This is a genomic window from Pseudoalteromonas sp. Of7M-16, assembly GCF_022347805.1.
Classification (GTDB): Bacteria; Pseudomonadota; Gammaproteobacteria; order Enterobacterales; family Alteromonadaceae; genus Pseudoalteromonas; species Pseudoalteromonas luteoviolacea_F.
In genome coordinates, this window is the sequence record NZ_JAKRFY010000004.1 from 173,014 (window position 1) to 230,684 (window position 57,671).

At 39.9% G+C, this 57,671-nt stretch carries 48 protein-coding genes and 1 riboswitch (2 of these 49 only partly in view); of the genes, 36 read left to right on the forward strand and 12 right to left on the reverse strand.

Going from position 1 to position 57,671, the window contains the following annotated elements; translation table 11 throughout:
* From MHN81_RS05955 to MHN81_RS06000, 10 genes are all read left to right on the forward strand, one after another.
* Nucleotides 1-250 carry the final stretch of an alpha/beta hydrolase gene (locus MHN81_RS05955; RefSeq protein WP_239425267.1) on the forward strand. 782 nt of this gene lie to the left of the window's left edge, so the window shows 250 of its 1,032 coding nt (coding positions 783-1,032); the start codon falls outside the window, past its left edge; it ends in the stop codon at nucleotides 248-250.
* A gap of 399 nt (nucleotides 251-649) precedes the next feature.
* Complete coding sequence (locus MHN81_RS05960) at nucleotides 650-1,069, forward strand: hypothetical protein (protein WP_239425268.1); 420 nt, start codon at nucleotides 650-652, stop codon at nucleotides 1,067-1,069.
* Nucleotides 1,070-1,745: 676 nt separating this feature from the next.
* Entirely contained in the window at nucleotides 1,746-1,940 is a 195-nt protein-coding gene (locus tag MHN81_RS05965; RefSeq protein ID WP_239425269.1) for a hypothetical protein, read from the forward strand.
* A 149-nt stretch (nucleotides 1,941-2,089) separates the two neighbouring features.
* Nucleotides 2,090-2,680, forward strand: coding sequence for a class I SAM-dependent methyltransferase (locus tag MHN81_RS05970; protein WP_239425270.1), 591 nt, complete (start codon nucleotides 2,090-2,092; stop codon nucleotides 2,678-2,680).
* 714 nt (nucleotides 2,681-3,394) lie between these two features.
* A complete protein-coding gene (locus MHN81_RS05975) occupies nucleotides 3,395-3,913 on the forward strand; it encodes a hypothetical protein (protein WP_239425271.1) in 519 nt (172 codons plus the stop codon).
* A gap of 235 nt (nucleotides 3,914-4,148) precedes the next feature.
* Nucleotides 4,149-4,742: a Crp/Fnr family transcriptional regulator gene (locus MHN81_RS05980; protein WP_023398071.1), complete on the forward strand. Its 594-nt coding sequence runs from the start codon at nucleotides 4,149-4,151 to the stop codon at nucleotides 4,740-4,742.
* Nucleotides 4,743-4,917: 175 nt separating this feature from the next.
* A complete protein-coding gene (locus tag MHN81_RS05985; protein WP_239425272.1) occupies nucleotides 4,918-5,358 on the forward strand; it encodes a hydrogenase in 441 nt (146 codons plus the stop codon).
* Nucleotides 5,359-5,488: 130 nt separating this feature from the next.
* The gene (locus MHN81_RS05990; RefSeq protein ID WP_239425273.1) at nucleotides 5,489-6,013 is read left to right on the forward strand and encodes a GNAT family N-acetyltransferase; all 525 of its coding nucleotides are present in this window, start codon (nucleotides 5,489-5,491) and stop codon (nucleotides 6,011-6,013) included.
* A 76-nt stretch (nucleotides 6,014-6,089) separates the two neighbouring features.
* Nucleotides 6,090-6,566: a hypothetical protein gene (locus MHN81_RS05995; RefSeq protein WP_239425274.1), complete on the forward strand. Its 477-nt coding sequence runs from the start codon at nucleotides 6,090-6,092 to the stop codon at nucleotides 6,564-6,566.
* Between the two features lie 326 nt (nucleotides 6,567-6,892).
* Nucleotides 6,893-7,225 (forward strand): hypothetical protein, encoded by a 333-nt coding sequence (locus MHN81_RS06000; RefSeq protein ID WP_239425275.1) that lies wholly within the window; start codon nucleotides 6,893-6,895, stop codon nucleotides 7,223-7,225.
* A 528-nt stretch (nucleotides 7,226-7,753) separates the two neighbouring features.
* On the opposite strand, the gene MHN81_RS06005 is transcribed toward MHN81_RS06000, so the two are convergent.
* From MHN81_RS06005 to MHN81_RS06015, 3 genes are read right to left on the reverse strand one after another with little or no spacing between them, the layout of a single operon-like run.
* Nucleotides 7,754-8,980, reverse strand: coding sequence for a DUF1552 domain-containing protein (locus tag MHN81_RS06005; RefSeq protein WP_239425276.1), 1,227 nt, complete (start codon nucleotides 8,978-8,980; stop codon nucleotides 7,754-7,756).
* A 29-nt stretch (nucleotides 8,981-9,009) separates the two neighbouring features.
* On the reverse strand, nucleotides 9,010-12,180 hold the full coding sequence (locus MHN81_RS06010) for a DUF1592 domain-containing protein (protein WP_239425277.1): 3,171 nt from the start codon (nucleotides 12,178-12,180) through the stop codon (nucleotides 9,010-9,012).
* 12 nt (nucleotides 12,181-12,192) lie between these two features.
* Nucleotides 12,193-13,989 (reverse strand): cellulose binding domain-containing protein, encoded by a 1,797-nt coding sequence (locus tag MHN81_RS06015; RefSeq protein WP_239425278.1) that lies wholly within the window; start codon nucleotides 13,987-13,989, stop codon nucleotides 12,193-12,195.
* Nucleotides 13,990-14,220: 231 nt separating this feature from the next.
* Nucleotides 14,221-14,303, reverse strand: a riboswitch (cyclic di-GMP riboswitch).
* Between the two features lie 476 nt (nucleotides 14,304-14,779).
* Here MHN81_RS06015 and MHN81_RS06020 point away from each other — a divergent pair.
* Nucleotides 14,780-15,652 (forward strand): nucleoside hydrolase, encoded by an 873-nt coding sequence (locus tag MHN81_RS06020; protein ID WP_239425279.1) that lies wholly within the window; start codon nucleotides 14,780-14,782, stop codon nucleotides 15,650-15,652.
* 369 nt (nucleotides 15,653-16,021) lie between these two features.
* The gene (locus MHN81_RS06025) at nucleotides 16,022-16,510 is read left to right on the forward strand and encodes a hypothetical protein (protein WP_155250720.1); all 489 of its coding nucleotides are present in this window, start codon (nucleotides 16,022-16,024) and stop codon (nucleotides 16,508-16,510) included.
* Between the two features lie 662 nt (nucleotides 16,511-17,172).
* On the opposite strand, the gene MHN81_RS06030 is transcribed toward MHN81_RS06025, so the two are convergent.
* Nucleotides 17,173-19,476 carry a DPP IV N-terminal domain-containing protein gene (locus tag MHN81_RS06030; RefSeq protein WP_239425280.1) on the reverse strand — a complete coding sequence of 768 codons (2,304 nt, stop codon included), beginning with the start codon at nucleotides 19,474-19,476 and terminating at the stop codon, nucleotides 17,173-17,175.
* Between the two features lie 549 nt (nucleotides 19,477-20,025).
* On the opposite strand from MHN81_RS06030, the gene MHN81_RS06035 reads away from it, so the two are divergent.
* The 5 genes from MHN81_RS06035 to MHN81_RS06055 all read left to right on the forward strand — a co-directional run bounded on the left by MHN81_RS06035 (nucleotide 20,026) and on the right by MHN81_RS06055 (nucleotide 23,655).
* Nucleotides 20,026-20,511, forward strand: a complete 486-nt coding sequence (locus MHN81_RS06035; protein WP_239425281.1) for a hypothetical protein — start codon at nucleotides 20,026-20,028, stop codon at nucleotides 20,509-20,511.
* 112 nt (nucleotides 20,512-20,623) lie between these two features.
* On the forward strand, nucleotides 20,624-21,106 hold the full coding sequence (locus tag MHN81_RS06040; protein WP_239425282.1) for a DUF2059 domain-containing protein: 483 nt from the start codon (nucleotides 20,624-20,626) through the stop codon (nucleotides 21,104-21,106).
* A 304-nt stretch (nucleotides 21,107-21,410) separates the two neighbouring features.
* Complete coding sequence (locus MHN81_RS06045; RefSeq protein WP_239425283.1) at nucleotides 21,411-22,043, forward strand: cytochrome c oxidase assembly factor Coa1 family protein; 633 nt, start codon at nucleotides 21,411-21,413, stop codon at nucleotides 22,041-22,043.
* 103 nt (nucleotides 22,044-22,146) lie between these two features.
* Nucleotides 22,147-22,491: a response regulator gene (locus MHN81_RS06050; RefSeq protein WP_023398054.1), complete on the forward strand. Its 345-nt coding sequence runs from the start codon at nucleotides 22,147-22,149 to the stop codon at nucleotides 22,489-22,491.
* A gap of 606 nt (nucleotides 22,492-23,097) precedes the next feature.
* Nucleotides 23,098-23,655: a VOC family protein gene (locus MHN81_RS06055; RefSeq protein ID WP_023398052.1), complete on the forward strand. Its 558-nt coding sequence runs from the start codon at nucleotides 23,098-23,100 to the stop codon at nucleotides 23,653-23,655.
* A gap of 1,415 nt (nucleotides 23,656-25,070) precedes the next feature.
* Here MHN81_RS06055 and MHN81_RS06060 read toward each other — a convergent pair.
* Both MHN81_RS06060 and MHN81_RS06065 read right to left on the reverse strand, forming a co-directional pair.
* The gene (locus MHN81_RS06060) at nucleotides 25,071-26,042 is read right to left on the reverse strand and encodes a Gfo/Idh/MocA family oxidoreductase (protein ID WP_239425284.1); all 972 of its coding nucleotides are present in this window, start codon (nucleotides 26,040-26,042) and stop codon (nucleotides 25,071-25,073) included.
* Between the two features lie 13 nt (nucleotides 26,043-26,055).
* A complete protein-coding gene (locus MHN81_RS06065; RefSeq protein WP_239425285.1) occupies nucleotides 26,056-28,488 on the reverse strand; it encodes a TOMM precursor leader peptide-binding protein in 2,433 nt (810 codons plus the stop codon).
* Nucleotides 28,489-28,643: 155 nt separating this feature from the next.
* Here MHN81_RS06065 and MHN81_RS06070 point away from each other — a divergent pair, with 155 nt between their 5' ends.
* Nucleotides 28,644-28,919, forward strand: a complete 276-nt coding sequence (locus MHN81_RS06070; RefSeq protein ID WP_239425286.1) for a hypothetical protein — start codon at nucleotides 28,644-28,646, stop codon at nucleotides 28,917-28,919.
* Between the two features lie 686 nt (nucleotides 28,920-29,605).
* Here MHN81_RS06070 and MHN81_RS06075 read toward each other — a convergent pair.
* Nucleotides 29,606-30,727: a heme-binding protein gene (locus tag MHN81_RS06075; protein WP_239425287.1), complete on the reverse strand. Its 1,122-nt coding sequence runs from the start codon at nucleotides 30,725-30,727 to the stop codon at nucleotides 29,606-29,608.
* A gap of 591 nt (nucleotides 30,728-31,318) precedes the next feature.
* On the opposite strand from MHN81_RS06075, the gene MHN81_RS06080 reads away from it, so the two are divergent.
* The 6 genes from MHN81_RS06080 to MHN81_RS06105 all read left to right on the forward strand — a co-directional run bounded on the left by MHN81_RS06080 (nucleotide 31,319) and on the right by MHN81_RS06105 (nucleotide 36,898).
* Complete coding sequence (locus tag MHN81_RS06080) at nucleotides 31,319-32,290, forward strand: haloalkane dehalogenase (RefSeq protein WP_239425288.1); 972 nt, start codon at nucleotides 31,319-31,321, stop codon at nucleotides 32,288-32,290.
* Nucleotides 32,291-32,537: 247 nt separating this feature from the next.
* Nucleotides 32,538-33,578 (forward strand): helix-turn-helix domain-containing protein, encoded by a 1,041-nt coding sequence (locus MHN81_RS28225; RefSeq protein ID WP_239425289.1) that lies wholly within the window; start codon nucleotides 32,538-32,540, stop codon nucleotides 33,576-33,578.
* Entirely contained in the window at nucleotides 33,575-34,162 is a 588-nt protein-coding gene (locus MHN81_RS06090) for a hypothetical protein (RefSeq protein WP_023398044.1), read from the forward strand. The genes MHN81_RS28225 and MHN81_RS06090 overlap by 4 nt, the downstream gene beginning before the upstream one ends.
* An 81-nt stretch (nucleotides 34,163-34,243) precedes the next feature.
* Complete coding sequence (locus MHN81_RS06095) at nucleotides 34,244-34,639, forward strand: hypothetical protein (protein ID WP_239425290.1); 396 nt, start codon at nucleotides 34,244-34,246, stop codon at nucleotides 34,637-34,639.
* Between the two features lie 537 nt (nucleotides 34,640-35,176).
* Nucleotides 35,177-36,238 carry a serine hydrolase domain-containing protein gene (locus MHN81_RS06100; protein ID WP_023398042.1) on the forward strand — a complete coding sequence of 354 codons (1,062 nt, stop codon included), beginning with the start codon at nucleotides 35,177-35,179 and terminating at the stop codon, nucleotides 36,236-36,238.
* Between the two features lie 186 nt (nucleotides 36,239-36,424).
* Nucleotides 36,425-36,898, forward strand: coding sequence for a hypothetical protein (locus tag MHN81_RS06105; protein WP_023398041.1), 474 nt, complete (start codon nucleotides 36,425-36,427; stop codon nucleotides 36,896-36,898).
* Nucleotides 36,899-36,960: 62 nt separating this feature from the next.
* Here MHN81_RS06105 and MHN81_RS06110 read toward each other — a convergent pair whose 3' ends face one another.
* Genes MHN81_RS06110 through MHN81_RS06120 form a run of 3 tightly spaced genes read right to left on the reverse strand, consistent with a single transcriptional unit; the run spans nucleotide 36,961 to nucleotide 42,394 of the window.
* Nucleotides 36,961-37,263 carry a hypothetical protein gene (locus MHN81_RS06110; RefSeq protein WP_023398040.1) on the reverse strand — a complete coding sequence of 101 codons (303 nt, stop codon included), beginning with the start codon at nucleotides 37,261-37,263 and terminating at the stop codon, nucleotides 36,961-36,963.
* A 30-nt stretch (nucleotides 37,264-37,293) separates the two neighbouring features.
* Nucleotides 37,294-41,937, reverse strand: a complete 4,644-nt coding sequence (locus tag MHN81_RS06115; RefSeq protein ID WP_239425291.1) for an RHS repeat-associated core domain-containing protein — start codon at nucleotides 41,935-41,937, stop codon at nucleotides 37,294-37,296.
* 7 nt (nucleotides 41,938-41,944) lie between these two features.
* A complete protein-coding gene (locus MHN81_RS06120; RefSeq protein ID WP_023398038.1) occupies nucleotides 41,945-42,394 on the reverse strand; it encodes a hypothetical protein in 450 nt (149 codons plus the stop codon).
* A gap of 720 nt (nucleotides 42,395-43,114) precedes the next feature.
* Between MHN81_RS06120 and MHN81_RS06125 the strand changes: the two genes are divergently transcribed.
* The 6 genes from MHN81_RS06125 (at nucleotide 43,115) to MHN81_RS06150 (ending at nucleotide 48,241) form a co-directional block, all read left to right on the forward strand.
* Entirely contained in the window at nucleotides 43,115-43,483 is a 369-nt protein-coding gene (locus MHN81_RS06125; protein WP_023398037.1) for a hypothetical protein, read from the forward strand.
* 194 nt (nucleotides 43,484-43,677) lie between these two features.
* Nucleotides 43,678-43,962, forward strand: coding sequence for a hypothetical protein (locus MHN81_RS06130; RefSeq protein ID WP_155250719.1), 285 nt, complete (start codon nucleotides 43,678-43,680; stop codon nucleotides 43,960-43,962).
* A 485-nt stretch (nucleotides 43,963-44,447) separates the two neighbouring features.
* Entirely contained in the window at nucleotides 44,448-45,941 is a 1,494-nt protein-coding gene (locus MHN81_RS06135; RefSeq protein ID WP_023398035.1) for an RICIN domain-containing protein, read from the forward strand.
* Between the two features lie 522 nt (nucleotides 45,942-46,463).
* On the forward strand, nucleotides 46,464-46,922 hold the full coding sequence (locus tag MHN81_RS06140) for a nuclear transport factor 2 family protein (RefSeq protein WP_239425292.1): 459 nt from the start codon (nucleotides 46,464-46,466) through the stop codon (nucleotides 46,920-46,922).
* 374 nt (nucleotides 46,923-47,296) lie between these two features.
* The gene (locus MHN81_RS06145) at nucleotides 47,297-47,644 is read left to right on the forward strand and encodes a DUF5992 family protein (RefSeq protein WP_023398033.1); all 348 of its coding nucleotides are present in this window, start codon (nucleotides 47,297-47,299) and stop codon (nucleotides 47,642-47,644) included.
* Nucleotides 47,645-47,998: 354 nt separating this feature from the next.
* Nucleotides 47,999-48,241: a hypothetical protein gene (locus MHN81_RS06150; RefSeq protein ID WP_023398032.1), complete on the forward strand. Its 243-nt coding sequence runs from the start codon at nucleotides 47,999-48,001 to the stop codon at nucleotides 48,239-48,241.
* Between the two features lie 45 nt (nucleotides 48,242-48,286).
* Here the strand turns inward: MHN81_RS06150 and MHN81_RS06155 are convergent, their stop codons facing one another.
* Nucleotides 48,287-51,841, reverse strand: a complete 3,555-nt coding sequence (locus tag MHN81_RS06155) for a M1 family aminopeptidase (RefSeq protein ID WP_239425293.1) — start codon at nucleotides 51,839-51,841, stop codon at nucleotides 48,287-48,289.
* Complete coding sequence (locus MHN81_RS06160; protein WP_023398030.1) at nucleotides 51,835-52,728, reverse strand: ABC transporter ATP-binding protein; 894 nt, start codon at nucleotides 52,726-52,728, stop codon at nucleotides 51,835-51,837. The genes MHN81_RS06155 and MHN81_RS06160 overlap by 7 nt, the downstream gene beginning before the upstream one ends.
* Nucleotides 52,729-53,026: 298 nt before the next feature.
* On the opposite strand from MHN81_RS06160, the gene MHN81_RS06165 reads away from it, so the two are divergent.
* From MHN81_RS06165 to MHN81_RS06190, 6 genes are all read left to right on the forward strand, one after another.
* Entirely contained in the window at nucleotides 53,027-53,359 is a 333-nt protein-coding gene (locus MHN81_RS06165) for a hypothetical protein (protein ID WP_239425294.1), read from the forward strand.
* Between the two features lie 101 nt (nucleotides 53,360-53,460).
* Nucleotides 53,461-54,558, forward strand: coding sequence for a hypothetical protein (locus MHN81_RS06170; protein ID WP_239425295.1), 1,098 nt, complete (start codon nucleotides 53,461-53,463; stop codon nucleotides 54,556-54,558).
* Between the two features lie 66 nt (nucleotides 54,559-54,624).
* On the forward strand, nucleotides 54,625-55,134 hold the full coding sequence (locus MHN81_RS06175) for a demethoxyubiquinone hydroxylase family protein (protein WP_023398027.1): 510 nt from the start codon (nucleotides 54,625-54,627) through the stop codon (nucleotides 55,132-55,134).
* A 549-nt stretch (nucleotides 55,135-55,683) separates the two neighbouring features.
* Nucleotides 55,684-56,169 (forward strand): rod shape-determining protein, encoded by a 486-nt coding sequence (locus MHN81_RS06180; protein ID WP_239425296.1) that lies wholly within the window; start codon nucleotides 55,684-55,686, stop codon nucleotides 56,167-56,169.
* Nucleotides 56,170-56,617: 448 nt separating this feature from the next.
* Entirely contained in the window at nucleotides 56,618-57,073 is a 456-nt protein-coding gene (locus MHN81_RS06185) for a macro domain-containing protein (protein WP_239425297.1), read from the forward strand.
* A gap of 79 nt (nucleotides 57,074-57,152) precedes the next feature.
* Nucleotides 57,153-57,671 carry the 5' portion of an alpha/beta fold hydrolase gene (locus MHN81_RS06190; RefSeq protein ID WP_023398024.1) on the forward strand. It continues 309 nt past the right edge of the window, so 519 of the gene's 828 nt are visible here — the first part of the coding sequence; the start codon lies at nucleotides 57,153-57,155; its stop codon lies off the right edge, out of view.

Genomic DNA, 57,671 nt, shown 5'->3' on the forward strand with positions numbered 1-57,671 from the left:
AGCCATATATGGCGATAGTGATGTGCATGTCGACATTGAACATAGCCAAGTTGAATTTGCACACGCTTTTGCAAGCTCAACGCAACCCTATGCCAGCCTAGAGCAGGTCACAATTCATAATGCCACGCACGGCTTGATGAAACCAGATTTACCACTAGATGCGCTGTTTTCTATAAAAAAGGAACACTTCTCGCCTAGTGCAATAAACACCATAGTTGACTGGATTGATTTGCAGAGAGACCAACGATAAATAGTGGTTGCTGACAAACTGAGAGAGCACATGGTAATTGCCAAGGTCAGGCGCTAAGCACGCTAGCCTTTGGCAATTCTCTCTTGTAATCAACGCTGTTTCTTTAAGGAGGAAGCAGGGGGGTAGTTAGTTTGATTCTCTCAATTGCTATTGTCTACATTCCCAAAAAGTGATTGAAAAGGTGCCAAGGTCAGTTTGGCAAAGAATATACGTAGCGATTAAGAGCGGGGTTGTTTTTTTAAGCATGTGCTAAAGTTATTGCTAAAGCTGCAAACATGTAAAAATCGCATTAAAGCGGCCCATATATAGGCTTATTGTGTCGGTACAAGGCCGAAAATACGAGCACGTGTTAAAAAAGACACCTTATCTGTGCGCAGTGTACCTTAGGATAGATAACTTATGAGTCAAACGTCAGGATGGGACATCTTAGCCTCGCTTGCAACTTTTGGACAATTCCTAGTTGCTTGCTGGGTTGGTTGGTATGGATACAGAAAATACTTGTCTGATGAAAATATAGAAGCCTCTGATGAAAGGATTGAAATTTTCTCTACAGCGAAACAATCTACAGAGTTGAGAGTTACAGATCGTGGGTTGGAGTGCCATATTCATGATATACGTGATGGCCGCGGAGGGCACCAATGGACATTAACTAAAAATCAAGCAACTCCCGTTCAAGTTACTTCCGCCGCAACATCTTCTCAGTCAGGTAAGCTTCGAATTGGACCAAGGCATGGTTGGCTATATTCTCACAAGCTTTGGCCAGATCCAAAAGCTTTGGAGCAGCGTATTATCAAACTAATAGAAAGTATCGGTGAATAACAAACACTTCAAGATGGGGGGCAAAAAATTGGTTTATTGAATCAATTGATCAGTGCTTTAAACCAGATGGTATTTTTCTAAAAATAACAATCTGGGTATATTACAGCTTGGTATTCCTAATATAATCAGTTCAAATATTGGTCAGATTTATGCTTTTAATGGCGATGGGTTGTATTGGCATACAAAGTGCCACCATACCAAAACGTTGTTTGTTTTGCGTTCATCTTAAAAGCTATCACAAGCTGTTCAAGTGAGATTGATAATGACTGGCTCAGTTTCGCTTCGTTACACAGTTTATCCAAACATTATCAGACCTTGGGTGGGGGCTAAGTATACACAGAGCTCTCGTTGATACTGATATCTGCAATTTTTGAATTTGCAATTACTTGGCGACTACACAAATTTATTTTTAGGGATAAACAACACTAAATAGATTGTATCTGTTTATTTGTCAGGCTAGAGTGGGTGAGTGTATACGGAAATACGCTTTGGCAGGATATGTGGTCACAGCTAATTATTTGGGTGCGTTGTCTGTGGGACTTGTTATTACTGACTAGTTCAATCTCGTATACCCAAAAGTTAGCAAAATAGTTAGCGAAACATAGTTGGTTTACTCCAACGTTGCCAAATTTAATTTGCGAATTTTAGTAAGATGTTAGTTGCTTAAGGAGTTCAAATGGGTAATTGCGATAAAAATAATCAAACTCAAAAGAATCCGGTCGTATTTGGCCTTGGTATAGGGGTTGCTATTGGTTCAGGGATAGGTGTAGCTCTTGGAAATTTAGCGTTAGGTGTTGGAGTCGGTATTGCGATTGGTGCCGCTTTGGTCTTAGAGCAAAAGAAAAAACAGGGAAAAGGTAACGAAAAGTAGAGGTGTAATCAGCGGCTAACAAGACAGTTAAACAAAAGCGCCGATCGCCGATAGTGCTGCTTCGTCGCTAAATTTAGCCAAACCTTTTTCACCTACAAAGCGGGTGTTCTATTTCAAATTAATCATTTGAATTACTTCAAGGAGATTTTATGTGGGATGAACGTTACGACACAGATGAATATGCATATGGTATTGAGCCGAATAACTTCTTAAGGGAGCAATTCAAGATGCTTCCAAAAGGAAGAATTTTGAGTCTGGCAGAGGGAGAAGGACGAAATGCGATATTTCTAGCAAAACAAGGCTACTGTGTTACAGCTGTAGATAGCTCCACCGTTGGTTTGGAGAAAGCCAAAAAACTCGCGAAAGCAAATAATGTATCAATTGAATGTATCCATGCAGACCTTAGTGAATTTAATTTCGGAGAAGACTGTTGGGATGGCATTATTTCGATATTCTGCCCACTACCTTCAAAGCTTCGTGAATTAGTGCACTTTAAAGTTGAGTCAGGCTTGCGGCTCGGCGGCGTTTTTCTTACTGAATCGTATACACCTAATCAGCTCCAATATGGCACTGGTGGCGGTGATTGTATAGATACTATGCAGACGAAAGAATCGCTGACCAAAGAATTTAAGCGGCTAAAGTTCAGTCACCTTATCGAAACTGAAAGAGATGTCATTGAAGGTACTTTCCACACTGGTCTTGCCTCAGTAGTTCAAGCAATAGGAAAAAAATGTATATAACATGCCCACTTTTGGTTACTTTCAGGAGGCCCTCCGCTTCTGGTGGACGGTTGAAGACAATTTGTTAGGCTTGCAATGAGATATGGCTGACTCCGACGCGATAGAGAATTTCAAGGAAGTTTGTAGACAAAAATTTAAAGGGGTTGCCAATCGAATTGGCTTGAAGGAAGTTGTATCACCCAAACGTAAAAATGAAAACCTTAGCTTATTTACACACAGCTTGATGGCAAAAAAAGATGGCTTCCCTATTAAATATACAAAAGGAAAATCGCGAATAGTAAAGTGCGCAAACTTAACAAGCACATTAGTAAATGTTTATCTGAAGCATAGTCGCATTCATTATCGCTAAATTTTGTAAACTTAAGCTACCCATTATGCGGGTGTTATATACCCAAGAGTAATCATTGAATTTAGTGCCTAAGAGTTTGAAGTAAGCTTTTAAAGCTCAACGTCAAGAATGCGCGCAGGGCGGGGTTATTGGCTTTCAACTAAGGGGGAGTTATCGGCCCTAAAAATGATTTGCACGAAAGTTATGATTTAATGCAAGTAACCACCAGATTGAATTACGGTCAAAACTATTTTGAGCCCGCAGGTAGGTTAGTGTATAACAACTTAATTAAAAAATGGACTAACAAAGCTTGGCTTAGTTTGTGTGCTACCTATTTTAGCCAAGTTTGATTAGCGATACATGCGGGCATTAGGGTTACTATTCAAATGAGAGTTTTGCTTTTAATTCTTTCCATAATTTTCTCATTCAAGATAAACGCAAGTAATAATGAGCGCCTTACCCTTAGTGAATGTAGGTTTTCCATCGCAATAAGCGATGATTGGCATCTAGTGTCGAATCCTTCTAAGAAAAATAAATGCCAGCTAGAAATTCAAAACCCTAAAATAAATGGGAGTTTAACAGTGGCACTTGGATACGATGAATTTCTGAAAGTTGCTAGCGAAAATGGGTTCGATTACTTCAATAATTCATGGGTTTCATTGGGAAGACAAAGTACCTTTGATAAAGCTACGTTCATAAGGTTTACCCATTGGGAAGGTCTGAAAGGAACAATGGCGATTGGGTGTCATAACGAAACCGGCGGTTATGTAGGAATGTGTCCTTACGAGACGGCAGTTCTTAGAGAGTCAGATACGCCTGATGGCGCGGTCTTGATAATTAAAGGCAGGGCTGAAGAGTCGAGATACCTTGAAGAAATTTATAAAACATTAGCTCCAGAGTATTAGTAGATAAAATAGATTCAGCTAAATTTTGCTTCTTATCGCGGCGTTAAATTTGGAAGGATACACTTGAAGGTTTTTTATGTCAGATAAGTAAAAGTCATCTTTAATGATACTTTTAATTTGGTGTTGTACAAGTATTTCGAACATCGCACTTTACTTGACTATATTAATTTACTGTTTAACGCAATACAATAAATCGAACAAGTAATGGGCGTTATATTTAAAAGATTATAGGTATATGAAATACTTTAAGAAAATGATCGAGAATTATATCCCAGTCAATGATAATGAGTGGGCTGATGCGTGCGCAATATTTGACGTAAAACATGTCAAAAAGGGAACGCGGGTACATCATGCTGGCGAAGTATTTAGTGAGATATGGTTTATTAAACGTGGCTTAGCGAGATCATTTTTAAATGATATGAATGGTAAAGAACATACTTGGCAGCTCTATTTTCGCGGAAAAAGCAAACATGGTTTAAACCACTTTATGGACGATAGTGTCAGCTTTTACGAAAAAACAGGGTCAATGCTCAATTTTGAGACTCTAGAAGATTCGGTTTTTTATGTAACGTCTTTGGAAGCACTTGATAAGTTTATATCACAAGATAAAAAATGGGGGCGTTTAGCAAGAATATGGATGCATAACACTTATTATTCGGCTACATACAAGCGTGTCCTGTCTCTCATGTCAGAGACTGCTGCCCAAAGGTATGACCGTTTACTTGATGAATACCCATTTATATTTAACCAAGTTAAGTCATATCACATCGCTTCGTATCTTGGTGTCGCTCCCCAAACATTGAGTAAATTAAAAAATGAATCTAGGTGAATGAATTTTAGGATTCCGCTGTTTACCATGTGTTTTTTCTATGGAGGAGATGAACAGTGAATACCTTTAAAAAATTTAGAAACCAGCAGGGACAAAGTTCCCAGCTTTACATCCGAAACGCCAGAAACGTAACTATCGCCAATGTGCCGAGTGTCATGTGTAGGTATGGAGCATCATGATGGAGCTGACTCAAATAGGCGCACAACTGATCTTTATTGGGACTGTCTTTTTTCTTTTCGGTTTAATACAAGGAGCCCTGATACCGTCTGTGAAAAACTCCCGAATGGCTCTTTCTGGTCATTTGACTGCTGTCCAGTGCGCAATAGCACTGGTTATCTTTGGTGTTATCTGGTCGCTGGTAGAACTGCCTTTATCTTTAGATATTTTTGTGGCTTATGGCAGTGCATTGGGGTTCATACTTATTTGGCTTGGGATAACTATTGCGTCTGTGACTGGTGCGAGTAAAGCACTTCCAATCGCTGGCGCTGGATTTTCAGCTACTGTTACTACCGAGCTTATGGTTAAGATTATGGTACGCACGGGGTCACTGCTATCACTTATTGCCTGCAGTTTGTTGGTTCTTGGGTTATTTCCAATACTTTGGCAGTCGCAATAAATGCATAACGAAGTCATTCAACCGGCCTCTTTACATCTCGATTTTTGGGTTTGGCACAAGCGCCAGTCTAACCTCAAGAACACTCTGAACGTCGTCTGTGGATGGCGGCGTAATACATTCAAGGAATCGTATGATATTTAAAAAAATAGAAGAAATACATTGGAATAGAATTATAGAAATTCAGGATGAATCTTATCGAGAGATTGGCACTGAAGAATTAGATGTACTCAAAAGTAAAAATGCGGCATCTCCTGACACCTGCTTTGTATGTGTGTCAAAAAGTGGAGTGGTGCTCGGGTATTTGTTAGCCCACCCATGGCGTGGAACTTCCCCTCCCAAGTTGTTTGAACCTTTACCAAATATTACAGACTGTGAGTATTTATATCTTCATGATATGGCTATAAGCCCTCAATCGAAGGGGCAAGGAATTGGTCGAGCGGCGGCCTTAAAATTGATTGAAGTAGCAAGAAATAAAGGAATGAACAAAGTAATGTTAGTAGCGGTACAAGGCTCTGAAAGTTTTTGGGCGACAATTGGGTTTCAAGAGGTTAAAGGCGTCAGTATATGTTCTAGTTATGGCGAAAAAGCGCAATTAATGGAGAAAGTGTTAGCTGTATCAATGGGGTCAGTGTATCAATGGGGTCAGAGTCGTTGATTTCGCGCCGCTTACATTATAGCTAAGCAAAATTAGCATTTTAACAGAGGTGCTATGCTCAATTAGGGAGTTGATATTGAAAACAGAATTGATTGTTGAAGGATTAGAGAATTTTTATGATCTTTGGTCTTGCGGTGTTTCAGGTAATGCGCTCGAAGTGGCGAGAAAGATATCGGAAATCGAAATATGTGACCTTCAATTAGCAAAGAAAATAATTAAAGAGCCGGTTCACCTTAGAATTGAACTTGGACTGGATATGGCTCTGGATGAAAAACACTACTTTGAACGTACGGGACTAAAATGCAAGCTTGTTCATGTGGGCCCAGATTTACTTAATCAATATAGCGCTAGTGAAACTGAAAAATTTATTATTGATGCTGTTGGCTGCATCCAGAATGCCAATATTCGAGAAACTAAGAAGGGGACATTTAGCTTATTTTCAAATGATGAATTAGTTGAGGTAGAGTATGAAGAAGATAACTTTTTTCTCTATTTAGCATCTCTACGTTATTTGGCGCTTAAAAATAAAGTGGGGAGCATAACAAAGCGGTAAACTTTCCCTATCAATGGGGTCAGAGTCGTTGATTTGAATGCGGAAATACCAATATTTGGTCAGTGCCGATTATGTTATAAATAATAATCAACAGCCACCTTTTTTCTATCCATACATGAGTACTGGCTACTTTTTTTGCGTTTAAGCATGTTATTTGGTTTTGCATAGCATTACTTACCATCAGCTAGGAGTGTAACTGCTCCATTTTTTGTTCGATGGAACGATAATATTAGACTCGTAATTTAAAGCGCTCTGTCGGAATTTATTAAGATTATATAGACGAGAATATACAACTAGGTATTTTATCAGTTAAAGGAGATTATTCCATGGGAGATGATACCACTTTTTTTATCATTTACTCAGCTTTTCACGGAGCTGCGAGTGTATTAGGTGTAGCAAGTATTGTAATTGCCTTCGTAGCAGCATACAAATTTAGTAAGGTTAAGCAATTACCTTGGGGAAATGTCTTACTTTACTCCTTAGTAGTATCCCTTGGGCTTTCAGTTGCGGAGTGGGTAACGATCGACTTATTTTTGGAACCTTCTGCTGAAAGGGTTGTATTAGCGGAGAGTATATTTCTCTTTATATTGACCATCCCTTATTTGGTGGGTTGTATTGCATTGTATAAGATTGCTGGTCATCTAAACCAAAACAAATAATAAAGCGCCAAGTAGCTTCCTCTAGACAGTGTTGTTACTACGCGTAATGGCCCTTTGTGTTTACATTCAAGTTACTAAAAAGGTTGAACTATATTGAAGTTTTTTGTTCTATCTCTAACTCTGATTTCGATAGTGTCAAATGCCCAAGAAAAGCAAAATACAGGCTTTAAAAAATGTTGGTAGTGCTTGTTTGCAAGAACCGACATGGCCTTACGAAAGTATCACCGATATTTGTGTGTCTTTGAGCTAAATTCCGTGAGCCCTTTCTTTCCAGAAAACCGGCGCATGGAGGTTATAAAGAACTTTGTTAAGTCTCAAAGCTCGAATTGTGAAGTATCTAACGGTATTGAAATGACGGACCCAAAGGATGATATTGATCATGCTATGTTTTTGATTGTCTACCGTATCAGTTGTGTTTAAAACAGGCCTTACCTGGTAAGACAAACAGCCGATGTTAGTTTTAAACTAGGTTTAACCAAAACAAAAGTATAAGCCCCCAAATAAAGGGGCTTATACGGTAATTATCTCCTAAACAATAATCCCTGGGATCTCCTTTCCAAAGCCAAGGTCAACGCCGCAGGCCTTTGCTGCGGTATGAAGTACATCATGTTGGTTGTAACCTGAGCCCATATTACTGACTACGCCCCGGTTTATACGTGCACCGCCACCTGCTATCAAGTAAGAACAGGGGTTTGCAGAGTGTTTATCTGCATGTCCCATATCCGAAGTTTCTAAAACGACTGTGCTATCGAGTATGCCTGCTGCTTTTAGCTTTTGGATCAAGTACGCACTTAAGCTACCTAGGTGGCTGCGCATTTCGGTATAGTAGGGGTAGTTAGGTTGGCCGTTGCTCCCGCCATGTATTGCATTATGATAGTGGCCTTGGAAATTCAGCTCGGGAATACGAAATTCCGCTTGGTGGTTACCAAACGCCAGAGATACAGAGCTGGTCAAATTGCATTGTAAGGCTGCCACGGCAATATCAGCCTGTAAGCGTGCCTGTTGACTGAATGTATCAAAGGTCAAAGGGAATTCAGTACTATCTGGAGCAATACCGCAAGACACGCCGCCATATAAGTCATCTAAGCGGCGCTGGGTATCTGAGATCGCATCGAGGTGGTCATTCATCCTTTGCACCTCATAACCTGCGAGCCTGTTTTTAATCGCATTGGCAGCCGACATGTGTGCATTCATGATAGGCGTTTTACTGTTGCTGCCTTGTGCACTGCCAAACACCATTTTAAATACGGTGAAAGGGTTCTCCTGGAATGGCAAATGATTACGGTTGTCTTTGGTTAACTGCCCTTGGCCATTGCTGTGAACGCCCAAATTTAGATAACGAAATGGTAGGTTTGGACCTAACGCATTCCCCATTGTGACGTCATAACTGTCACTGCCCCAATTTTGAGCAAGCAGGATTGGCATTCGACCATGTCCCGCGTTGGAATGTGACATGTTGACCATAAAGTTACATTCGGTTTTGACTGGTTCATAGCCTGCAGACATCACGCCTAACTGCATGCTTTCACCACTTCCCGTTGGGTTCCAAAGTGATGATATTGATCCTCCGGGTATATAAATTGATACGGTTTTATTCGGTAGCCCAGCGTTCTGCGCGTCCGCATCTCTTGCGTATAGCAAACCAGATACTAATGGCGAAGTACGGATCAGGGCGGTAGAAATCCCCGATGCCATAAACACTTTTAATAGTCTACGGCGCGACATCATCATGTTATTTAAATGTTCATCTTTCATTTTATTAACCTTCTGTATTGTGACCCGCACTATTCATTTCTGGACCAAGCCTTGCGATAGCGCACAGACTTTAATGAACCAAACTTTTCTAACATGGCTCTTGGGCTATTTTGCATCATGGCGTTAGTGAGTGTGTCTATTTCGCACATGTAACCGATTTGTTCTGTTTCGGATAAGCGCTTATCTTCTTCGCTGGTTGGGTCGACTGAATCGTGACCAACCCCCATAACGTAGCGGAACATTTGTTGTGGTAGGCAGCTTTGAGCGGAAGATAGATCAGCGATCACAGCACCTAATTGTTTAGCGCCATTAAATGGAATTGATTCACTGACTTCTGCGTATTTCTCAGGCGCGAAGAGGGTACCCGATGCATCTATCGTATTGCCATTATTATCGGTACTTCTCACTTTGCCCACCGCGTCAAAGTCTTCCATTCCGAATCCCATCGGGTTGATATACTTTTCGTGACAAGCAGAGCAAGGTTGGCCTTCTGTTAAGCTGTGATATTTAAGTTTGTTTGTGGTTGCTGGGTCTTGCAGCATATCAGACAGCTCAGCCAGTCTTTGCTCTCGGGCTTCAAAAGTCCCCGCTGGTGGATCAGGCTGATCTTGACATAGCATACGACGGCGCACCCGCACTGAGCGTAGGATAGGGTGAGACTCGGCAACTTCAGCCCAGCGAGACATAAATGCACCATTGGCTAATATGCCACCACGCTCTGTGGTATCTACCTTTTGCAACTCGTCACCAGTTACACCTGCTATATTGTAGTGCTCTGCCAATAATTGATTTACAAACGTGTAGTTAGCGGTATAAAGGGAGCTGAAACTTTCATTAGGCTGGGTCATGATGTATGAAAAGGTTTCACTCATCTCGGCCTTCATTGCCGGCACCAATGCAGCAAAACCTGGGTAGAAGTTTTGATCTTTGGTTGCAACTTCTAAATTTCCTGTGCCTAACCAGCTACCTACAAATTCTCCAAGCACAGATTTAGCACTTTCAGCAAGACGATTTGCATGGGCAATAATATTGGCTTCATCACGCAGCTCGTCACGCTCCGCGGCCTGCCAAAGTTGCTGATCAGGGGTTGAGCCAGTAAATGTGTAAGATAAGAATGTGGCCATCTCCCAAGATGTCAGTTCGAATGCGTCAGCATCTAGCTCTGAGTTATCTGGGTTGGGTTCTCCTAATTCATGACGATAGATAAATTGGGGTGAAGAGAGTAGCCCTTCTAAGGCGAGCTTCATACCCGCTTCAACATCTCCACCGTGGAAAAACCCAGTGGCTATCATTTTGTAATTTTGAGACTCCTCTTGCGTTAATGGACGGCGGAATATTTGCGGAGCCAGCTCGTTAACCAGGCTGTTAGCACAGTCTTCATCAATTGTTGAACAACTTAAAGCGGGAGAAAAGTTATTCTCAGCTACCCACTCTGATAGCTCTTCAGCCACTAACAAGTAATTACTGTAGTTAGATGGTTGCACACTGGCATGGGTATTGTTGATGAAAAAGCCGACTTGAGAGTCAGGGGATAAACCATCAGACACGGTAAAGTCTACACCTAGTAAGTCCTCGACCGTATTTTGGTACTCGGTTTGCGTTAATATCTTCAACTGTCTTGCCCCATATGCCACGGGGGCAATTCCTACATCACAGGTCAAAGGTGCTGGCCAAAGTGTTTGTAGATACGCAGCGATATCTGTTGCACATTGCTCATCACACGCACTTGGTGTGCCGTAAGGCATGGTGGTGACAATGGTGTCAATCAGGGTTTGTATATCTCGCTCAGTATCAAGGGCTGGAAATGAGCCCAAGCCGCCAGCTTCTGAGCCGTGACACCCTGCACACCCTGATTGATAAAGTTGCATACCTCGGGCAACGGGATCAGTTTGCGTGACAACCACACGCTCAATATTACTTGGCTCTGAAGGTACTGAGTTGTTGAGTGCAATCACTTTGTAATCAAACTCGCCCGACTCGGGCAAACCAGACTCAAAAAAGTTCGAGTTTGATGCCAGCTCGGCAGCGGTATGCCAGCGGCCATCAAGGCTTTTAAAACGAACCAGATAATCTGTCTCGTTATTGCTGTTGTCACGCCAATTCAATTGCGCTTTACCATCGATTGACAGCACGCTTGCGCTGAGCTCTGTCGGCGCAACAGGTATATCTGCCATCACAACTGGCTCAAAGCTGTCTTGCTCGGCAGACAAATAAGTGAGGTTAAAGTAGACAGGTACAGATTCACCAATGCCGGAGAGATTAGCGACAACACGTAAAGCTTCTATACCGTAATCCATATCAAAGCTTTTACTGTCGATGATAATAGGGGAAAGCGTGCTGACATTGACCTTGCCAGTAGCAAGTTTGACAACCAACACATCAAGGCTTAGCTGATGATTAACCCCATGTAAGCTCAAGTCACCAGTAATATTTTGAATGACAGGATGACCAATTTCCATGTTAGTTAAAAGCGCCGTGTCAATTTGAGCACTAAAATATGCAACGGGCAATAAATCCGTTTCAAACAATAGATCTAAAATTCGACTATTTCTGATATCTACACCAGTCGAGATGCTATTTAGATCGACTGCCAGTTTAACGTTTCCATCTGCGTCGATACTGCCAGACAGGGCCGGAGAGTCATCATTTTGCGTAATAAACTGATTGAGCTCCGCAACGTGATCTTTTTTTACGGACACATAACTCAGTGAAGAGGCTGTGCTATCGAGTTGCCACAAACCTGTTTCTGTCACTTCATCGGGTGGCGTTGTGGGCGCTGAGCTTGTGCAAATATCACCGGTTATAGTCATGGAGATGTTATCGGTTAAGCCATTTTTGTTGGCGACAAAACCCAAGCCAAATGACTGATTGGCATGGATAGTATGATTTTGTGACGTAATGGTACAACCCATGTCATTGCAGTCGAAATTGCCATTCCAGCTATTTTGCAGCGAAATGCCTTGATTCCACGTGAGCTCGATGGACCAATCATTAAAGCTTTGATCTGACTGATTTTCAATGACTATCTCAGCTTTAAAACCACTGTTCCAATTGTCTGGTATAGTGAAAGAGCACTGTGCAGCGTGAACCAAAGAGGCACAGGTCAGCAGGCTCACACTAGCTGCGAACTTGGCGATTTTGGGCGCGCTTGGCCAAATATCAGTCAAGGTAAAAAAGCGTGTTAAATTATTGCGTTTCATCTTCTTTCCCTCCTATTGCTGCGCTTCAAAAACGAGATTAAAGCTCACCGGCACGGCGTAACTGATCACAGATAAATTCGCCAGAGTTTTAAGCGTTTCAATGCCTGACTCCAAGCCAAAGTCTGTTGCGTCTAGTACGATTGGGGTTAGGCTTTGCACCAAAATTTTATTATTCGCAAGGCGTCGAATTACGACATTCGCGTTAACTTCTTTTATGACGCCTGAAAGATTTAGCGTGGCTGAGATAGATTGTTTTTCAGTGCTGCCAACAGGGAGTGCAACTAACGCAGCATAGTCAATAGAGAGTAGGGCTTCGGCGGTTGGGAATGACTCTGTATCGAATAAAAATTCTTTCATTCTGCCATCACGGGTATCGTTACCGGTATCAACACTGTTCAGATCAATGGCTAATCTTGCTACCCCTTCAGGTGTAATACTGCCGCTGATATTATTAAACGTGTGCGCTTCAACTAGGTGCTGTTTTTTAGTCGAGACAAAGTAAAGGCGAGAGCCTTGAGGGTTTAACACAAATGGTTTGCTTATGGGTGGTGTCTCTGGCGCTGATACTTGAATACTGATTGGGTCACTTACCGTACTAATTACCCCGTCACTGACTGTTAAAGTGACATTAAATACACCTTCTTCTTCATAAACATAGACAGGGCTTGGCTCGCTTGAAGTCTGTCCGTTGCCAAAGTTCCAGCTAAAAGTCAGGGGATCGCCGTCTAAATCTGAGGATTCACCGCTGTCAAAGCTTACCGATAAAGGGTAGTCACCTGCTACCACAGAGGCCGATGCAATCGCTGATGGCGCGTGATTAATATCGCCGTCTAGCGAGCATAAACCGCCGAGGGAAGGTGTGGTTGGGGTGTCATTTTCTTGCGCCTTTTGCGCATTAAAACCAAAATTTAAACTTTGACCAGGGTTGATTGTGCCATTGTAATTTTCATTGATTACTTCATAAGGGTTATTTCCACTGTGGCGACCATGCCAAACCCCAGTCAACTTGGTGTTATCTGAAAAAGCCATGAGCACTTTCCAGTTTGAAATGGCAACAGCTTCAGTATTGGTGATGGTAACTTTGCCACGAAAGCCTGAGATCCACTCTTGTTCAACTTCAAAAGTACATTGCGCTGACTCTGGCTGAGCGTCACTAATCGTGACTTGAATCGGAGCAGCGGGATAGTCTTTTGTACCATCACTGATAGTCAATAAAACAGAGTAAGCCCCAGCTTGCTCAAAGATATGCTGGGGGTTTATGTCATTTGAACTGTGTCCATCACCAAAATCCCAGCGATAACTTACATTGTCTGACGGTAAATTTGTCGCTTCGCTGGTAAAGTTGATTGTTGCGGGGGCTGCGCCTTGATTTTCAGACGCTGACGCCACAACCTTCACGTTGTCATTTTGTGAGCTTCCCTCACAAATACCAAATAACCTTGGTGTAGTAGCGTCCTGTCCGTCACTTTTTTTGACGTTAAAGCCAAACGATTTGGACGAACTCGGATTGATAGTGTTGTTCCAGCTCAGGTTTTTAAATTGATATGGACTGTTACCGCTCAGTTGGGCTCGCCAAGCATTATTGATTGACTCACCGTGAATAAATTCTAACCCCACTTCCCAGCCATTGATGGCGGACTCAGTGTTGTTATACACGGTAACTTCTGCGGTATAGCCACTTTGCCACTCATTTTTAACCTTGAACTCGCATTGCGCAGCCAAGCCGTGTATGGGATGTCCCAAAGCCATTAGGCAGAGACCGATTTTTAAAAATCGGTGCTGCTTGCTATTGTATCTATGTTGTCTCATGAAAATTCCCCGAAACATTGCCATTTGACATGTTATTTCCTTGCTGCTCATCGCTGAATAAGCGAACGACCAGATCTCACAGGCGGCAATAGCTAGCGCAATACTCAGGTATAATGAAAAACCAAGGGTTGGGGATATGACATGATATGCCATAGGCGTGAATACCGATCGGCTACGCAACGCGCATACAAACCAGAAGTATGCACATTGTCAGCAATATAAGCGTTGGCATTCAGCAACCCCGCTATCTTAGTTTTCACCTTAGACCGGAAGCTTTGCGTCCCTTTCTTTCAAAAGGTTTGCTATTTTAAGCCTGTTAAAGCAAGTTAGCTTAAAAGCGCAATAACCGCAAAGCCCCAACTGCAACTTTCACAGTATTTGCACATTTCGCTTCATAATGCTTTGTAAAGTCATACAAAATGCTCAGGATTGTTCTGATTAATTTATATAAATTAATGACTTGCTTTAAAGTGACAATGTGGATGCACAATTTGAGTTAAGGGGGCAATCCATGCTAGTTCACAGCGTCATTAGTCACATTCAGCGACTACATAAGAAAACAAACCTTTTTCATTAAAGGGGTGATAAAGCTGGCATAGGCGCATATGGCGATTCTTTCTTGGTTTAAAGCTGTTTTAATGTTGGTGAAGTGACCTTGTATCTCGTGTTATGATTTTTATATCGTTCCAATTGCGTGGGAAGTTAAGTGAAAAAAATAATATTTGATACAGATCCTGGTATTGACGACGCGATGGCGCTACTTCTAGCGCATGCTTGTCAGGATATTTAAATGGTTGGAATTACGACCACTTTTGGCAATGCAAGTATAGAAAACACAACGCGTAATGCGCTTTATTTAAAACAAGAGTTTGGTATGCATGCTGAGGTCGCTAAAGGGGTAAACGTACCGCTAGATCAAGTGAAAACAGAGCCTGCAACCCTTGTACATGGTGATAATGGCTTAGGTAATATTGAATTACCTGATCAAATAAATACACCTCTATCACCACTCATTGCACATGATTTCATTGTTGAAACAATAAAAAAGCAACCGGGAGAAATCACCTTAGTTGCGGTAGGTAGACTTACAAATTTAGCCCTAGCAATTGAAAAAGCTCCTGAAATCGGCAAGTTAGTGAAAGAAGTCATCATTATGGGTGGGGCTTTTGGACATAACGGTCATACGGGTAATCTGACACCGTTTGCCGAAGCGAATGTGTACGGAGATCCTCTTGCCGCAGATATTGTTATCAATGCAGACTGGCCAGTCACCATTGTTGGGTTAGATGTGACGCAGCAAACCCAGATGTCAAATGCGTATTTAGAGAAAGTAAGGACGAGCAGCGAAAAGTACGGTCAGTTTATTTATGACATTACACGTTTTTATGCAAAGTTTTACAATGATGACCTTGGTTTAGATGGATTTTATGTACATGACTCTTCAGCAATCATGTATTTGGTCGCACCTGAAATTTTTACAACAAAGCAAGGGCACATACGAGTCATAACCGAAGGGCCAGCAAAAGGACATACTTTATTTAAAGGTTCAGATAGGGTTTTTCCAATTGATGAATGGGCTACAGCACCAAAACAAACCATAGCAATCAACGTGGAGCCCCAAACATTTAATCAGCGTTACTTCGATATCATTTGTGGCAATTAAATTTGTTTTTCGGACTTTGGATTGGTCCGTTTTGGTTGCCAATCTAAGTTCGAAATACTTATTAAAATATAAAAGAGGTAAAATTGGAAAGTCACAAATTTATTGCTTGGATAATTTCGTTTTGCTTCACATTTTAATCTACAAAAAATCTCCACATATAGCCGCGATATGCGAGAATTCATGCTAATATGCTTTTATTTTCCTTGGTCAGTTTTAAAAGTCCCAGTGAAACACTGAGGATTTTTATCTATGACTACAACGTTCTGTGCGATTCTTTTAATTCAAATATGTGAACGCTATTTACTGATTGAATATGAATTTGGCGGCTCCGCACCAAAGGGTAAATTATAAAGGTAAGTTATTCGTATCTTGTTGTTTTTATTTGTGGTTTCTTCTCTACCTATTAGTGCAAAAACATTCGAGATTAGAGGTTTCAAAAACGCCAGCCAGTTGATTTGGGATGATAATTTCAAATTGCATATAAATGAATTTTTTGGCAGCAAAAGTAAGCAGTATTTCTGGGCAAATGAAAAAATCTCTGATCAGGTTAAAGCTGGTTTTAGTGGTGCCCCAGATCAAGTAAAAGCTCTTGGTAGTAATGCATATATTGTCAGTGCTTGTCGGCATCAATCTTGTGATGAAAAATCAGCTTATATCACAAACGGTGACTTAGAGCTTTTTGCAATCATTGCATACCATTGTGAAAATAATTCGGGTGAAATTGAATTTTGCTCAGATGGACAATTGGTTATTTTTTATAAGAATGTCTCTGCCAAGGATTTGTTGAGCAATCACCTTATCAACTGGAAAGACGATCATGCGCCTAAGGCTGCGGTCGTATTCGAAAATATAAATTAACAGGTTGTTCAGAGTAATTAGGCACGCGTGGTATTTCTAATATGCGAGAGTCTAATGGTTAAGGTGGCATGAAGAAGCTTTGGTATTTCGTGCCTCACACCTTAGCAAGTTGCTATATTCATTGAGGTTTAATGTAGCTGGAAACATTTGTCGTCATTTTGATTTTTTACCGTATAGCAGCCGTTGTAACAAATATAGGTAATTCAAATAATGATAAAGAGCTTCACTATCTTAAAGCCTAAATTCTTGGAAGAAAACCCTGAAATCGTAATATGTGACATAGGTGATTTTGGTGACTATTTCTATAGCTATTTCAAGGGTGGTAAAAGGCATTATAATTTATTGACAGTATGAAAAGGCGAAACTTGCAGTGTCCTAAAATTGTCCAAATGTACGGAGCGGATGAGCTAGAAAGAGGTAGATGGTTGTCTTATCCTCCTCATTAAGTACAAACTTTATATTAGAGCTCTCCAGTTTAGTTCACGGAGTTACTGGCAGATACTACGAAAGGTAGCGTTGCCTAATAAGTAAGATACAGAACACTTCTTAATTTAGAAGGCTTTAACACCTTCTAACTAACTTAAATGCCCCGGTGAAACACTGAGGCTTTTATATTTGGCTAAAATGTTCTGTGTGATTCGTTTAATTAAACTCTGTAAAAGCTATTTACTGATCACATAGGATTTGGGCGGCTCTACTGCTAATAAATGACGCACAAAATAATCCCAACGCTGCCTTACAAAGTATGGGTTTTTATCAAGTACGTGCCCCATATTAGGATAAATCATCAGGTCAAAGTCCTTGTTGGCTTTCATGAGTGCGTCAGCCAGTTGCAAAGTGGCTGCAGGGTGCACATTGGTGTCTAACTCGCCATGGGCAATAAGTAATTTGCCTTGTAAATGTTTTGCCCAATTTAAGTTTGATTGTGCTTCCCATTCAGGTGTTTCTGGGTAGCCCATCCACATTTCATTCCAACCAGCCTTGTCTACTCTAAAGTCATGATTACCTGATGCTGATACGCCGACTTTAAAAAAGTCAGGATACTTAAACATCGCATGCGCCGTATCGTAACCACCGGCACTAAAACCAAAAATGCCTACTCGGTTAAGATCCAGAAAGTCAAAGCGTTTGCCAAGCTGTTTAATCGCAGTAACGTGATCATCACTGCCACCACTTAAGTTTTTAAATGAGTATTCGTGGAACGCTCGGCCACGCTTGTTAGTACCGCGGCCATCCATTTTTATGACTACAAACCCGAGTTCAGCAAGTGCATTCGCTTGGCTGCGATAGGTTACAAAAGATTTAGGTGTAAAAAAGTTGTGTGGTCCAGTATATATGTCATCAATTACCGGATACTTTTTATTGGGGTCAAAGTTAGAAGGTAAATACATCAAACCATATAGAGGCGTTTTACCATCACCTGCAATGACTGAAAATGGTCTAGGTGGTTGCCATCCCAACGCGATTAGCGCGCTAGTATCGGCTTTTTGTAATGTTCGAATAATTGTACCATCTTGGGTGCTACGCAATATTGAAATAGGGGCTTGTGTGGCGGTCGAGTAGGTATCTATAAAGTACTTAAAGTCAGGCGATAGTCGAGTATCGTGCTCGGCAACTTCAGGGGTCAGCAATGTTAAGTTGCGACCATCTAGATCCACCCTATAAAGATGACGAAGGTAAGGGTCTCTATCTGTTTCTCTGCCAGACGCCTCAAAGTATACTTGCTGCTTTTTAGTATCTACACCACGTATTACGCGAACCGTCATATTCCCCTGAGTAATCGCATTTTTCAGTTTGCCATCTACTGAGTTGTAAAGATATAGATGCTGAAAGCCATCTCTTTGTGAGCTCCAAATAAAAGCATTTAGCTCTGGCAGTGCCCTATATTGCTGTACCCAAGGGTCGATGTATTTATCATCGCGCTCTTCAACCAGTACGCGCACTTTGGCTGTTTCAGGGTTAACTTCTCGCATAAAGTATTGACGGTTTCCCCTAAATCGATTGTGGTAGACAAACTTTCCGTCCTCTTGCCACCACCCCCATAGGGCTGCACCATAGTAAGTTTGCATGACAGGGGGCGACTTTAAGCGCGTAACAGTTTTGTTCTCAGCATTGATCAGCATCAAATGTGCGGAGGGTAGCTGCTGTTCGGCAGCTGATGGGTAATAGAACTCAGTGGTTTCTGGACGCTTCCCACGTTGATGCGATGCGCGAACGAGCGCATATTTACCTGTGTTACGGCGGTCAAGCTGATAGGTCATTACATATTGGCTATCTTCGGACCAATTGGCATAAACTTGTTTAGGTTGATATGGCTTATTATCACGAAGGTCATGTGCAGGGTTTGGGTGCATAAGCCCATAGGGAAAGCCTTCGGTACCATCAGTCGTCAGCTGTGTTTTTGATCCAGTTTTCAGACTTGTCAACACAAGGTTGTATTGTTCTACGGTCAGTTTCCATTGGCCATCGGGAGATGTTCCCGGTTCTTTCGCTAAGCTGGTTTTTTTATTTGGTGAGCAGATATATAGTTTGATATCACACTGAAATTGTTTGTCGTGGATAGTAAAGCTAATTAATGGCAGTTCTACATTCAAAGATTCCAAAGAAAGTTGGTCTTTCTCGGCACTTTCAACCCCGGAGTGAAGCAAAGCACTTGCTAGTTTTTTATGATCGAATAACGGTTTTTGTAGGTTATTTAGCGGGTCGACATATATATATTTGTATCCTTGATGATCTTGCTGTTTAAACCAAAAAGCATTTCCCTCTCCAATCCAATTGGGGACTAGCTTAGTATTTTTTACCAAAGGTAATAAGTTTTGCGGCAAAAATTGTTCCGCTCTTTGATAATCAGAGTCTTGTATACTTAACTTTTCTTTCGATTCTATGTTGGTAGAGTTCAAGTTGCTTTGACATGCAGCTAACAGGCTGACAGCTGTCATTAAAGCAACACATTTACTTTGTGACATTGACCATACTCCTTACTTTTTATATCAATTTATCTGCACTCCAAGTGTTCAGTATTTCTTATATTTAGAAGACTCAACGCAGCCATTGGCAGCAAGAACATTGACGTTTGTGGTACAAGCTAACTATATCGCAATGGATTATTGTATACAATATTCAATTTTAACGTGAAGAGATAAAAGAACTTGCATGCAGGATATTGAGTAGGGCGCATAAAGCAGCACCTATTCAAATCTCGGTTTATCTGCGACGACGTTATTCTATTTCTCTAAACAAAATGTAGGAATTAATCCAAATTAGATAGGAACGGTCGGTTCTGGTACTATGGCGCTTTTCTCAGTTCTAGCCTTACAGTCTGTAACAATGTTGATTGAGATATTTAGAAATCATTTCTCGTTGTTTACAGGTGGTTAGGTTGTTGAGAACGTAAAGTTTAGCTAGTAAGTTGCTAAAATTAATAAATAAACTTAGCTTGATTATCGATATTTTCGGTGTGTAAATCAGTGGGATATTTCGATAATTCACGCTATGTGCTGTCATGAGGACCAACTTTGAAGCATAGTATTCGCCATTATAAAGTTCTTGTATTTCCGTCATTTTGGGTAAATGCATTTGCAGTAGCAGTTAAAGAGTACTGGTTGTATTTGGCTGTGTTTTTTTTGATCTATAACGGTAGTTCATTGATGAGGGGGGAGCTCCTTAATTTTATTACCTCATGTGCTGTCAGTGCCACTGTTGTTAGCATACTATATATTTTTTATATTTTATTTCTCTTCCCGATTAAAAGCATTAAGGATGCTAACTTTCGTAAAACGGTGAATACTGAATCAAGCAAGGCGGTAACGCGTTATTTACTAGGGGTTAAAATAGAAGAGCCAAAAACAGAAGAGCCTCAAGCAGAGAGCCGTGTTTCTTTAGGTGAAGAGTTTCCAGGAAAAACATCTAAAATAATGTTTGGCTTGCTTATGGTGGTTAAGGTTTGCACTGCTGTTGGTGCTTTTTATATTTGGTATCTGATAGCAAATAAATCAGCTTAATGTTTCGCTAAAGAGCATTTAAGTCGGACAATAAATAGCAGGTTTTGTGCGTGTTTTTGTAGGTGTTAGCCTGCTATTTTGAGCTGTTCAATGTGGTATTATGTGAGTTTTTATGAATAAATTGTTTATTATATTTTCAATGTTATTCTCAATTTCAAGTAGTGCAAATGAAATTGTAGAGGAAATCCTTCAATTAGAGGGAGGGGAAGCTGAGTATAAGAAAGTCATTGAGCAAAATTCATTTATGATGAGAAGCTTCGATTTTGGAACATTTGATGCAGATGGACATTATCAGCTTCAAGATCTAGAAACTGAGTTTAAAAATAAACAAGAAAAATTAAAAGAGAAGTACCTGTCTTGGGATGTTTATAAGGCTAACATTATTAACGCATATGAAAATACATACACAGAACAAGAGTTATTGGGGTTAAGGGACTTTCTAAGAAGCCCAATCGGAAAGAGTATTTTAGAAAAAAGACATCAATTATTTCTACTGTCAGGTCAATCGAATCAACGGAATGTTGAAAAGTATATAAATGAAAACAAAAAGCTTTGGGACGAGTTTGGTAAAAGGCTAGACCAGTTGATTGAATAAACCGCACAACAAAGCCGTAAACTCGTCCAAATTCCAGCTTAATATGCCTGTTAGCCTGTAGTTTCTTTTTATATTTAGGAGAAAGAGTATCTAGCGAAGTTAATCAAAACTGATGCAAAATGCTGCATGTTTTTGACATTGAGGTTTTACAGTAATATTTTAAGAGATTACATCAATAGCATCTCGCTCCAGATCGTTACATAACACGCTGTTGCAGATGAAAAAAGCATAGTTGGCTGCGATTATAGGCAACTACTTTCACCCGCTTACGGCGAGCTTATATGTCATAAAGAGGTTGATCCAATTGACGATTGAAAAAAAAGAAATACCTGCGGAACTTAAAGGCTGGAATTGGGGAGCGTTTTTCTTGAACGTAATTTGGGGAATTCGCTTTAAAACATACCGTGCTTTATGGGTTTTAGTCCCATTCGTAAACTTGATTATGCCCTTTGTATTGGGACTAAAAGGTAATGAGTGGGCTTGGCAAAACAATCATTGGAGCAGCGTCGAGGAATTTAAAAAGTCGCAAAGAAGATGGTCTGTTGCATCCATATTGATAGTCGGAGTCAGCTTTGTGTTTCTAATCCTTGTGCAAATTAATGTGTTCTCTTCTTTTAAAGAATCAGAAGCAACCAAATTAGCACTGAATACGGCGGAACAAGCCCAAAGCTTTCAGAAAAACATAGGTATGCCATACGAAATAAGTTTTATAAAAGGTACTAAACATGAAGTCCAGACCGTAGATTCTGTGCCTGAGCATGAGCTACCTCCAAATACTGTACATATGCTTTACGACATAGAAGGGCAGAGAGGTTCTGGTGTGATTGAGTTTAAAGCGTCTCAAAAGGCAGGTAATTCGTGGCGCCTGACTTGTATAAAGCTAACATATGCATCGGATCAAACTGTGGATATTTTGGTTCCGTGCAAAAATGACTAAAAATAAGTCGCTATGGCAGTTTTGGTGAGAAGTTTAGAATGTTTGATAAGGTAGAAGCTGCCAAGCAGCTTAACGCATCGTTGTTATATGTAGAAGGTTACTTTTGAAAATACTTTATGTCGAAAATCACAAGGCTTTTATATCAGCGGTAAAGAGAGAATTTTTATCTGACTATGATGTTGAAGTAGCACCTGATATCAAATCAGCAAAAGCGATGTTTAATGATACCTATCACTTGGTATTGTGTGACTATGATTTAGATGATGGGAAAGGCACTGAGGTGGTTTCATATATCCGAGAGATAAGTGCAACGATCCCCATCATCGCGGCCTCGTCACATGAAAAGGGAAATAGCCTCTTGGTGCAAGCCGGAGCCAATATTATTTGCGGTAAAATGGACTTTCGGTCCTTGCCTAACTGCATAGATAGAATTATCAATGAAATATAACAAATGAATTTAGCAATGGAAGCTAGGCAGTAGGCCCGTGCTCCTACATTGCTAAGTTCAATCTATTTTTTGTGCCTCTTATTTGAGGCGTTATACATAGAAGGTGAACATGCCCAAATATAGATGGCTTTGCTTATATTGCGAACATGATAATCCTGAAAACATAGAGTTTTGTGCGCACTGCGGCACAAGTGCGACAGCAACAGCATATGAAATTGAAGCGAGAGAATTTTTAGCTAAAAAAATTCTAAGTGACGAGCATGGCTGCTCGAGATGTAGCAATACAGCTCATTCGATAGAATTTAGTGAAGACCCGTGGGAGTATTTCGATTCAAGACAAAGTCCCCTTCTCAGAGCCATGTATATCACGGTAAAGTGTAAAAAATGTCAGTATGTACAAAAAATAGAATATGCTGTACCTGCACTGCGAAAGCTATATCGGAGGCTTTTTAATCAAGATATTAAAAACCAGTGGTGGCTAAAACGTTAGAGCGTATAACTAATTTATTATAGGCTGGTGTATAATATTTGGTTTGGATTCACTCCGATTCGCATTGTAGCCAACTTATTATTTTTTAAACAGCACGCTAAAATATAAGGATGAAAATGGAAACGAAGGAAGAAATTGTTTTTCCAGATATGCAGCTAAGTCATATTGAGTTATACGTTCAAGACCTAGCCAAGATGGAAACCTTCTATACGAGTAAATTAGGTTTTGTTGTCACTGATAGAGGTGAAGGTCAAAACGGTATGGTTTTTTTAAGCCGTAGCCAGCTAGAACATCATCAAATTGTTTTAAGTCCAATACAATCACGCAGAACTCAGGAAAGTCCAATTGATCATATCTCTTTTAGGGTGAAGAATATTGATGAATTGAAGCTTTTTAATTCATCATTAAAGTCGGTTTCTGGAATTCGTTTACAAGCGGTATCTCATGGTACAACTTGGTCTATCTATTTTTATGATCCCGAAAACAATAGATTTGAAATTTTCACAGATACACCGTGGTATGTTAATCAGCCATGTAAGTTTGCTGTAAATTTAGAATTATCCAATGAAGAGCTAATTAAATTTACGGAGAATGAGATTAAAAATATGCGAGGGTTTTCGCCAAAAAAAGATTGGGAAACAGTTCATAAAAAAAATTTAGGAGCGCTTGATTAGCAAAATTATAAAACCCGTTTAGCTCGCGTTATAATTTCGGTTGACTCTGGTGTAATCATATTTTTATCTTAATGATTAAACAGGATTTTAATCTAATGTCTTAGACTATTTTTCTCACGCTATAGTATTCGATACTTCTGTGCAAAAAGTAATTGTAAGCTTTGTACGTAAAGTCAGTAAAATTTGTAAACAAACGTGCAGGAATAATATTGAAACGGATCGCCGGGTTAACAAGTTATCTGGTGATAGCTATCAAGTTTATAGTTGTTTATTTAAATCAAAGTCTGTTCTTAATTTACCTTATTTTAAATAGGTTAATTGAGTTATAATAAGGCTTTACAGCCGGATTTTTAACGGTTTTTTCGTTTATATTCTAGCCAATAATTAATCACTGCGTAAGGCAGCGTTATGTACCTAGGAGATGTATGGGGATTTTAACGGGAAATTTTACTGGAAAAACTAGATTGTGGATCGTTTTTTGGATTCACAATATGTTCATAGGGACTATTGTGAACCGATTGACCGAAGAATTTGCTTCACAAACACCGGCAGTTTTCTATGCTTGGTTATCTTTCGTAATATTGTGGTGTATTTGGGTTTGTGTTGGCTTATGGCAATGTGCTTTTAACGCAAAATACAGGTTTTGGGGTTACATACTACGCCCATTTGTAGTTTTGTGCTCCATATATCTGCTTTACTCATTTTACACTGCTTTTTCTATGTAAAGGTACAGCACAAGCAGTGTCCTCGAAGGTCCTTAACTAAATAGAAGAGATTAAAGTCATAGGAACAGGGAAGTTGAGCTTCAAATACCGTCAAAATGGCGAAGTGCTATTGCTAAAATTGTGGACGCTTTAGTAGCTGGAGATTACATTTTGCATACACCCATTCCAAATGCAGAGTTGAAAAGTCAAGGTTTAGTTTATCCTGTCAAATATTACATTGAGAATTATGGCGAAAAACTCAAACAGTTTTCTGAAGAATGTTGGATATCACCAGTTTATGTTAGGTGTGCCTCAATAGGGGATGGTGAGGCACTATAGTAAAATATACTTGCTATGGCTTGCTCGAGTTAATTCTTGGCAATCTTAGCAACCAATAAGCAGGGCGTATGGTACGGCGATATGTGTACAAAGGCTTTTCATAGCTAGATAAATAATTACTGACAGGTAGCGAAGTGTTAATAACCCTAAGGAAAGGAATTCTATTTATCACCTTGCTTGGTAATTCCCTAATAGAAAAGGTGTACTTACGTTTTAGCGTACTTTGAATATGTCTTTTTGTTATCAAATTATTACTGTGTGGCGTGGGGAAACGGATTGAATTTAACTGTTTAGATTATTTCTACAGTTACCTTTGAGCTGATGCGCCTTACACCTAGCACCGTCAAATGCACTAGGTGTAAAAAGCCATCGTTACGCTGCGTAATTCTCTTTAGCTGACGGTTGTAACTCCATTAATACAGCTTGCCATAGCCCACTCAATCCTAATAAGTAATGTGGCTGCTGGTAAACAGGCTGTGTTTCCCCTTGAACAGTGGCGGCGAGTGTTGCAATAGCTGCGAGGTTGCATTGGTCTCTGTGGTTCATTAACTGTTGCTGATCCATAGGTGCAAGCTCAATGGGCATGTAAGTTTTCCATGATTCAGCAGGCAAACTATGGCTTGAAGGAAACCAACTTAAAGGGCCGGTAGTTTCACTGAGAGTCAAAGTGCCATGAGGAAATAGCGCAGAGAACTGGTGGTTCAAAAAAGTAGCGCTGCCGTCATCTTCAACTGATGAAAAGTTTTGGCATAAAACAGATACGGTGAGGTTATTATTTTTAAGCACTACAGGCTGAAACGCCATAGGTTCGCCGCTGTATTTGATTACCTCCAACCCTTTAAATCCACCTAGTGCGCGACCCAATAGATCTAGCGCTGAATATAAAGTTCTTAGATTAGCCCCTATGGCATAATGCATACAAGTAAACCCCTGTTGATATGCGGCAAGTACTGACTGCAAAAATGCTTGCGGCGCATAGAGATCGGCGAAATGCCCATTGACATGAAAATATGCTTGGTGCTGCTTGGCAAGTGCGAGCGCTTCTTGGACAAAGGCTTGATCAACGGGATGCTCACATAATACTGACACTCCCATTTTTAACAAAGACAATACAATTACTTTTCCAGCCTCCCCTGATATTGCAACGCAAGCAATATCAATATTGCCAGCCGGTATCGTGGCGACATCCGTATAGTATGGTACGCCAATTTGCTTGGCAATTTGCTGAGAGTGTTCACTGCCTTTTGATAAGACGCCTACACATGACAAGCTATGTTGCGAAAACTGAGTTAATGCGCGAATGTAAGTGGAACCATAGTGGGTACCGCACACAAGTACTTTCATAATGTTTTCCTTTTTAAGCAATAGGGTGTGGCTCTTTGTTAACCGGGCGCCCTTGTAATAATTTGCGTAACCTTGGGTTGTCTACTCTTTTAAACTGCTCACCAAAGTGAATGGGTTGCATATGGGCTCCAATGGCCCGTGCGACTCTAAATGGACTTAGCGCCATATCTGGAGAGGTGACATCCACAATAGCAACGTCTACATCTGCTGAATCTAGGCGCTGTTTGAGCTGGGTTATTTGGGTGATCACTTCATAAGGCCAATCTTCCAGTGCTTTTGCATCAGTCAAAGGGCGGCGCATAAAATCAAATGCGTCGAGTTTATCCTTACTAAAATAATAGGCGGCGTGGTCTTCTAGGCTTGTAACTTCACTGACGTGATGTGGAATTTTATGCCCAGAACGCATAAGTTGGCAGAGGTAGGGCATCACATGGCCTTGCTCCAATAGCGCTTTACGCATCGCAACCTTAATATCGCCATGGGTGGCCAGTGCTACTGATGCTGCGGGGGTGCGGTAGCCATCTCCTATTGCTAGGCATACCACCGTAGGTACATGTAGCCCCACATCAAGCAAGTAGCACTCAAGTTCTACACCTAGATTAGTTAAGTCATCTATCATAACCCGCATTTTGCCTTGGTTAAGTGACTCGTAGCAGAGCCGTTCACAAGGTAATTGTGCATACCAAGTAAGCATCATGGCATCGCGTTCAATTAATTCATAACAAGCTCTGAGCGCTGCATCGTCATTATCTTGACCAGCTGCTAACCCGTTTGACGATACCTGACTGAATTGCTCTTTATAAGGACAAGCAAAATTAAAGTAGCTTACCAATGCCGGAACCCAAACTGGTTTATCGGTTGCTAACCAGCTACCTTGACACCAATGTATCTTTTGCTTTTTATGCCATTTGTGAAATGGGAAGTTGGGCGTGCTGTATTGCTTATTCGAATATAAAACTAATGTGTCTGGATTAACATAATCACCGTGTAGCTGGCTAATTGATGCATATTTAAAATCGCTCAGTTGGTATCGCGCCGCTGAGTATCGCTCTAGGGCCTCACCAACCGCGCTGATATGTGCAGAAATAGGGTCCAACCCTTTACCCGAGCCCACTTGACCTGAAGCTCTGGGGTCAAACTCACCTTCAGTAAACGAGGATACTCCAGCCGACGCCGTGATAGGAAAATCAGGTAGATGCGGTGCATGACCGGTGAGCTGGCGAACGATCCCAGTTTTCGGATCTACCCAACCCTCAAATAGAGATTTAAATTGATCAATATCTTGCAGCTGATTGAGGGGGTTTTCAGCTGGTTTTGGATCGCGATGCATAGATAGCGCGTGAGTCTTCGCATGACTGTGATCATAACCGCACACTTCACACCAAGGAATAGGAATAATTGCATGTTTTTTTGATTGGTATGTGATTAGGTTTTGAACAAAAACATGGGATGACAGCTCACTTTCGGTAAAGCCCCAAAGGATTTTTAATGCTTCCATAGCAAGTTGTTGACCTGTGATAGCTGACATGGGGGTCAACATACTGCGGGCACGTCCGTCACGATTTTTGTTATGGCTTTTTTCTAATTCGTGCGCTAGCTCGCCGTGTTGTTCAGTGCCTAGTTTTCTAAGTCTTAAGCAATTCCAACATGAGCTGGAGGCGGTTTCATTTATATTGATGGCAGGGCCTATCCAGCTTTCCAGACCATCCAAGTGACCATAAATGGCTTTGATCGTATGTTGATGTAGGTATTCTGAGGTTTTATGTGACCAAAAGTTTGCATCTTTCCCCAGAGTGATTATAGCTAAATCCCAGTCATTTGAAGGGCAGCCTAAGTTGTGGTTATCGCAAGTGAGTTCGGAGTCGCTTATCTGCATCCAAGGGTTGCGGTGCTGTAGCATGGATTTAAACACCTGTGCTCTTGGTTTACCAACATCTTCAGCAGAGAGAAAACGGTGACACGCCAAGTCATCACAGGAGATATTTTCTTTATCTAATAAATGAACGTGGCCTACGCCGGCTGTGCCCAACTCTTCTAGCAATGTAACTGCCCATGGCTCAAGGCCGACGACTAATACTCTACAGGGAGCGAGAGAATATACTTGATCTTGGCTATGCGGTATTTGGCTTGCCTGATGCCACGGGCGTAAAAAACGTGTTTGCACTAACCCAGGAGGCCGAAACTCGAGTTGTTCAGAGACTTCTTCCAATAAACCATATTGGCTAAGCATTTGCAGGACGGCTTGAATGCTCGCATCACTATATTCGGGCAAACGCGCGCAGATTTCAGCTTGAGAGAGCTCTCCCTTCAGTAGCGGTAATATTTTTTCAACAAAGTCTGATGTATCTCGACCGTGAACTTGAAAGTCTCCCAAATCTGAACTTAATAACACACCGCTGCTGTTGGGAACAATGCTTGCAGCTGGGGTTAACCTTAGCTTTTTCATAAATTAAACATCCATTTTTTAAGGACATTCCCTGAGTTGAGCCCAGAGAATGTCAATAACTGCGCGCTAACCGCCAGTACTACACGGTATGCAAGTTATACACTGAAAACATTGCACACACTGCGGGGCACATTGATAACACTGCAGACATTGGTGTGAACACTGTAGACATTGGTGTGAACACTGTAGACATTGGTGTGAACACTGTAGACATTGGTGTGAACACTGCAGACATTGGTGTGAACACTGCAGACATTGGTGTGAACACTGCAGACATTGGTGTGAACACTGCAGACATTGGTGTGAACACTGTAGACATTGGTGTGAACACTGTAGACATTGGTGTGAACACTGTAGACATTGAGGTGCACACTGATAACACTGTGCACAGAAATTCACAGCACAAGGGGTGCAGGTATCACATTTGGTGATATGTGCACACTGCTGGCAATGTGCCTTTTGTTCCGCTTGACATAAAGCGCAAAAATTCACAATGCAGGGGTAACAGGTGTCACAATGAGTAACAGGACCGCACTGTTGACAGAAGTTAACAATACAAGGGTAGCAAGTATCGCATTTGGTGATATGTGTACATTGCTGACATTGTAAGTTTTGACCCTGCTGACACAGGGCACAGAAATTAACAATGCAGGGGTAACAAGTGACACAGTTAGCGACAGGCTCACATGTTACGCACTTGTAGTTGGCATCACATTGGACGCAGGCAACACACGGTGTCGGAGGGCCTAAAGGTTGATAGCTAGTTCCAACTGGTGCGCAAGTAGCACATAGTGTAGTTGTGCACGGCGCACATAGAATTGTAGGGGTGTAACAAGGGGCACACGGTGTACAGTAATAACATACTGCACAGTCTACGATCCTTGGCGGGTTACAACATGCTTCTAGCGCTCTGACTTTAGAAGTGAGCTCCGTTACTTGTAATTGGAGTTCTTTTATTGCTTGTTCGCTCATATTACTTTCCTTAAAATTTCATTTAATTGACTTATTTGGTAACGCGTACCAAAAACGACTTTGGTTTGTTGCTTGCCGAATGTGTTTCACAGGTGGCAATCATCATGTCTTGAGCAGACATATTCGTCACATTGCAATAACGTCTTTATTGCACTTTAAATAGTGTGTTGGCAGTGATGTGTGGAAACTTATAGCGGCTGCGTTTACTCTGGTCCTTACCATTTGCCAAACGAAAGTCCAAAGTAATATCTTGGGTGTATTGCAGCATATCTAGACCATTGGACAATCGCTGTAGCCAAAGAGTGGTTTTGAATCGAGGGACATCTGAATGTGCTTTCATAAATGGTGTATTGGCAATGTCGCCATCTGTATCGGTATCGACATCTAGCACAGTGGTGTCGATCACACCTATGTCTTGTTGATATAGGCTATCTAAGGCAACTTGCAGTACAATATTGGGGTTAACATTAGGGTTTTCTGGAATATCAGAACCATATGGGGCTTTGAAGCTATTACCGCCGGCAGTTGGTAAGGCATTGGCAACAGGAATGCTTGGCGCACCTCTAAAGCAGTCGTGATGGCCAATAGCTAAAATAGAGTTACCATGCGGAATTGAAACCTGTTTTACAATAGTTCGATCTTGCTCTTGTTCTGGTAGGGGGTTGGGGGTATCTGGAACCCATGGCTCTTTGTTCAGCGTACCTTGCCCTTGAGGCGCAATCACTTGATGTAGCCAGCTACCATTTTCGGCATGCACAAGTGTATCTTTTTCAGGGCCATCGGCGAAAAATACCCGCTGTGAATAAAAAATGCTGTAAGCATCTTGCTCATAATTGCCTGCTCGGTTGGCTACTTTGCCCTGAATAGCACTAAATGTCATGACTTCGTAATAAGGGAAGTTTTTTAAGATAAAGCCATTGGGGGCGTTATCTTGCGGGATGGGCATGACATTAAACCCTCCATAACGGGTACTGACCCAAGTACCAATTAGCCCAGCTATGGGTCCGAGCTTTTCAAGAATGTCACACCTGTGATCGCCGCCACCAGCTGCAATCAGTGGTACATTAAAATCTGGGACAAACTGTGGTTGCTGTGGGTTAGTTGCTTTATCTGTACAGTGATCAAACTGCTGAGGAATACAGGTGGCGCAACGCAAAATGGTATTGGGCCTACTTGCTGCAGAACATTGTTTATTAAGGTCTTCAAATGCAGATTGAAGTTGCGCGATTTCAACTTGTAATTGCGCAATAGGATCTTGCTTGCTCATGGTTTACTTTCCTTGCTGTGCATAAATTAACGGTTGATTAATTATTCGGCTGGTTTTTAAGTGTATCAGCAAGTTTCTTTTAGTTTATTACATGCTATTACACAGAAATACGTGCATTTCATTAGGTGGTGGGGGTGATTAATTCCGGAATTGATTGTTATCTTCTACTTGTAACGATAAGTTTTGGGCATAACAGTGCGAACTGTATATCCTTTGTTAGCTTTTCATTGCATTGGCAACAGTCGCCCATATCGGCAATGATGTAAGTGATTTTTCCAAGTCTTCCAATTCGATTAGAAATAACTTTAATTTCAAGTTGTTGACTGTAATTTTGTTGAAGCTCTCCAGACCATCATAACTGCATCGCTTTTATTGCCAATTAAAAGAGGGAACGAGGCTAAATTGAAGACAGGCTCATATTTAATGTTTAATCAAACAGTCATCCCAGTCAAAGTGACGCAATTAACCCTCAGAAAAATATACTTATATAAATATTTTTTTCATTTTGCACTAAAGGGAAAGGTTCGCTTTTAATGTCATATAAATTGGGGGAGCGCTATAGGTAATATAAAAAAATAAAGGAGCAAAAATATGACTTATGCACGCGTCTTACTGTTAGCACTTTTAGGAATGTCGACTCCGTCGATGGCAACAAGTAATGTAAAACTGCCACTACCTGTGATTGCAGAAACCCATGACATTGAGCAGCATTCTATCGCAGTTAAAGGAAGTAGGATGGCTTACTTAGAGCAAGGTGAAGGCAAAGCAGTGGTTTTTGTTCATGGTAACCCAACATCATCTTATTCATGGCGTAACGTAATGCCTTATATTTCTGATACACATAGAGCCATTGCTGTTGATCTTATCGGCATGGGAGATTCGGGCAAGCCAGACATAGAGTACACATTTAAACAACAATATCAGTACTTCAGCCGTTTTATAAATAGGCTTGATGTTGAGGAAGTGACTTTGGTTGGCCATGACTGGGGCGCAGCGATTGCATGGCTTTATGCGAAAAAGAATCCAGATAAAGTGGACGGGCTTGCATTTATGGAAGGCGTCTTACCTCCGCAATTTCCCGCTGAAAGTTATGAAGAACTCGGCCCTGTCGCTGATTTTTTTAGAACACTGAGAGATCCTGTTGTCGGGCCAATGTTGATCATTGATCAAAATATGTGGATTGAACAAGCCTTGCCTGCTTCTGTTAATCGCACACTGGGCGAACATGCGATGGAAGCTTATCGTTCACCGTATCTTGTTCCTGAATCTAGAAAACCGTTACTTGCTTGGCCAAATCAACTACCAATTGCGCGTGAACCGGCTCAATCCGACCGCTTAATGCGCGGTATTAAACGCTTTATGCGCAAAACGGATATGCCGACTTTATATATTTATGGCTCCCCCAGTGTTGAGAGTTCGCCTCAAGTGCTGCAGTGGTATATTGAAAATATTGATGAGTTAGAGACCGCTTATGTTGGGCAAGGGTTGCATTATCTTCCAGAAGATCAGCCAGACGCGATAGGTCGGGCTCTTGATGATTGGCTACGCAGGTTAAATGATTAACGCCGCCTGTAATTCAATTTATTATGCACTTAGCCTTTGTTAACCAAAGGCTATTTTTCTAATCACTACCAAATATTCTTACTTTGTTACTGGTTATTACAACAAAGGCATACGCAAAACGTTTTCTTCTTTTTGAAACTATATACGTTAAATATTAGAAGCCGTCACCTTTGTAACCTTTTACTTTCCTTTATTGTAGGTTAGTGTGTTGAGCTTATATCCTCTCATTAATTATAAAGGGATTAACGTGATAGCAGAGTCACTCAAAATACTATACATTGTTTCAGCTGCTTACGTTGTGTTTGTAACTATTGCACTGGTATTGATCCAGGGTCGATTAGCGGCAGAACAAAAGATCGCGTTATTTATTTTTTGGTTGCTACTTTCTACGCCTATGCTGGAATACATAGGTCTAGCTTTTAATTATATGCCGTACCCATTTATCGCATTTGTGCATTCATCTTTGCTTTTACTTGGTCCTGCAATGTACTTTTATATAACGTATAAACCAGAAACGCATTTTGATTTTGCTAAGTCGCTGCTCCACCTGTTCCCATTTGTGATCTTTTACACAGGAAGGTTGGTGGAACCAAAAGAGATCCCGACACTTTTAGCCTTACTGTATTGCCTGCATGTTCTCTTTTATCAATTTTTGTTGGTTAAAACGACTTGGTTCTGTAAAGGTGAAACTTTGAAAAAGCGCACTGAGCATTTGATCAGTCAAAAAGCGATTGCGGTGTTTTTTCTGGTAGTTTCTAGTACCTATTTTGCTCAAGTAACACTGCACAAAATGGGGTCTGATTACTTACGCTTACTTTGGGACCTTAGCAATGCACTGACCTTTATATATATTCTAATGCTCTCTAAAGGGTTTATAGACACTGTTAAAATAAAGCAGGCAAAGCCAACCAGAGTACTAGAGCTTGCACCAGAACTGGCGAACCGACAAAAAAAACTATTGTTCGATTTATTTGAAAAAGAACAGCTTCACTTGAATAATGAGCTGTCGTTAAACTGCTTGGCCAAAGAACTGGATTTGACGGATCATCAAACATCCGAGTTACTTAATGACCATTTAGGTACCAACTTTTATGAGCTCGTTAATAAATACCGGGTTCAAGCAGCCGCGCAAATGCTAAAGATCGCTTGTAAGAAAACAAAAGTGTCAGAGCTTTATTTAGACGCCGGGTTTAACAACAAAAATACCTTTTATCGCGAGTTTAAAAAAACCTTTGATATGTCTCCAGGTGAATTCAAAACGAGATATAGCGAGGTTGAAAAGCATTGAGCTATAAATTGAGTTTCACATGTAAATATAAAGCACTTCACAGACTAGGATACACACAAGCCTGGTTATCTCTTGGGGTTATTACAGAAGAGTATCTTGTATCTCAATATGAAGAAATTGAATCTTCAGAAGATAAAAACGCAGAGCACTATCGAAATAGTGGGTTTTGCGACTTTTTAAGCGCTAAAAATTCATTAACTGATAATGAAGTGGCCGGTATTTTTGATTTAACAGACAATGGGCCTGACAAATGCGATCTAAGCGAAAATCGTATTATTCAGCTGATAGACTCTAATATTCTGACTGATGCTCAACTCAATTGGATTACTAAATACCCGGAAGTGTCAGAAAGGCCGATTCAGAAAAGGTACTTAAGAGAACTGCTTACTCGTAAAATTGAAAAAAGCTCCATCAGCGATTGTTTTGAAGAAATAAAGGCATGTGAAGATAGCCACATCCAAAAATACATTATTGGCCGAAGTGATCTAAAGTCTGAACATGTAAATTGGCTATCCGAACACGGCAGTAACAAAAAGCTTAGGAATATTGCTAAGCAGTTACTGAACAGCAAAAGGTTCAAGTAAAGTGCTTAATATGCTGCTAGCGGCAGCTCAACTTTCGTTCCTACATCGAGGCAAGTTATCGCTTAACGTTAGGCGTCACAGATGAATATTATGAATAAGCTAAATGTTTTGCACTTAGACGGCAGCGCGGGGTTAACGATGGGCATGCTGTTGTTTCTCTTACAAGATTGGGTTGCCAGCCTGTATCGCTTACCTGATCCAACAGTTCATTTTTTGGCAACTGCAAATGTTTGTTATGGTGTATATGCTCTAACGCTTGCTTTTTCTAATAGGAGAAATTCTGCATCTATCTCTTTATTGGTAACGGCAAATATCATATGGGCGGTGGTATGTGTCGCAATCGTTTTGCATTATTTCCAAACTGCAAGTCTTATTGGTCTAGCGTTTATATGTATGGAGGGTATATTTGTGATTGTTCTAGCGCTTTTTGAGTGGAAAAGTAGACGCGAGCTGTTGGAGATTTGTCATGTTACATAAGTTATATTTGCCATATAGCTCGTCCCTTTGCTCGCAAGTCATACTCTTGGACTTGTATAAATGAAATCCAACCTTAAATTCTTCAATTATAACCAAGCCTAATGTACCTATATCAAGACATTGAGATTTAAGGGATGTGCATTGAAAATAATCGACTTTCCCTTTGTGCGGGGCTGCTAGAGCTTGGCTGCGCTGCAATTCATAAACCTGTCCTGCCTTCTTATGAATTGTTGTATCTCAACTCAGAATCAACTAGTGCTCAATGTATCAACAGCCAATAAGCTTGATATTGTTATTATATAGATAACCTCACTGTTACGTGTGTTTATAGGTTCGATAGTTCGTACTTGACGGGACAACGGAATAGCGACAATATTAATTTAAATATCCAATAGCTAAGATGGCATTTTTCGGGGGACCACTGAAGATGTGGTTGCCGTCAAAAAAGCTAGAACGTGCTTGTGACTTAGTGTCTGCTCGTAATAACCTGACTATATTACACCGGGTATACTAGCGAATGTCCCATAAGGAGGATGAGTGTATCTATTAATCTTAATACTATTGTTATCCATGTCCTTTAATGTATTCGCTAATAAAGAGAATACTTATAACGAGTTGACTGCTGCACTTGAGACTATTCGTATCAAAAATGATATTCCCTCTATGTCTGTAGCAATTATAACTTCTGGTGAAGTAACTTATATAAAAGGTTTCGGGTTTCTTGATGAAGAGAAGAAAACAGCAACGAACTCAAAATCGCTGTACCGTATAGCTTCAGTTTCAAAGCTATTTACTGCGCAAGCTATCATGCAACTCGTAGAAAACAAGAAAATAGATTTAAATGACAAGGTCGGTCGGTATTTGCCAAGCTTTGCACAAAGCAATATTACGATTAAACAGCTACTTACTCATTCTTCAGGTTTAAGTGACAAAGTCAAACCAGTAAATTTTGAAAAGCATAGAACGGTAAGTTCATACTTGGATATAGTCAAAAAATCGTCACTGATAAATGTAGAAAATAAAAATTTCGAATATAGTGATACTAATTATAATATCTTAGGTGCGCTCATCAGTACTGTTTCTGGAGAAAGTTATGAACAGTACGTACACACGAAAATTTTAATGCCTGCCAAAATGGATAAAAGTGGCTACTTCAATGGCAAAAATTCATACCTTTTTGAGTCTAAACCCACATATAAAGGTAAGTTAATAGATAAGTCAAAGCAGAGGCCTTATGATCCATCATTTAACCCAAGTGAAGGGTTAATTTCAAGTGCTCATGATTTAAGCCTGTGGCTTGTATTGACACTTACAGAAGAGCAGTCCATTTTGCAAAAGCAAACATACAAAGAGATGTTGCGGCCTCAAGTGAAAACTTCATGGGGGGAGATATATATGGGGTTGGGTTGGCAAGTGTATAAAAGTTCAGATGTTCAAATCGCCAGACATCCAGGTAGTATCCGAGGCTATAAATCACTTATTCTTACTTACCCCGATAGTAAAAATGCGTTGATCCTACTTACTAATTCAAGTAATACTCCACGCTGGGACATTGCAAAATCTATTACAAAGCATTTAAAGGAGAATGCCAAGTGGTAGGTGAATGTACAAGCGGTTTAACAATTGCAAAATCGAGTTTTTTTAATTAGGTCGTCGGAAATTTAGTCAACCTTGAAGAAATTATCAAATACTTGGTTAAGTGTTTAAAGTCGGTAAAGATTGCATAGATTGAACAGCTAGTCATATGCAAGAGTATGCAAAAAGCGTTTTTTATCAGAGGGTGTTGTGTTTAAAGTAATTATTTTAACTATTTTAATAAGTCTATATTCTAATTTTGTTTCTGCAAAAGGGCAATTATCTGGTTCATGGAGTTGTAGTATCACAACTGAAACTGAGCTCCCTAGTAAGATGGACACATCATTCTTATTTATCGTCGATAAAGATGAAACTAGGTTCACTCGTCGTGGCCATATAGTGGTGCCAACAGGAATAAGTGAAATCCCAAAAATAGAATTGAAAACAGTTGAAGCTGGTTCGCTTTTTGTTGACGGTGTGAACATGAAAGTTGTACCAAACAATGTGAGTTTAGAAGTTGTAAAAGGTAAGGAAATATTTGGTGCTGCAGCTGTAGAGGAATTTAAAAAACATCTCTTAAGTGAAGAAGTTGGCGTTATTATAAATCAAGCTAAAGATTCATTCGAATTTACCGTAGAAGAAGGCAGGCAAACAAATCATTGTGTAAGAGAAGTTAAGGCATAACACAAAACTGAGAGTCCGCTTATTGCTCTAAGCGGACGTTTAATTTAAAAGTGGCTACTAACTTACTTTTCCTCTAGAGAAAATTTTTGTGCTTTAAACGAAACCTCAAAGGCATCTGTAGTAAAAACATAATTCCCACAGTCATCTCCAACTAAACCCAGAAAGCTTGAAAGATAATCGCCGACACTATCATCAAAGTATACTATCTCAACGTCTGCTAATTCATCGAAAAAGAGAATATAAGCAACTTTTTCAGAATCTGGTGATTCTCCTAGAGATGCGACAATGTAGCCGTTTACCACATCTAGGTTCATACCAATCAGCCAAAATGCATTGGATGCAGCGCCTATTTTTATGTCTTTCATCGTTTTATTATCTCATATATATTTTGATTTCTAACAGTTTCGCAACGAGTGAAAACAACGAACTACTTTAAATTGAACTTTTTCGCCTGTACTGTGGGTCTCTTTTCCCGGCTCATGGGGAATTTGCTGACCATCTGGTCCGTATCTATCCCTAACTTTTTTACCATTAGGATTATTTTTCTGGGGTCTCTTAGGCCCAGTTCTCACAATTTCACCATTTGGTCTCACCCAAACTTGACTACCATCTTCATGATCCCATTGTTGGTATCCGCCTTTGGTCGTTTTAGTTTTCCCAAATCCATTGTCACCCAAAACATCTTCTGCCACTTCGCCACTTAATCCTGTCAAATCGGGGAGTCCTTGAGAGGCATTTTCAGAAGACTCATTCAAAACTACGGCCGTCGCAACTCCAGCTGCAACTCCAACTTTATACGCTTTATAAGCTTTGTGAGCAGCATTTGCAACTTGGGCCACGCATATGCCAAACCCTAAAGGTCCTGCTACACAATGGGCGGCTTTTCCATCTGGGTCTATATATTTATAAGGGTTATTTTTAGCGTATACATATCTATTAAAGCCTTGTATTCCCTGTATGCTATTTAAGTGTCCCAGTGCTCCGATCGGATCATTCGAGTAGAAGCGACCTATGACTGGATCATAGTATCGTGCCTGCAAGTAGTTTAAACCGAGGTTTTCGTCAAACTCATGGCCCGTGTACCCAATAGTATCTCTAGCCCCTTCTATACTTTCACCGAAAGGTCGATAATGTTGTCTACTGTTGGCTAAGGAAACAGTTGGTACGTTGCCGTACTTTGCAATCAACTTGGTGCCTAAATAAATATAGTTAATACCATTTCCAGTGAGTGCACCTGTTTGGTTGAATAAAAGTCGGCCGCTTTGATTAAATATGCTGTATTCGGTTTTACCGCTTTCTACTTTTTTGACTCTACGATTAAAACCATCATATAAATAATTATTACCATTCGCTGTTGTTACTTGGTTTGCATCATTAAAGCTTAATGAGTATTTCCCATTGTTTGTGATATTTCCTCTGCTGTCATAGCTGATGTTGTTATATTTACCACTTACTCCTGAAACAGAGGTGAGTCGATTGTTATCTGCATTGTAGGTATATGCAAGACTTCTGTTTTTACTTGAATAGCTTGTAATATTGCCCAGCACATCATAATCGATATCACTATTGCCTATTTTACTACCAGCGGTTACTTTGGTGAGTCTATCAACACCATCATATTGCATGCTTGTTATAGAATAGCCTGAATCAATGCCATTTAATATAGATTTAACGTTTCCATTATTATCGAAGCTATATGTTAAATCTAAAGCATTATTACCCGTCTTTAAATCAGTTATCCTTTTAGGTAAGTTACTATCCGTGTATAGCTCTAGGTTATGTTTTACGCCATTGCTGAACTCATAGCTCTTAGCCATACCATTGGGGTAATAATTTACATTTTTAATAAAGCTCTGCTGCAGTATGTTGTTACTATTATAAGCGGCGACCGACTGTGCCTCGCCGTATGCGTTTGGCATATATTTAACTTTTGATCCATCTGGATAAGTAATAGCATTAATGTTTGCCACAGAATCATAATCATATTGCAGTGAGATAGGAGTCTGATCAGAGATGGTTATAATCTCAGTTTCTATCAAGTTCTTGTTATTATATGTATAAATTTGAGTAACATTAGACTTAATGAGTGCGGTTAAATTTCCATTATTGTCATACCCCTGTTCTAGATCTAAAGCCGTTCCTGAGTAGTTAGTCTTATGTAGTAAACCTAAATTATTATAGGTGAAGTGTACACTTCCTGCGGGAGCAGACGTTAAACATGCATTATAACTAGTGCCTTTTTTCTTCCATGCTAATTGGCCTAGTGCATTGTACTTCATGACAGTGTTACCAACATCTGCTCGCTTTATTAAGCATAGTTGTTTGTTTGAGTCATATATACGAGTTTCTGTTTGTTTTAAAACTTTATTTGCTGAACTTGCAGAATAAACGTTGCTTGGGTTAATAACACGAGGATCATGACAACCCAGAGGGTCTATAATGTCACAAATTGGTGGATCTGGCTCAACTCCACCATCGTCACCACCTCCATTGCCACCTCCGTTTCCCCCACCTGAGTTTGTTGGCGCTTCATTAGATTGAGTAATCGATTTAATAAAGCCACCCACGTCTCTTTGTAAAGTTGTTAAAATCGACTCAGGTGAGGCAACTTGTATAACATTCTTATAATTGGGCCCGTGATAGCTGAGGAAAGTTTTAGTCGTTTTATTACCTTTGCCATCAGTCTCTTCCATTCTATGACCTGACAAATAGCGATAGTAAATTGTTCCCAAGCCAGATTGATCAGTTCTGATACGGCGATTTAAAAAATCGTAATGATAACTTGTACCAATCGTTTCTGTCTGACTGTCACTCATTATTGACTCAAACGCCAGACGCCCAAATTTATCATAGCTAAAGACTTTGTAACGTGTATTGTTAAGTGCTGTTGGGTATTTTAAATCTCGATATTTTTTCAGAATAATTTGACCATATGCATTATATGTCTCTTCAATTTGTAGCTCGGAGTTTGCAGCACAACCAGACATCGAGTTGTTTAATGTACAATGCGTTATTGTCTTCTTATTATTTGTATCATCCCAACTATAAAGGGTCCCTAGCCATGTACGCCCATAATTCGTATCATTCTCTGTATTCTCAGAAACCAGCCTCCCTAATTTGTCATATTTGTATTGAGACTTAGTACCTTTTTTATCGGTGTACTCTAGAATATTACCAAATGAATCCGCTGACATTACCTCTTGGACAGTACTATCAGAAGTGGCTTTGTATGAAGTAGTTCTCCTTGGTACGTTCGCGTTGTAATCTGCACTGTAAGTAGTTGTTATTTTTCCGCTACCAGATAAACGGTTATGATTAAGTGTTTTACTTTTTAACGCCCCCTTTGAATTTCCAGTTGCATGATAAGAATAACTTTCTTTCAGTTGTCCAAAGCTATATTTATGTTTAATGTCTAGCGTATTCGGCTCAAGGGTAAATTGAGTCTCTGCAACATAACCACTATCACTGCTTGAATACTCCCTTTTATTGAGGTTGTTTGTTATCCAATGGGTTTTATTGTGAGAGTACGAATTTTTTGTATACTTGGTAGCGCCAGAAAAAACTTGTGAATCAATTCGATTTGCGGGCAAAGTAGAAGAGCTTGAAAAGACTTCTTTTTGCTTTGTTAAGCCGCTATATCTACCATATGTCAAATAATCAGTGAAAAACGTATCGTAACCGTCGTTTACCTTATAACTCGTGTATTCTTTTGATTTGCGCACACTTGAACAATTAGTTGGTGTAACTATAAAGTAAGGACCTATAAGTTGCTTATAACACCCGCTACTGCCAAGAAAGTAGTGCTCCCATTGAGTTTCTCTTTTGGCGAGCAATTCACCTTCTTCCCATCGTTTATTATGCACCCAACCTACATTTAAATAAGGACCTTTATATATTTCCTGTTTGTATATTCGAGCACCGTAATCGGCTGGAGAATGAATATAGTTGACTTTAGTCAAAGCGTGTGAGTTACCATCTACGTCATACTCATAAGAGATCGACATATGACCTTCTAAGCCTGGATAATTTACTTCTGGCGAAGTTAAGGTATATTGAAAACGTCTTTCTTGAATATTTGGCCCAGTAATCTTTTTAGAGCTTACAGTAAGGCTATTTCTACTGTCCTCCCAATAGCCTTGATATGTATACTCAACTTTCAAATCAGAAGGAAAAGTAATACTAGCGATAGAAGTTAATGCACCGCTAAAAGCACCGGTATGAGTGAAAGTGGTAACCCGTTGCTCTGGGTCAATAACTGTACTTATCTCACCCTTAGGATTAAAATTAAATGTGGTTATATAGGTTTCATTATTATCATCAACAATCAATTGTTTAGTCTGAGAGCTATTAACTTCTCTTACTTGAACTCCGTTAAAGTTAATATTCTGTTGAGTTAAATCAATTTTTAAACCATATTTATCTTCTATAGAAACAGGGCTCCACGAATATTGATTGCTACGTACAGTTTTCCGAGTTCCAAATTTGATTTTTGTTCCATCATTAAAAACAATCACAGGCTTGGATGATTCACATTTTAATACGGTGTGATCATGGAATAATGCAAGTGTGCCTGAAGGCATATCACTGCTGTTAAACCCTAAGGGTTTCGACCGTTGCGGTAAGCCTAAGCCGAGTTGATTGAATTCAAGACCTGATAAACTACCTAAACAGCCAAAGGTTCTAGCCGTCCTGTTTCCTCCGGTAACTGCGGTTCCCGTCAATGATACCCCGAGTCTATGGCCATTAAACTTTTTAAAGATATTTACTGCACCGCCTTTAAAACCTTTCACTTCATATCCGACAGAAAGGGTACTTCCATTTGCAGCTGGGATCGTTTTTATGTTAAATGAGTGAGTTAGCTTTAAATCCTGAATACTTATACTTTCAGAAGGTAAATCGCTATAGTAACTTTTAAATACAGAAGAAAAGTCACTGCTGTCCTCGCCACTACCATTACCAGGTAAGTGACCCGTATCCGCTAACAACGAACTTGAAGCTAAAAAAAAGGCTACCGAACTAACTTTCTTTATTATTTTCATAATTTAACTACTCTTGGGTCTCTGCAACTGGGCTGCCTAACAAATCTGTGTGAATGAAAGTCACTTTTTTTCTAGGTGCAAAACTAATTGAAGCTTGGCCTGTGTTTTTACATGTATTTATGTTGCAGGCAATGACCCTGAATTCATAGTTACCACTTAACTTACTAAGAAGAAACTTGTTCTCATTCACAACAAATAGGTCGACCCACTGGCCTTGACTATTTAAAACTTGAATTTGGTATTTACTGGCATGCTCGATATCTGCCCAAGTCACGTACGTAACGCCAGAAACAATATTCGTGTTGAAATTCGTGGCCGGAGGAAAAGGTACCGAAGGTATAAATGGAATCACAAAAAATATGCCACCATTTGAAATAGGTATCCATGTGGTTTGTGCTTTCACTATTAAGGGAAAGTTAAGAAGTAACACCAGTAAAGTTATTATGTTTTTTTTCATTTACAAGCTCCATACAGAAAAATGCAAATATACAACAAGGTAAGGGTAATTAACTTCCTTGTTAACAATTAGGGGTTCATTAATATGCTTTTTATAAACAAATTGCTTGGAAGTAGAAAGATCACCTTGATTGTCGAACGGCCCTGATGCTCAAATATGCCCCTAGAGGCGACTTTTTGCAGATGTAAGGAATACGCAAAAACTGTTGATTGCATTAACTATCTTGAAATTGACATGAATTTCAGTGTATTGGTTTTTAAAATGCGGTTTGAGAACCGTTATCTGATTTAAACGATACGCTCCCGTTGAGGTCAGTGAACGTTCTCGATATTCAGGCTCTTCCTTTTATTACTCAAAATTAGATTGGTGCGTTAATGACATTATTTCATGGGATTTTAAGCCAGTATTGCCAGCCGCTCTGTCAATGTTTCGATGTATTGGACAAAGTAAATCACCTATTACTTTGCTAACATATACAATCAATCACTGACAGCATGCTCTAACAATATGATATCTATCAGCACCTTGGGTTAGGTTTGGCTTATACTAAGTTTATCTGGCCCTGTATTGTCGATATGCTAACTTAGTTGGAGCCGATGATGAGATAAATGAGGCAACCTGTCTAAAGCAGTAGGGTTTTGCGCTGAAGGCAGAGTATTTTGTGTGATATATGGTTGAAGTGAGCAAGTTCAGGCCAATCTATTAGATAGCGGAGGGGAAATGGGCCAACAGCAAGTGTATGGGGCGAATGCCTTTTGTAAAGATGCTATATCGAATTGGTCTGTAGTTGAGCCCGAGCTTCTAGAGTGGCAAGACGAAGTACATAATTGCTTGGCGATTCTAGCTGATGGATTAAGAAACCAAACTATAAGTGCTACCGAGGTTTTTTGTTTTCTAGAATCTGTGCTAAGTCTTACAGATGTTTGCCCAGAAATTGAGAATGCAATCGCGATATCATTCATCGAATACAGTGAACTAGAGACATTAGGGCTATCAACAAAAGTCACCCCGTCGGTTAAAGACGTTCTGAAAAAGCAGTACGAGTGTTGGCAAAAAATACATAATGGGGCGTATATATGGAGTACCTAATAGTTGCGAGCTTGGTTCTCAGCCCATGTATTGTATAGCTTGGTTGAAGAGGCAATGGCGGAATTCAAGTTCGATAGAGCCAAATATCAGGTTGCTCATTCAAAAATCAGTTTTTTCTCGCTGTATTGGTTTTAATTACAGGTGTTTTAGATTTCTTACTGGGCTTGTATTTTATTTTGGTTGGTATCACAACTTTGATATCCATATTTTTTTGGATACACAAAGGTGGCTTGCCACAAGCCTATTTACGCGCAAGAGAAGCTGAAGTTGTCGAAGTAAGTGATACTGACATCAAAGTTTGTAATAAGTTGACTGGCTATAGCGCAATCAAGAGCTTAACTGAAATTAAAAGAGCTAAGTACAGAAACTACTTTGGCTTTGAAGTTGTCATTATTGAGTTTGATAACCAAGAGCGTTTTGCGCTTATATGTTATAAGAATTCAAAACAGTTAGAGAGCTTATTAAATAAAAAGGATTAATAAAAAAGCTGTATGTATAGATAGAACCCGTTGAGTGTTATTTGCGGCTTTTCAGATTGTTGCGCATTTAATACAGTAGCATTGAAGCCACCACGATTACTCAGTCGAACACGCCCGCCTTAACTGTTTTTTAATCCATGATCTTTAGATTTTAATTAGAGCGAATTGCCTAGCGCAAGGTATGTTATGGATTCATTGTGCTGGAATTCACTACCGCTACTACTTTAAGCGTCATAGCAAGCCTGATCTTATTAATTGTAATTGAATATACCCCCGGTATAGGTCCAGCCAAAAGTAGGAGGTATGTGATATGAATTTTCATTGTTTTATTTTAATAAGGAGATGGTTTGGTTGAAATTTAATCTTTAAAGTTAATTTACTTGTTAAATTTGTTGTGTTTTTTGGTGTTATTAAGTTAAATAAGGTGCCGCAATCAAATCAACTCTGAATACATGCGGCATATATAATAATAAAGGATTTAACAAATGAAAAAATTAATACCGATACTGCCGGCATTGCTTGCAGTGCCTATGCTATCTCATTCGGCAACATGGGATGTATTGCACAAATGGCATGTTCCTTCAAAAGACGAGCAAACACAGGATGTTGTGTGGAACTCGCGATTGAATAGAACCGTGGTGTTTAGACAAGTAGACAATACTTCTACAGTTTCCCTTTGGTCTATGAGCGGAAACAATGATTACTCTCTAAATAAAACCTCAGCAGTCAAACAAGGTTGGGATTATGCTGATGGTCACTATTTTGCGTTCTCAAATAAAATCCAAGCATTTCATGACTGTACTCACTCTCCTTGTGCCACAGGGCAAATGCATGCGGACAGAATATTCAACTTAGTTCAGCCAACTCGCTCTACTGGCAATATTAAGATTGATACAAATGGGCAGTCATTTTCTGGCTGGCACACTTGGGCAGGTGCAACGGATGGAAATCACGCTGTTACAGTATCATTTCCAAATTTACAAAGTGGTAGTTATCAGTCAAATACTAAAAACTACTTACATGTATTTATTTACCCATTCAACACTAAATCGTTAAATTCAAATAGCAGCACAATACAGCCTATCAGTGCGTTTAAGGTTCCGACTCAATATAGTCGCAATCAATATGTGCAAGGCGCCGAAATTGCAAATGGCAAAGTGTATGTTCAGCTAGGTGGTCTGCACAATTATGACAATGATTACAAAAACGTCATTTTAGAATTTACGATGGATGGTCAATATATTCAAACACATGAGTTTGAAGCGAAAAAGCCAATCAATACGGGAAGCACAGAATCTAGCTACCCAAGCTACCTTCACGTCGAATATGAAGGCTTGATGGAAAAGCACGGTAAAATTTATTCACAAGTGTACTACCAGTATGGCTGGACATCTAAAACAACAAAAAGCTTAGTGTATGAAGCCATTGACTCTAATCGAAACCTTTCAACCAGAGTTAGATTTGTGAATAAAGCTAAACCATATGGGTCAGCAGACGACAAAAAAGTGTGTATTGACGGTGAAGGTTCAACAACGAGAGCTTGGAAAGACCAAAATGTTCAGTCATTTTTCTGTGATGGTGGACCAGACCAAGTATTTGAACTTTGGCGAAATGGCAGACCTTTGGGTGAACGAGAGATTGGTAAAACGGGCAAAGTGCCACAGTATGATACCTCTGGCAATGAGCTCTGGTTTGAACTTCGTCCAACCTATATTGTGGAAGGTAAAAGCGCACCAAGCTTATGCTTAGATGCATCGGGTTATTCTGGTGGTAAAAAGGCCAATGTACAATTCTGGGATTGTCAAAATCGACCTGACCAACAATGGCAAATGAAAACTGATGGTAGACTGGTCAATAAGCAGCAGGGCATGTGTCTCGATATTAAAGGCTATGATGGTAAATCAAACGTCAATATCCAGCTTTACCCATGTGATTACCACTTGGATCAACACTGGACGACAGAAATAACCTACCTATAAAGAGTTAGCTTTATTGTAACTTACCGCATTGCCCAGTTTTTTTAGCTGGGCAATTTTATCTCTACTTGCCACTTATTTTTTCCCTTTATGAAAAGCTAATTTACTTAAGGTGATTTGCTACAGTGGCAACCAATAAACCGTTCATAACCCGGTGATCGTTAATAGCTATTGACGTGATACACACTTGCTTAATTTTTAACTTTTGGTTGTTGCAAAAATCCGTTGAGCCATAAGTTAACGTTTGACCGGGAAAAGCGGGACTTTGTCTGATTCCTTTGACATTACTGCAAGAATAATTAAGTCTAATTAAAAGTGAACACTCGAACATCGACAGTTATAACAAATGCGAGTAGATACTTTATTTTCTCTTTTTTGTGAGAGCTTCAGGCTGTATTGAAAGCGAAAAAGCAATTTTTTGGCACCTATTTGATAGCATGAAAATCAACGCATACGGTAATACAGCGATGTTTTATACGTTAGTTTACCTAATATAACCACCTATAAATTGGTAAGGAAATTAAAATGATAAAATTACTTTCTGTGGCTGTTGCTGCTCTAACATTCGTTGCATCTACAGTGAGCCATGCAGAGTCTAGTACAGGCAAAGAATATCAGGCTGTTGTCGAAACGGCTTATAATTACTTTAATGGCGCCGCAAATGGAGATCAAAAGCTGCTTGCTAAAGCATTTGATCAAGAGTTTGGACATGTAAAAATGATTACAAAAAGCAAAGAAACAGGAAAAGAAAGCATCAAATCGGTGCCGTTAGACGAGTTTTCGGGTTACTTCAAAAAAGCGACTAAAGACAAGTGGGAAGCTAATATTTTGTCCGTTGATATTGTTGACGATCAAATGGCTATGGTAAAACTTGATTTTCATACACCTAAAACACATTACATTGATTATTTAGTCATGTACAAACGCCAAAACCAATGGCGTATCATCAATAAAACGTTTGTTGCAAAGAAAAAACAGCAATAATGAGCTGATTTGCGATGAACTATGGCGCCAAATGTTCACTTTGAACTGTCTGTTGGCGCTTTCCAAATCGTTTCACTTTTAAGCAATGACTTTTATATCTCAGCTACCTTCCTCATATAACTAAGGCAAGAATTTAATAGGCCTCACTAAATCGTGAATGTTTTAAATTTATATAATGAAAATATCATGAATTTATAGCTATATATAAATCGGTTTCATATTAATTATTTAATTTCTCCAGTGGTGTTAATTTTAAAAATGTAATGTGTTTTAATGTTGCCCTTGCGTGATTTATTAAATGTCAATAAGTGGCGTTTTTCTAAAAGCTATAAATCATTGTGGTTTTTATTTTTATATTATTTTAAGAGGTGGTTATGAAGTACTTAGGAATTTTAACTCTGGCTATGGCACCGTTTTTCTCTCAAGCTGGCTATGAAATCAAAGGCGCAACGATTACTAAAGTAAGCTTAAGTAATCATTCTGCACCTGGCGTAGTTTTTATCCGAGCAGAGGGTGGTACTGAGATTGATCCAAAGCATTCATGTGCAGCAACAAGTTGGAGCTTTGCACATAAAGTCGAAGATAATGAAATTAGCAGATCAATATATTCAATGCTACTTACTGCAAAAGCGACTAACGCGAAAGTTAATCTGATAGGATCTGGAGATTGTAGAATCGGTTATGGCGTAGAGACTCTCTTTACAATTGCATTTGAAGACTAGCGCTTTTAGCCTGTGCATTTCGAGCATTGCTTAATGTGGCTGGCCGTGATGTAACTGAGCAAAACATCATCTTAGAGATGAAAATGAGTATAGCGATGTCGCTATGCTCTTTTAGCTTACCAAACATAGTTATATTAGCTTGTTGTATGTCTAGAGGCTATTGGCAAACCACTTTCACAGGCTTCTGTATTGCGTTTATTTTCCTTATTTACTGCTATTTCGGGCGTTCTAAAGTAAACCATGGTAGTATCTCCCGTTTTGATTTCTGAATGTATCCGTAACACATGTGCGTATTGTGCAAAGTAATCAAGGTCGATTGGCATAGATGTTATGGAGCGAAAAGGTAGATAGTTTGTGGTTGAGTTAAGTACTTTTGATATTTGGTTTTATGTGTTTATCGGTATTGTTATGTCACTGGGTGGTTTCTTTATCTTTCACTACTATCAAATGTGGGCCAAACGGCAATTAGAAAACCTTGACTCGTCACTGGTTCGTGCTTCTGGACTGATTTTGTTTGCTTCGTTTGGCATTACGTTAACGGGAATGCTTATTATATATGTGTTTGGCTATATGTTGATATCTATTCACTTCAAGTGATGTTTAATAAACTTAATGTGTTATTAAACATCACTGTCGAAACGACTACTGTACATAATCTATCTGCACAAAGTTGTCTCGGGTGTTTTTATCAATTCGGTACAGATAAGGATCAATAATCACATACAATCCGAATGGATCATAGACGTGCATAACAATCGTGTTAAGACCTGATGTAATTGGGTATTCCTTACGGTGATATTCATTAAGCGAGCGCGTTACATCTTCTGGGTTACCCGCAACTACCGCCAACTCGATGGAATCCTCTAATTCCGCTTCTGTTTCTTTACCGTATTCATCCGCAAAGTACTTACTGGCCTCTACGACAACTGTCACCGGATAAAGCCCCGTTTCTGTATTTTTTTCTCCAACGTAGGCACTATCTATTCGTAAATTATAAAAAGTCATTTCCTGAAATAAGTCTTGAACAAGGGCTTGTTGTTTGGAGTTAATATTTGCATTGATCAGTGTTATCAAATCTGTGGTCGTGGCAAACTTTGAAGAAACGCTTTGCTGTTCGATAAATTTCTTCAATAGCTGATTTAATTTACTTTCACCAATACTCTGCGCTAGCGCTAACATCGCTAGAGCGCCTTTTTCGTAATGGACAAAGCTTTGTGATGCAGTGATGTAAAGAGGGTACTCAGGTTCACCACCTCGCGCGCTTAAATAAGCATCAAGAGAATATTTCTTATACTGCCTTAACGCGCCATGATAGTACTTCTCTTTCACAACTTGTAACGCGGAGTACTCTGCGAGGCTTTCAATCAGCATTTCTGCTCCTTCGACATTTGCTGCAGCGAGTTGATGCCCCCACCACTGATGAGCAACTTCATGTGCAGTAACGAAATAGGGAATGTTGTATACACCTGCCCCTCGCGTATCATGACGAAAGCCTATTTCTTCACTAAAAGGAATGGTATTTGCGAAGCTTTGAGCAAACTGCCTATAGCGTGGAAACTCTATAATACGAAGCTCAGAATGTTGGTAGGGGCCAAACTCTTTTGAAAAATAATCCAACGAGTCCTTTGCAGCATCCATCATGGTATCGATATTCCAAGCATGGTCAGGGTGGTAATATAGAGACAAATCGACACCCTTGTGTCTTTCGTGTTTTGCTTCTAATTTAAATGACTGAATACTATAATAATTTACCATAGGTTGCTCCATGGTATAAACATATTTGGCCCTATGCCCCTTAACTTCATGCTCAGTTAGAATACCCGGCGCCATCGCTATTTGTTCAGCATCAGTTGTGAGTTCAGCGCGAAATGTCACATATTCGCCAATTAATGGGTCGTTGTGAAAAATACTGTTATTTAGTTGATTGATAACATTTGCTTCCCCAGTTAAACCGTATTCGGTTCGTTTGTCGGGATCGGTAATGTACATGCTTGTATCGTAACCAAATACCGGAAAAAGCTCGTTATTGTTAATGAAAGTACCATTTTCGACCACCTGACTCATATTGTCATACATATTGGGGGCAAGTTCGACGACGATATCTATATGTGCAGTATCGCCAGGCGCAAGCGGCTCGTTAAACACAAACCAGTGAGCGACATCAAGACCACTCGATGCTAACTGGCCATCTTCACTTTTCACCTCCCAACTTCCAGTGAGTAGCGGAGTATTAACAATCATTTTATTGATTGGTATATCTTGGGAGTTGAGCAAACTAAGTTTCACTATTGCTTTAATGCTGGGGACTTTAGGGTAAATATCAGCTTTAATATCAACCTGTTGTATAGTTGGAGGGAGCTTAAGCCTATGAGAACTAAATGTCTTTTCATAAGCGACTGCAGTATCATCATCTATGCTTTGCATCTCTGTTGATGGGGACAAAACTGAGTTGTAAAAAATGTGAGATCCAGACGCAAAGAACAAGACGCTACTGAGCAAAATGATATGTTTGTCTTTTTTTGATAATTGACGAAATAACACTGAAAGTCGTGCACGCAGATTTGGGCTCTCCCCACGGGGCCATAATAAATAGCCTAAAATAGCCAAAATTATTGATAGGCTACCCCAGTAGATAAAATACACAATTGTTGCGAAGATGGACTGCCCATAACCGTTTAAATCTGAGTAAACCATTGTTGGGAATAAAGCAAAGCTCAGCATGGGGGGGGTAAATTGAAAAGCGATTATCAACACGGCCATAACTGCCGTACCGGTTGCTCTATTCAAACTAATTGCATGAACAAAGAAAGTGAGTGAAAGTAAGCACGCCACTGTAGTAGCTGAAACAACGCCTACGCTGAATAGGTATTGTTGTAATTCAATGGCTTCTATTCCTATTCCGCTATCAAGTTGAAGCTTCACTGAAGCACTGACTGACACGGCCAAAATAGCCATCACGATAAATAAGGCAGCAATAAATTTTGCGCTCCATAGCAGCTGATTTTTTATTGGATAACACTCTAAAATCGTTCCTATGCCAGACTCGCGTTCTCGCCATATCAATTCAGGGCAATAAAAAAGCAAAACCATAAAAATAGGAATTAACAACACTGCGTCTAATTGCTCAATCATTGCATATGTAACCCGCCAATATGGTGTACCGAAGTCACTCTCCATTGGAAACCAAAGTGTGATAAATACACTTAACCCTATGACAAACCAAAACGAAGGTTTGGTGACAATGTGAAACACTTCGAATTTTACTTGTCGGTAAAGCAGCCAAATATTGCTCGGTCGCTTCTTGATGGCATGTGTTTCTTTGTTAAGATGAACGTCCTGAGATTGAGGTTCAAATGTTTGTTTTCGTTTAAATTGCACAAAGCGCTTATGTAAAAGGCTGACTTTGATAGCGCCCAAAAAAATAGCGAGCGTTACTAGCAGCCAAAGACACCGATTGAAAAGCAGTGCAGGGCTGAGACTCAGTGTTTGAGTCTGCTTTTCATAAATGCTCCAGTAAACAGTTTGATTTATTATGTGAGAAAAAGCAGAAATATCTAGCAACATCAGCCACTCATGTAACCTAGCGCCACCATGTAGTCTGGCAGCTTCTGCCCAAGCAAGTAGAAGGCCAGTTAACACGACCAGCGCTATAGACATCCCTGCAACAGCGCGTTGACTCTTAAAAGTTATCCCGATTGCATAAAATAACAGCGAGTAATACAGCGCGTTGGGGAGCATAATTATAATGAGTGGGGAGAGGATGAAATCCCACTGGAACGGTCCTATTACATCACTCGGAAGTAGCTGCCACTGCCACCCGATGTAAGCGCAAACTACGCTAGTTATTAGAGTCAAACAGGACAGTAAAGCGACAACAATAAAAATGGCCGAGAGTCTCGCGAAGTGATATGCCCAATGGTTGATTGGCCGACAAAAAATCAGTTCTTGGGTTGAAAATATATGATTGCTTATGGCTACCCGCCCAACGAATATCGCAGCGAGGATCATCAAAATAATACTTTCTTCTCTGACAAGTTCAATATAAGTATACGGCGCATTAATTGGCACGACTTGATAGGTAATTCCATATTGATAGACTGTGTAGGCAGAGAGTGAGATAAGTAACAAAGCTAAAACATACACCATCCATCTGGAAAAAGTAGTGGATAGCTCAAATTGCACAGTGTTGATCAGCATAAAGGTGAACCGTGGAACATTGTGTCTTTGGCATTTGCCAAAGTAGCAAAATAGACATCTTCCAAATCAGCGGTAGCGGGCATAAAGCCTTCTGGTTGCTCGGTTTGAATAATAGTCGCGATGATATCTCCTGCAAATCGCTTTTTTGAAATTACATTGTACGTTTTCTCTAAAGTTGCGAGCGCGTCTTTGTCGACAACACCACGCCATACCCGCCCATTTAAATATGTGATTAAATTTGCAGGGCTACCTTGAGCAACAATCTCACCTCGATTCATAATGGCGCATTCAGTGCATAATTCAGAAACATCCTCAACAATATGTGTTGATAGTACAACCACTTTGTCTTCGGCCAGTTCACACAGCAAGTTGTAAAACCGATTGCGCTCTTGCGGGTCTAACCCTGCTGTGGGTTCATCCACTATGATTAAGTCAGGGTTCCCCAGTAGTGCCTGTGCTATGCCAAACCTTTGTTTCATTCCGCCTGAAAAGCTCGATACTGCTTTTTTTCTCTGTTCATACAAATTGGTTTTGACTAATAATGATGTTACGGCCTCTTTTCGCTGCCTTTTATTAGCAAACCCTTTTAATGCGGCCAGATGATCCAGCAAACGAAATGCGCTGATATTGGGGTAGACACCAAAGTCTTGTGGTAAATAACCTAGCCGTTGTCTTATTTGGTGAGCGTCTTTTGAGACATTTATACCGTCAAATTCGATAGTGCCAGAATCTGCTGCTTGCAATGTTGCAACTGTACGCATTAGAGAAGACTTGCCCGCGCCATTTGGGCCAAGTAACCCAAACATGCCTTTTTTAATTGAAAGGTTTACATTCTTTAAGACTAATGACCCTTGGTATGATTTTGAGAGGTTTAAAATTTCTAACACAAGTCACTCCATAGCTTGTTCGACAGCACAGCCAGTATATTAACAAACAGACAGGAATCGAAAAAATAACAAACGGGTCAACTCTTTTGTTCAAATGCACAGCTGAGAGGACTCTATTGTTATATTTTTTCTTACTACTGAGTATATGAGACGTATCACAATTTAAGCATGTTTAATTTGAGTGACATGTTTTTTAGGGGTTGTTATGGTAATGCTACTACTTTGAGTGGTCTTAGCCATACGTTTACGATGTAGGTGTGAGGTTGACTTTGGATGAATATTTTTTAAAGGAGTAAGTATGAAGAAATTATTATTAATTGCCGGCTTGCTGGTTTCGCACTCAGGCCTTGCTAGCAGTGTAGACCCAACCAAAATTACGCAAGTTTTAGTAGGGCCAAATTATGGTAAGAATGTCATTTTAACCGTTAGTAATAAACCAACTAATGCCCCTAGTTGCCAAACCAATGCAAACTATAGCTACGTTTTTGATGGTACAACAGAGGTAGGTAAAATGACGCTCAGTGTAGTTCTTGCAGCGTATGCAGCCCAAAAAGATGTCTGGTTGGGTGGAACTGATACCTGCACGTTATATGGTGGTATAGAAAATCTAAAGCACATCGTAGCCAAATAGGCTAGCTCAGTAGAGAGGTATTCGGAATATAAGCAAAGGCATTTTCGCTTGGTATTTAGCGCTGATAAAATATTAAGAACCTAAGCAATAGGGAGTTTCACGTGACAAAAAGAAATCTATTATTTCTCAGCTATTCATCTTTATTATTAGCTATCGCCATTCTTCTGATTTTAGTCTTTGCAGATAATTTGCAAGCGAGTTCTCTGTTGCAAGACCGAGTATTTTATTTGAGCTTACTATTGATGGGAGTGTTTTGTGCAATTGCATTATTTGGTTTCTTAAAATCTACTGCATCCGTAAAAGGTAATATTGGTGGGTTGGCAATAAGTGTTGCAGGTCCTGCAGCACTAGCCATGATCGTTGTAATCGGTGGATTTTACCTTATTCCGAGGTATGAATTTTTCGACGTGACAATACGCGCTGTAAATGATGTGGGAACACCTGTTTACTCAGACCGAAAGGCAAGGGTTAAATTAACGCTACCAACTGGCGTTAGAGAAGCTGATTTCACCAGAAATGGTGAGGCTACTATTAAGGGTCTACCATATTCATTATTTAACTCAAAACAAAAGATCCTCGTAGATATTTATTACTACGATCAAATATTACCTGGCCAAGAATATACTCTAAGCCTTGATGTGATAGAGGTGCAGTTGAAGGAGAATAATGGGACTCCTGAAGGGATTTTGAATAAGAAAAAAGCGCACTTAGAAGTTTTAAAGTTGTTGGCTCCATATAAATTGTTGTTAGGTAATAATGGGAGAATGGAAATCGATATTGATCAGTACTTCGATAAGAGTTCCCTTGAGCGCCTAAAAACGATTGATGTTCATGAGAAAATCCATCTTTCTGCCGATCAGAAATATGATTTATTTGATGTTTTATATGAATATACGCCTGAGCAACTAAACTTTAATGGGAAGTCATATGCTGAGCTGATCCACGAATCTGCAATAAACTTTAGACGAAATGTATCTATTATGTCTCAGATAGATAGTGAAGGTATGGATCCTGAAATTCAGAGAGAGCTTATAAAAATATCCAGAGCGCAATTTGTCATCATGGCTGCCAGCGTAAGACCTGGGGGCGAATATGATGACTATTTCTCAGACCCACTTTGGGACAGCCTGGCATTTGAGACTAAAAGAATACATGATGATAATGTACTTAACTTTTTTACTGAATTTTCTGACTTTTAACAACACATGGCGCTGAAAGGTCTGTGTAATGCAGTAGTTAATTGCATACCAGTATAGAGGGGGCTCATGATAGAAGTAGAAAGAATATTAAGAGTCGATCACGCAGGGGAGTTTGCGGCTATAAATATTTATCGCTCTCAGTTGTATATTGCACGTCATTTGTACAAAGATATTGTGCCAAAACTTGAAGAAATGCTAAGTCACGAGCAACAGCACTTTGACACCTTTGATCGGATCCTACAAAGCCGGGATATTAGGCACTGCTACGCACTATCTTTTTGGGCGTTTGGGGGCGCAACTCTTGGTTTTTTAACCGCTTTAGCTGGTAGAAATGCTATATGGGTATGCACAGACTCGATTGAATCTACAGTATTACATCACCTTGAGTGGCAACTAGATTTTTTAGAAAAACATGACCAAGAGGTTCATGACGCCGTTTTCAGTATCAAAGCTGATGAGCAGGAACATCAGGAGTTTGGTCGCTCTCAAGGTTCTAACTCTCTTATATATAAACCTATATTTTGGGTTGTTGAGAAGTCTACCGAATTTGCCATCTGGCTCAGTACAAAGTTATAAAATGGCTGACAACCCCGTTCAACTAAACTTGCTATTGAGACCCAATTTAAGTGAGAAGGTGATACTTTAATTGTGATCAGGACGACTGAAGTACTTGTCATCAATGGCAAAAAGATTGTTTATAGCTGAATGTGATATTGAACAGGCAAAAAGGGAGTCGTAAACCTTGGCTTTTGTTGGCTTTTTATGAGGCCATGCCTTCACAAATAAACTGCACATCGTTATCATCGCCTTTTCGCCAGTCCAATCGTAGTAAGGCACCTACTAAATGTGGGTTGTTCTCAGATCCCTATGATAGTCCTAACGCTTAGCTCTTAGCATAGAGCTAGTTAGTCAACTAAAGAAACAAAGGCAGGCAAAAGATTGGCATGTTTAATTTGAGGTGACTTGTCATCGTGTCAAACTTTAAAACGAACCACTGCGATTAAGCCGATTAACTATTGGCGGAATCGATACCCGATATTTAATTTTTTTGACGGATCCCGGTTAAGCAAGTTGCGCTTGCGATATTTAATACATCCGTCTTCTTCATTAGTTTTACATTGAAATATGAGTATATTTACATTTATTAAAGGCAAGCTCTCAAACGACCTTTATATTCAAGTTTGGGAAAATAGAATTAAAGTCAGTAACATTCAATCTAAAGAGGTATATGATCAAGAGCCTTTACTGGCGGTTGAAGTTAAACCCAATGGCGCGAAACAGGTTGTTGCGATAGGCAGTGACTGCAAAAATTTGGATAAAAAGAAATATATAGTCGCCAATCCATTTTCTCACCCACGGGTCCTGTTAGCGGACTTTTACGTCGCAGAAAAGGTACTTCAGCACGTCGTGAAAGAAATGCACGAAAGTAGGTATATCTCTCCGGCACCAAGGGTTATTTTTCAACCAATGGAAAAAACGGAAGGTGGATTGAGTGCTGTAGAAGAACGCGCCTTTCGCGAACTCTGTATGGGAGCTGGTGCAAGGGAAGTGATTATCTATACGGGCAATGAACTGTCATTACACGATTTAGATTTTGATAAAATCAAATAGGACAAGCCTAAGCCTAGTGCGATTGGTAAAAAGTCAATTTTTGACCCTACAGACGAATCTAGACAAGAGCAGCATCCATTATTATATTTTTGAGCGTAAATTAGGTGCTGGTATGGAATGGACTGCTGCTGATTTATTGGTTTACTATCGGTTTGAAATAGCTAAACCACCGCGCGAATTTTTCTGCCAATCAGCATATCTATTTACACAGCTTGCGCATTTTTTTGGGACTTACTTTGGCTTGGCCCGCAGTACTTAAGCCAAATGATACACAGGTTTGTATTGGTAATTTGGCCTTTACTGCGAGTTGTGTATTATATAATTTTGCTCAAGCGCCGATTTAGAGCATAGATAGTGTTTGCCCCAATCAAAGCCGCAGGTTTTTATCTTGTAACTTATCCCGACTACTTTAAAGGTTATAGTTGCGTTCAATGTATAGGAAAGTATTGTGAAAGAAGTAACTGGTGATTTAATTGCGCTGGCATTGAAAGGAGATTTTGATGTCATCATTCATGGATGTAATTGTTTTTGCACCATGGGAGCGGGAATAGCGAAAGGCATTAAAGATAAATTCCCAGAAGCTTATGATGCGGACGCGTCAACAGAAAAGGGATCCAAAGATAAATTAGGTTCATATACGAGTGCTACGGTTTTAAGGAACGGCCATAAAATAATAATTGTGAACGCGTATACGCAACACAATTGGCGTGGTCGTGGCGTCAAAACCGATTATGATGCAATTAGAAAAGCTTTCGGAGGCATAAAAGAGTCATTTTCAGGCAAGAGGATTGGCTACCCATTGATTGGTGCTGGCCTGGCTGGTGGTGATTGGAAAGTTATTGCTACCATCATTGATAATGAATTACAGGGTGAAGATCATACATTAGTGAGGTTTGCGCCATAATAATCAACTAAGCAGGAATTAAACTTACAATTATAAGCGCACACATTGAGCGCAAAGAGGGCAAGGGAGCAATAATTTCATGACTAAAACTTTTTCAGTCTTAGTGCTTTTGTTATTTCTGTCTGGGTGTTCTTTTAGTGGAATATTCTTTCCAATTGATAATAGACCCGATGAGCAGAATATTGGAAGATTTGAAGCAATATCATTGACTGCATCGGATGGCACCAAAATCAATCATTATCTATTTAAGCCTGCCACAGAGCATAAGGCGACAATTTTTGCTTTTCAAGGTAGCGGTTCAAAAGTGGTCAATTGGTACAAAGTGATAAAGCCACTTGTTGATGATGGTTATCAGGTTTTTATGATGGATTATCGTGGGTTTGGGGGCTCGCAGGGTAAAGCCGAACACTCATTAGTTGCACAAGATGCGAGTAACGCGTTGGCTTATTTGGTAGGCAGACGCGACGTTACAAACCGGCCTGTTTTGGTCTTAGGCCAATCATACGGTGGACAGCTAGCAATTTATGTTGCCCATCAACATTCAGAGTTGGTTGATGCTCTAATTACTGAAGGCACTTTTACTTCATTTAGTGATGAA

Bases quoted from the DNA above. Each gene is read 5' to 3' on its own strand.
- MHN81_RS06095 (WP_239425290.1), top strand. From the start codon at position 34,244: ATGAATATTATGAATAAGCTAAATGTTTTGCACTTAGACGGCAGCGCG.
- MHN81_RS06110 (WP_023398040.1), bottom strand. From the start codon at position 37,263: ATGAAAGACATAAAAATAGGCGCTGCATCCAATGCATTTTGGCTGATT.
- MHN81_RS06165 (WP_239425294.1), top strand. From the start codon at position 53,027: ATGAAGAAATTATTATTAATTGCCGGCTTGCTGGTTTCGCACTCAGGC.
- MHN81_RS06140 (WP_239425292.1), top strand. From the start codon at position 46,464: ATGATAAAATTACTTTCTGTGGCTGTTGCTGCTCTAACATTCGTTGCA.
- MHN81_RS06075 (WP_239425287.1), bottom strand. From the start codon at position 30,727: ATGAGCAAGCAAGATCCTATTGCGCAATTACAAGTTGAAATCGCGCAA.
- MHN81_RS05965 (WP_239425269.1), top strand. From the start codon at position 1,746: ATGGGTAATTGCGATAAAAATAATCAAACTCAAAAGAATCCGGTCGTA.
- MHN81_RS06120 (WP_023398038.1), bottom strand. From the start codon at position 42,394: ATGAAAAAAAACATAATAACTTTACTGGTGTTACTTCTTAACTTTCCC.
- MHN81_RS06000 (WP_239425275.1), top strand. From the start codon at position 6,893: ATGGGAGATGATACCACTTTTTTTATCATTTACTCAGCTTTTCACGGA.
- MHN81_RS06020 (WP_239425279.1), top strand. From the start codon at position 14,780: ATGGTTGGAATTACGACCACTTTTGGCAATGCAAGTATAGAAAACACA.
- MHN81_RS06180 (WP_239425296.1), top strand. From the start codon at position 55,684: ATGAGTATATTTACATTTATTAAAGGCAAGCTCTCAAACGACCTTTAT.
- MHN81_RS06125 (WP_023398037.1), top strand. From the start codon at position 43,115: ATGGGCCAACAGCAAGTGTATGGGGCGAATGCCTTTTGTAAAGATGCT.
- MHN81_RS06155 (WP_239425293.1), bottom strand. From the start codon at position 51,841: ATGCTGATCAACACTGTGCAATTTGAGCTATCCACTACTTTTTCCAGA.
- MHN81_RS06060 (WP_239425284.1), bottom strand. From the start codon at position 26,042: ATGAAAGTACTTGTGTGCGGTACCCACTATGGTTCCACTTACATTCGC.
- MHN81_RS05960 (WP_239425268.1), top strand. From the start codon at position 650: ATGAGTCAAACGTCAGGATGGGACATCTTAGCCTCGCTTGCAACTTTT.
- MHN81_RS06005 (WP_239425276.1), bottom strand. From the start codon at position 8,980: ATGAAAGATGAACATTTAAATAACATGATGATGTCGCGCCGTAGACTA.
- MHN81_RS06015 (WP_239425278.1), bottom strand. From the start codon at position 13,989: ATGAGACAACATAGATACAATAGCAAGCAGCACCGATTTTTAAAAATC.
- MHN81_RS06065 (WP_239425285.1), bottom strand. From the start codon at position 28,488: ATGAAAAAGCTAAGGTTAACCCCAGCTGCAAGCATTGTTCCCAACAGC.
- MHN81_RS06040 (WP_239425282.1), top strand. From the start codon at position 20,624: ATGAATAAATTGTTTATTATATTTTCAATGTTATTCTCAATTTCAAGT.
- MHN81_RS06055 (WP_023398052.1), top strand. From the start codon at position 23,098: ATGGAAACGAAGGAAGAAATTGTTTTTCCAGATATGCAGCTAAGTCAT.
- MHN81_RS05980 (WP_023398071.1), top strand. From the start codon at position 4,149: ATGAAATACTTTAAGAAAATGATCGAGAATTATATCCCAGTCAATGAT.
- MHN81_RS06135 (WP_023398035.1), top strand. From the start codon at position 44,448: ATGAAAAAATTAATACCGATACTGCCGGCATTGCTTGCAGTGCCTATG.
- MHN81_RS05975 (WP_239425271.1), top strand. From the start codon at position 3,395: ATGAGAGTTTTGCTTTTAATTCTTTCCATAATTTTCTCATTCAAGATA.
- MHN81_RS06145 (WP_023398033.1), top strand. From the start codon at position 47,297: ATGAAGTACTTAGGAATTTTAACTCTGGCTATGGCACCGTTTTTCTCT.
- MHN81_RS06010 (WP_239425277.1), bottom strand. From the start codon at position 12,180: ATGAAACGCAATAATTTAACACGCTTTTTTACCTTGACTGATATTTGG.
- MHN81_RS06175 (WP_023398027.1), top strand. From the start codon at position 54,625: ATGATAGAAGTAGAAAGAATATTAAGAGTCGATCACGCAGGGGAGTTT.
- MHN81_RS05985 (WP_239425272.1), top strand. From the start codon at position 4,918: ATGATGGAGCTGACTCAAATAGGCGCACAACTGATCTTTATTGGGACT.
- MHN81_RS06030 (WP_239425280.1), bottom strand. From the start codon at position 19,476: ATGTCACAAAGTAAATGTGTTGCTTTAATGACAGCTGTCAGCCTGTTA.
- MHN81_RS05970 (WP_239425270.1), top strand. From the start codon at position 2,090: ATGTGGGATGAACGTTACGACACAGATGAATATGCATATGGTATTGAG.
- MHN81_RS05990 (WP_239425273.1), top strand. From the start codon at position 5,489: ATGATATTTAAAAAAATAGAAGAAATACATTGGAATAGAATTATAGAA.
- MHN81_RS06080 (WP_239425288.1), top strand. From the start codon at position 31,319: ATGACTTATGCACGCGTCTTACTGTTAGCACTTTTAGGAATGTCGACT.
- MHN81_RS06115 (WP_239425291.1), bottom strand. From the start codon at position 41,937: ATGAAAATAATAAAGAAAGTTAGTTCGGTAGCCTTTTTTTTAGCTTCA.